The sequence below is a fragment of the Bradyrhizobium sp. USDA 326 genome, from assembly GCF_049739485.1.
Taxonomy (GTDB): domain Bacteria; phylum Pseudomonadota; class Alphaproteobacteria; order Rhizobiales; family Xanthobacteraceae; genus Bradyrhizobium.
Genome location: NZ_JBMGQA010000001.1, coordinates 2,216,141 through 2,273,811 on the forward strand (window position 1 = coordinate 2,216,141; position 57,671 = coordinate 2,273,811).

A 57,671-nucleotide genomic window follows, 5' to 3' on the forward strand; every position below is an offset into this window, starting at 1 on the left:
GAGCGTGCTGCGGCTGGTCGAGCCGACCTCAGGGCAGATCCGCCTCGACGGCGAGGACATCACGCATCTGTCGAAGACGGCGCTGCGCCCGCACCGCCGTTCGATGCAGATCGTGTTCCAGGACCCGTTTGCCTCACTTAACCCGCGCATGACTGCGGGCGACATCGTTGGCGAGCCCATCGCCGTGCATGGTCTTGCAAGCGGCAAGGCGCTGGAGGCGCGCGTCGCACAGCTATTCGAGCAGGTGGGCCTGCGGCCCGACCAAATGCGCAACTTCCCGCATCAATTCTCCGGTGGCCAGCGCCAGCGCATCTGCATTGCACGGGCCCTGGCGCTGGGACCGCGCCTGATCGTCTGCGACGAGCCGGTGTCCGCGCTCGACGTCTCGATCCAGGCGCAGGTGATCAATCTCCTGATCGACCTGCAACGTCAGCACGACTTCTCCTACCTCTTCATCGCCCACGATCTCGCCGTGGTCGCCCATATCAGCCACCGCGTCGCGGTGATGTATCTCGGGCGGATCGTCGAGATCGCCGGCAAGGACGAGCTGTTCCGCAATCCCCGTCATCCCTATACGCAGGCCCTGCTCGCGTCGGTGCCAGTCGCCAACCCGCTGGCCAAAAAGCTCGCGCCACTCGTCGACGGCGACGTGCCGAGCCCGGTCAACCCGCCTTCGGGCTGTGCGTTTCACACGCGCTGCCGGTTTGCGATGGAACGCTGCAGGACGGAGCGGCCGGCGCTGGTGGACGCTGGCGACGTGCACCAGGTGGCGTGCTTGCTCAATGAAGGGACGGGGCGACCGGCATAGGGCTCGTGTCCCCGCGAAGGCGAAGACCCAGGATGGCATCGGAGCCATGTGTCCCGGCTCGCGCCTCCAGGACAGGAGACTACGCCTCGATCTCCGCCACGATCCTTCCGGTGGTCACCTGCTCGCCTTCGGTGACGTCGATCGCCGCGATGATGCCGTCGCGGCCGGCCTTGTGGACGTGCTCCATCTTCATCGCTTCCAGCGTCAGCACCGGTTGGCCCGCGGTGACGCGATCGCCCGGCTCGACCAGGACGGCGACAACGCGGCCATTCATGGCGGCGCGGACCTTGCCGTCGCCGCCATTGCCCGCTGCAGCCTTGGGTGCGGCCAGCGTGAGATCGATGACCGCAAGCGGGATGCCGCGATGCTGGAGGTAGAGCCGGTCGCCATCGCGCAGGAATTTTGCGCTGTCCATCACGCCGTCATGGCGAAAACGGATGGCATCGGCATCGAGCTGCACGATCTCGAACCTGTCCCGACGGCCGCCGATGGCGACGGCGTAGCTGCCATCGCGCTCGCGCGTGACTTCGAGCTCGTGGATGTGGCCGGCGATCTCGAGTTTCGCTGGAAGCGGGAACGTTGCGGACAGACTGCGGCCACTTTGCCAGGCAGGCGCGCGCGGATTTGTGACGTAGAGCAGGAGCCCGGCCAGCGCAGCGTCGAATGCGGCGTTCGCGGAGGGCGCTATCAGCTCGTCGCGATGTGCACCAATGAACGCCGTCGTCGCCTCGCCCCCGGCAAACTCGGGATGGCGCAGGCACGACATCAGGAACGCCTGGTTCGTGGTCACGCCAAGCGCCGTGAGCTGCTCCAGGCCGACGATCAGCCGCCCCCTCGCCTCCTCGCGACTCGCACCATGGCTGATGATCTTGGCGATCATGGAATCGTAGAACGGTGGGATTTCGGAGCCCGACTGCAGCGCGTGCTCGACGCGGATGCCGTCTGGCACCTGCCAGCGCGCCATGCGGCCAGACTGCGGCATGAAATCCTGCGCGGCATCCTCGGAGCAAAGCCGCACCTCGATGGCATGACCCTCGAAGCGGATGTCCTGCTGCCTCACCGGCAACGGCTCGCCGCGCGCGACGCGCAGCTGCAACTCGACGAGATCGAGTCCGGTGACCGCCTCGGTCACGGGATGCTCCACCTGGAGACGCGTGTTCATCTCCATGAAGTAGAACTCGCCACGTTCGTCGAGCAGGAACTCCAGCGTCCCCGCCCCTTCGTAGCGCAGCGCCTTTACCGCGGCGACCGCGACCTCTCCCATCCTCGCGCGCAGCTCGGGCGTGACTGCGGGCGACGGCGCCTCCTCGATCAGCTTCTGGTGCCGCCGCTGCACCGAGCAGTCGCGCTCGCCGAGATGGATGGCGTTGCCGTGGCTGTCGCCGAACACCTGGATCTCGATATGGCGGGGGTTCTGAATCGCACGCTCGAGGATGACGGTCGGGTCGCCGAACGCGGCCTTCGCCTCGGAACGCGCACTGCGCAGCGCATCGGGAAACGAGGCGGCATCGGCAACGAGCCGCATGCCGCGCCCGCCGCCACCGGCGACCGCCTTGATCATCACGGGAAACCCGATTTTCCTGGCTTCCGCGAGCATCACCTCGTCGCCCTGGTCTGCGCCCTGATAGCCGGGCACGATGGGGACGCCGGCCTTCTTCATGATCTCCTTGGCACCGGCCTTGTTGCCCATCGCCTCGATCGCCTGCGGCGACGGGCCGATGAAGACGAGACCGACCTCCTTGCAGGCGCGCGCGAACTCCTCGTTCTCGGCAAGGAAGCCGTAGCCGGGATGCACGGCATCCGCGCCGCTCGCCTTCGCCGCTCCGATGATCGCGGGAATGCTGAGATAGGATAGCGCCGGAAGCGCTTCGCCGATCCGCACGGCCTGATCGGCGTGCTTCACGTGGAGCGCATCGCGATCGGCGTCCGAATAGACCGCGACGACGCCGAGGCCCAGCTTGCGCGCGCTGCGCATCACCCGCAGCGCTATTTCGCCGCGATTAGCCACCAGAACCTTGAAGAACGGCCGGTGCTGCACTGATCCGTTCCTCATGGGCGGGCCACCGAGAACTGCATGCGCTGAGGTGCGCGCGCATCGCCCTCGCGGCAGATCGCGAGCACTTCCGAGAGAACCGCACGGGTGTCGCGCGGGTCGATCACGCCGTCGTCGAGCACGCGTGCGCTGGTGGAGAACACGTCCATCTGGCCGTCGAACACACCGACGATCTGCGCCTTCATGGCGTCCAGCTTGTCCCTCTCGATCGGCTTGCCGCGTCGGGCCGCTGCGGCCTCGGTCACGATCGCCATGGTCTCGGCAGCCTGCTCGCCGCCCATCACGGCGGTCTTGGCATTCGGCCACGAGAAGCAGAAGCGCGGATGGAAGCCGCGCCCGCACATGCCGTAATTGCCGGCCCCGAAGGAGGCGCCGCAATAGATGGTGATCTGCGGCACCGTCGCCGAGGTGACTGCCTGAATCATCTTGGAGCCGTGCTTGATCATGCCGGCCTCTTCGTAGGCCTTGCCGACCATATAGCCGGTGGTGTTGTTCAGGTAGAGCAGCGGTGTGCGGGTCTGACAGCAGGCCTGGATGAAATGCGTCGCCTTGTTGGCGCCGGCGGGATCGAGCGGGCCATTGTTGGTGATGATGCCGATGGCCTGCCCTTCGATGCGGGCATGGCCGCACACCGTGGCGGGCCCGTAATTCGGCGCCATCTCGGTGAAGTCGGAATCGTCGACGATGCGCGCGATCACCTGCTTCATGTCCACGGGGCGCTTGTGGTCCATCGGCATGATGCCGAGCAACTCGTCCTGATCGTAGCGTGGCGGCTTGAATTCTGGCGTCGCCCTGCCCGGTCGCTCCCATTCCAGCGCCGCCATGATCTCGCGCGCGATGCGCAGCGCGTCGCGATCGTCTTCGGCCAGGTAATCGCCGAGGCCGGAGATCTGCGTATGCATTTCGGCGCCACCGAGCTCTTCCTCGGTCGCGATCTCGCCGGTTGCGGCCTTCAGCAGCGGCGGTCCGGCGAGGAACGCACGTGTGCGGCCGCGGACCATGACGATGTAATCGGAGAGACCGGTCTGATAGGCGCCGCCGGCGGTGGACGAGCCGTGCGTGACGGTGACGACCGGCAGGCCGGCCGCGGAAAGGCGCGCCAGGTTGCGAAAGATGTTGCCGCCGCGGACAAAATCCTCGACACGGTAGCGCAGCAAATTGGCACCGGCGCTTTCGACGAGCTGCACGTAAGGCAGCTTGTTCTCCAGCGCGAGCTCCTGCACCCGCAGCGTCTTGTCGAGACCGTAAGGTTGCAGCGCGCCGGCGTCGATGCCGGAATCACTGGCGCTGACCATGCAGCGAATGCCCGAGACGAAGCCGATGCCGGCAATGACGCCGCCGCCGGGCACGCTCTTGTTCGCATCCGGCACGTCGAACATGTAGCCCGCGAGGGTGGACAGCTCGATGAAGGGCGCGCCGGGATCGAGCACCAGGGCGACGCGTTCGCGCGGCAGCAATTGTCCGCGCTTGTGGAAGCGATCCTTGGCCGCGGCCGACGCCGCCCGTGTGCGCTCTTCCAGCGCGCGCATGCGATCGATCAGCGCGAGCATGCCGTCGCGGTTGGCGTGGTAGGCGGCGCCGCCGGGGGAGATGGTGTTTTCGAGGATGGACACGTTCAACTCGCTCCGTCGTTCCGGGGCGATGCGCAGCATCGAACCCGGAACCTCGAGATTCCGGGTTCGCGCTTCGCGCGCCCCGGAATGACAGGATGTGGCTTACCGATTCGTCCCAAAGATCTTCCGCGCCTCAGCCGGGCTTGCGATCTCGCGGCCTGCTCGCCTTGCGCAGGCGGCGACGGCCTCGATCAGCTGGCCGTTCGAGGTCACCTTCGTGCCGTCGGCGAGATAGAAGGTGTCCTCCAGCCCCGTGCGGAGATGACCGCCGAGCTCCGCGCAGCGCTGGTGCAGCGGCCAGATCTCCTCGCGGCCGATCGCGGTGACCTGCCAGTTCGCCTCGGGGCGCTTGAGCTTGATCAGGATCGGCAGCAGCTCGGGATCAGCAGGCATGCCGGAGGCGACACCCATCACGAAATTATACTCGAGCGGGCCGTTGTACATGCCGACCTGGCGATACATGCCGACGCAGCGGACGATGCCGACATCGAAGCACTCGAACTCGGGGATGGTGCCGACCGCGTTCATGACGTCCAGATAGTCCTTCACCTTCTCGACCGCATTGTCGAACATCATCGGCGGCCAGGCCCAGGTGTTGTCGGCCTTTACTTTCAGGTAGTTCAGCGAGCCGGCGTTGCAGGCGGCGATCTCCGGCCTGGTCTCGCGGATGCAGTCGAGCGCGCCTGAGTAGTTCGGCCCTGACACGCCCGAGGTGTGGTTGATGATCACGCCGGGGCACGCTTCACGGATCGCCTGCTGGATCTCCTTGCTGACAGCGACCTCCCAGGACGGCAGGTGCCCCTTGTTCGGCGCCTGCTGGCGCAGATGGATGTGCATGATAGACGCACCGGCGTCGAACGCGGCCTTGGCCTCGCGCGCCATCTGCTCGGGCGTCACCGGCACGTTGTGCTGCTTCGGGTCGGTGAGCACGCCGTTCAGCGCGCAGGTGATGACGGCCTTGTCGGTCATGCCCGTAATGTCTCGCAGGTTGAGAATTCAACGCTTGCGATCATGTGACGCGCGACATGCTTCTTCTTGCGCGGAGAAGCTGCAAAAGCGAGCGCTTATAGGGTGAGTTGGCCGATGGCGTAACCCACCTTACGAAGCTACGAAGCCTCGGCCAGCCGCACCGTCTCGGTGCTGCGATAGATCGCGAGGTCGCGCGAGCCGACGAAGATCGCGCGTGGCTTCAAGCCGTAGAAGCGGCGGATCGAATGGCTGAAATGGGTCGAGTCGGGATAGCCGATGTCCTGCGCGAGATGGGCGAGGTTGAGGTCCTGGTTGGCGAAGTGCAGCAGATGCCGCGCGCGCTTCCAGGCGCGGAAGGAGCGGAAGGAGATGCCGGTCTCCTCCTTGAACAGATGCAGGAAGCGCGATGCCGAGAGGCCCGCTTCCGCCGCACACGTATCCGCCGTCACCGGCTCGCCGGAGAAACGCCCGATGCGGGCGACGGCACGCATCACGCGCGGGTCGAGCACACGACGTGGCAGCGCCTCGCCAAAGCACATCTCGTCGAACTCGGCAGTGGTGATGTCCCCGTAGCGGCGCTGGCGCAGCAGCGTGTAGGCGGCCAGGATCTTGCGCGCATAGGCGGCCTTGTCCGGCCCCCGGAGCCGCTCGGCCAACGCCTCGATCACGCCATCCGGCATGCTTTCCGGCTCCAGCGTCACGCTGATCACGGTGCGGTAGTCGCTGGCAATGGTGTGCCGCTGGTTCGGCAGGGTCACGATCAACTCGTCCGACGTATGAGCATCGTCGATCGTCAGATGCAAGCTGCCCTTCACCGCCACATAGACATGGCAGCAGCCGGGGGTCCGCTTGCGGGGCCGACCGAGCAGCCCGGCATAAAATACCCGCTCCGGCGTGATCAGCATCAGATGGTCGGATTCGCGACCTTTATCTTCCATTGGGGTCCTCCTCGCGCGGCTCTCTGGCCGCTGCGGACGAGGTCACCTTAGCGGAAATTTGGGCGCTGTCACGATAGGATAGCGCTGTCATGAAAAGGCGCCATCGTTCCGAGGCGGTCGGCAGGACCGAGCCTGGAACCTCGAGATTCTCAGGTGCGCAACGGCGCACCGGAGTTCGATGCTGCGCATCGCCCCGGAATGAGGGAAACTTACGCCCTCAGCCTCGCTGCAACGTTCTGCTCGGCGCCGGCCTTCTGTTCCGCAGCAACTGCGCGCTTGAAACCGTCGCGCTGCTGCAGGCGCGCCCAATAGGCTGCGACATTTGGCCCAAAATCCTTGGCAAGGCCGATGTTGCTCGCCAGGCGAAGCGCGTAGCCGATGACGATGTCAGCGGCGGTGAAGCGGCCTGCGCACAATGTTTCGGCATTCGCCGTCGCTGCCTCAACGGCGCGCAGTCTGCCCAAGAACCATTTTGCGTAATCGGTGGCGACTTGCGGGTTGCGGCGCTCCTCCGGCTCGAGCTGGGTGTATCGGAGCACCAGCGTCTGCGGAAAGGTTAACGTGGCGTCGCTGAAATACATCCAGTTCAGGAAGGCGCCATAGGCGGGATCCTCCGGTCCGACCATCAGCGGCGTCGGGCCGTATTTGATGCCGAGATAATGGCAGATGCCGGAGGATTCGGTCATCCTCGTTTCGCCGTCGACCATGAAGGGAATCGTGCCCAGCGGATTGACCGCAAGATATTCCTTGGCGAACACGCGCGGCGGGAACGGCAGCATCTTCAGCTCGTAGGCCAGCCCCATCTCCTCCAGCATCCAGAGCGGGCGAAACGAGCGCGCGGCGTCGCAGTGATAGAGCGTGATCATCAAGCACTCCCTTTGCTGCCGGGCAACGTGCCCATCATCTTGCACAGGACCATCAGCATGACCTCGTCGGCGCCGCCGCCGATCGAGGTCAGGCGGCTGTCGCGATAGGCGCGGCTGACCGGCGTCTCGTTGGTAAAGCCCATTCCGCCCCAATATTGCAAGCAGGCGTCGGTGAGCTCGCGGCCGAGCCGGCCGGCCTTCAGCTTGGCCATGGTCGCGAGCCGCGTCACGTCCTCGCCGGCGACCAGCTGCTCGCCGGCGCGATAGATCAGCGCGCGCAGCAGCTCGATCTCGGTCTGCATCTCCGCGAGCTTGAAGTGCACGACCTGGTTGTCGAGAATGCTCTGGCCGAAAGCTTTGCGATTGCGGGTGTACTCAACCGTCTGGTCGATGATGTATTCATGCGCCTTGAGACAGGCCGCCGCGCCCCACAGCCGCTCCTCCTGGAACTGGATCATCTGATAGGTGAAGCCCTTGCCCTCCTCGCCGATGCGGTTGCGCTTGGGCACGCGGACATTGTCGAAGAAGATCTGCGCGGTGTCGGAGGAGCGCATGCCCATCTTGTCGAGCTTGCGCGCGACCGTGACGCCCTTGCTTTTCATGGGCACGCAGATCAGCGACTTGTTGCGGTGAACGGGCCCGTCGCCGGTGTTGGCGAGCAGGCAGATCCAGTCGGCCTGGGTGCCGTTGGTGATCCACATCTTGCCGCCGTTGACGACGTAGTCGTCGCCGTCGGCGCGCGCCTGGGTCTTGATCGAGGCGACGTCCGAGCCCGCGCCGGGCTCGGAGACGCCGATGCAGGCAACGTAATCTCCGGTAATCGAGGGCGCCAGAAATTCACGACGGACCTCGTCCGAGCCGAATCGCGCCAACGCGGGCGTCGCCATGTCCGTCTGCACCCCGATCGCCATCGGCACGCCGCCGCAGGTGATGGCCCCTAACTCCTCCGCCATCATCAACGCGTAGGAATAGTCGAGGCCGGAGCCGCCGAACTCGACCGGCTTGTTCAGCCCGAGAAAGCCGAGATTGCCCATCTTCTTGAACAGCTCGTGCGCCGGGAAGATGTCGGCCTTCTCCCATTCGTCGACATGGGGATTGATCTCGTTGGCGATGAATTTCTGCAGGGATCGGCGGATGTCGTCGTGGTCGGCGGTGAATAGCATTTCTCTCAGCCTCGTCATTCCGGGACGCGCCACTTGGCGCGGGCCCGGGATCCATAACCACGATCGTGAGTATGGATTCTCGGGTGCGCAAGGGCGCACCATAGCTCGCTCCGCTTCGCTCGCGCCCCGGAATGACGCGAGGAGAGAGCGCTCATAGACCCATCTGCCGCGACGCCAGATCCTTCATGATCTCCTCGGTGCCGCCGCCGATGGCGTTGACCTTGACCTCGCGGTAGATGCGCTCGGCCTTGATGCCGCGCATGAAGCCGGCGCCGCCGAAGATCTGCACGGCTTCGGAGGCGCAGAAGGCCATGGTCTGCGTCGCCTGGTTCTTCATCATGCAGATCTCGGCGACCGGGCTTTCGCCCTGCTCGAGCCGCCAGGCCAGCATCTCCAGCATCGCTTGCGAGGCCGCGACCTTCTGCGCCATGTCGACGAGCTTGTGGCGGATGACCTGGTGCTGGGCGAGCGGCTTGCCGAAGGTCTTGCGCTCCCTGGCGTAGGCGATCGCCTCGTCGAGGCAGACCCGGGCGAAGGCGGTGCAGCTCGCAGCCATGCCCATGCGCTCGCTGTTGAAGTTCTGCATGATGATCTTGAAGCCCTGGCCCTCCTCGCCGATCAGATTTTCGACCGGCACGCGGCATTCGTCGAAATGCAGGGTCGCGGTGTCCGAGGCCCACCAGCCCATCTTCTTCAGCTTGGTCCGCGACAGGCCCGGCGTCTCCCCCTCGATCAGGAGCAGGCTGACACCGCCGGCGCCCTCGCCGCCGGTCCGCACCGCGACCGTCAGATAGTCCGCACGCATGCCTGAGGTGATGAAGGTCTTCTCCCCGGTCACGACGTAGTGATCGCCCTCACGCCGCGCGCGGGTGCGCAGGTTCGCGACATCAGAGCCGCCGCCCGGCTCCGTGATCGCGAGCGCGGAGATCTTCTCGCCTGACAACACCTGCGGCAGCACACGCGCCTTCACCTCGGGCCGCGCCGCGCGCGCGATCGGCGGCGAGCCGATGGTGTGGCTCATCAGGCTGGCACTGACACCGCCGGCGCCCGCCCGCGCCAGCTCCTGGCTGGCCACGATCTTCATGAACTGGTCGGCGGCGATCCCGCCATATTCCTCGGGGAAGCCGAGGCCCAGGAGGCCGATCTCGGCGGCCTTGCGATAGAGCGCGCGCGGGAATTCACCGGCCTCGTCCCACTCATGGGCGAACGGGGTGATCTCCTTCTCGACGAAGCGGCGCATCACGTCGCGGAAGGCGTCGTGCTCGGCGGTATAGAACGGGCTCTTCATTGCAGTCTCGCACTGCTGGCGGATTCGCTCGGACACCATGGCCGGAACCTCGGCGGTTCACTTGCGCGGAGTGGCTGACTGGAGCCGACGCTCCGGGCAAGGCGGCAACCTAGCAACTCAACGCAAGACGATTTTCGCCGCTCACAGGCCAACTCTGGCTCAAAAAAAGTTGCTGCACAGACTCCGGCTGGCCCCAAGGCCACGCCGGGCATGGTGCACGGGCAGCAAGAAGAAGGGCGGCCCCGACCGCCGAGGGAGGAATTCTTGGCCGTTCGTTATTACGACTGGATCGCCCATCATGGCCGCCGCACACCGCACAAGGTTGCGGTGATCGACCTCGCGAGCGAGCGCCGCTTCAGCTACTCGCAGCTCGACGCCCGCGTCTCGCGCCTCGCCTCGCTCCTGCGCCACACGCTCAAGGTCTCGCGCGGCGACTGCGTCGCCGTGCTGGCGCTGAACACGACCGATACGCTTGAGGTGCAATTCGCGTGCGGGCGGTTAGGCGCCATCTTCGTGCCGCTGAACACCCGCCTCACCGTCCCCGAGCTCCAGTTCATCACTGCCGACTGTGCACCGAAGGTGATGATCCACGACACAGACTTGGCCGAAACGGCGCTCGCCGTCGCAAAGCTCTGCAACGTTGCGACCAGCCTGCTGCTCGGCCCGGGCGGCACTTATGAAGCCGGTGTCGCCGCAGCCAAGCCGCTCGACCGCGCCGAAGAAGTCACGCTCGATGACGTCTCGACCATCATGTACACGTCGGGCACGACGGGCCATCCCAAGGGCGCGACCATCACCCATGGCATGACCTTCTGGAATTGCGTCAATCTCGGCGGCCCCGCCTGCATCGGGCCGGCCTCGGTGCTGCTCACCGTGCTGCCGTTATTCCACACCGGCGGTCTGAATTGCTACACCAATCCGGTGCTGCATGCCGGCGGCACCGTGATGATCATGCGCGCCTTCGATCCCGGCACGGCGCTCGGCCTGATCAACGACCCCGCGCAGGGCATCAACGTGTTCTTCGGCGTGCCCGCGATCTACCAGTTCATGGCGCAGCACCCGGCCTTCGCGACGACCGATCTCAGCCGGCTGATCGTCGGCGGTGTCGGCGGCGCTCCGATGCCGGTGCCATTGTTGAAGGTCTGGGAGGCGCGCGGCGTCGCGCTTCAGCAGGGCTACGGCATGACCGAGACCTCACCGGCCGTGCTGGTGCTCGATCGCGAGGATGCCGCGCGCAAGGCCGGCTCCGCCGGCAAGCCGGTGCTGCACACGGAGGTGCGCGTCGTGCGTCCCGACGGCAGCGAAGCCGATGTCGGCGAACTCGGCGAGCTCTGGGTCAAGGGCCCCAACATCACGCCGGGCTACTGGAACCGGCCGGAGGCGAACAAGACATCCTTCACCGACGGCTGGCTGCACACCGGCGATGCGACCCGCGTCGACGAGGAGGGCTTCTACTACATCGTCGATCGCTGGAAAGACATGTACATTTCCGGCGGCGAGAACGTCTACCCGGCCGAGGTCGAGAACGTGCTGCACCAGCTCGCCGCCATTTCGGAAGCCGCCGTGATCGGCATCCCTGATGCGCAATGGGGCGAGGTTGGCCTCGCCATCGTCGCCGTCAAGCCGGGACAGGAGCTCACGGAGACCGAGGTCTTCGCGCATTGCGCGGCCAATCTGGCGCGCTTCAAATGCCCGCGCCAAATCCGCTTCGTCGATGCGCTGCCACGCAACGCCACCGGCAAGATCCACAAACCGACCTTGCGCAAGGAATTCTCGGTGGCTTCCGAAGTCGACAAGAAGGTCGCCAATGCCTGACCAAAGCGCCCCTCGCGGGCGCTTTTCCTTTTTTTGAAGTGCCTGCCCTACCAACAAGAAACTCCAGGGAATTTCCATGAAGAACAAGAAAATCTCGTTACTCGCCGCCGCAGCAGCCCTGACCTTGCTTTCGGTTCAAGGCGCTTACGCGCAAAAGAAATACGACACGGGTGCCAGCGACACCGAGATCAAGATCGGCAACGTCGAGGCCTATTCGGGTCCCGCTTCCGCCTACGGCATCATTGGCAAGACCGAGGAGGCCTATTTCAAGATGATCAACGACCAGGGCGGCATCAACGGCCGCAAGATCAACTGGATCTCCTACGATGACGGCTACTCCCCGCCCAAGACCGTGGAGCAGGTCCGCAAGCTGATCGAGAGCGACGAGGTGTTTCTGGTCTTCAACTCGCTGGGCACGCCGACCCAGACCGCGGTGCAGAAATATCACAACGCCAAGAAGGTCCCGCAGCTCTTCCTTGCCACCGGCGCCAGCAAATGGAACGACCCGAAGGGTTTTCCCTGGACCATGGGCTTCCAGCCGAGCTACCGGGTCGAGGCGCGGATCTTCGCCAAGTACATCCTGCAGGCCAAGCCCGATGCCAAGGTCGCGATCTTCTATGCCAATGACGATTTCGGCAAGGACTACGTCGCCGGCATCAAGGAGATCTTTGGCGAAAAGACCTCCTCGCTGATCGTCGCGGAGGAGAGCTACGAGACCTCCGAGCCGTCGATCGATTCCCACATCGTCAAGCTGAAGGGCACCGGCGCCAACGTCTTCGTCAACATCTCGACCCCGAAATTCGCGGCGCAGGCGATCAAGAAGATCGCCGAGCTCGAATGGAGGCCGATGCATGTGATGACCGACGTGTCGATCTCGATCGGCGCGGTGATGAAGCCTGCCGGGCTCGATGCGTCGGAAGGCGTGCTGTCGGCGAGCTATCTGAAGGACGCATCGGACCCGCAATGGAAGGACGACGAGGGCATGAAGAAGTTTCTCGCCTTCATCGACAAGTACATGCCGGGCGCCAACGTCTCCGACACCAACATCGTCTACGGCTATGCCGCCGCGCAGACCCTGGTTCAGACATTGAAGCAGTGTGGGGACAACCTGACGCGGGAGAACGTGATGAAGCAGGCCGCGAACCTGAAGGATTTTGCGCCCGACACATTGATCCCCGGCATCAAGATCAACACCGGCGCCAACGACTTCGCGCCGATCGAGCAGCTCAAGATGATCCGCTTCAAGGCTGGTCAGTGGGAGCTGTTCGGCGACATCATCAGCGCCGAAACCGGGGGCTAGCCGGCATCCAGCTGAACCCAGATAGCGGCCGAAAGGCCGCTATCGCTTTGTGTGAACGAGGTCGAAGCAGGGCTATGCCGGCAGGAAAAGCGCAAAGGGCTCTTCCACCGTGCGGCGCAGATGCTTTCGATACAAGGCGTAGTTACCGTCCTCGGGCGCAACCCGCCCCAGGGACGGCTTCGGAATATTCCCGAGCGGCACATAGGCGATGGGTGCAGCGATCGGCGTGAGCTGCGAGCCGGGGCCGGCACGGAGCGTCGAGATGATGCCGTACATCTCGCCGGAAACCGTCGGTCGCGACACCGTGATCACGCGATGCTGGCCGTGCTTGATGATGACGAGATAGATGAAGCCGGACTGATGGGGTACGGCAACCTCGCCGGTGTGTTCATAGGCTGCGTCGGTCCGCTCGCCCTCGCGAAAGACCAGCGCTGAGACCTTTGGGTCCCAGACGATCTCGGTGCGATAGGCAAAGATTGCGTCCTTGTCGCCGAAGGACGGGCGCAGGGTGATGTAGACGTCCTCGAGCCAGGTCACCGCGCGATGAGCATAGGAGCCGAGGCTGTCGGGCGCGACGTCGTTTGCGGCCGGAGGCGTCACCACGATGGCACTTTTGCGCAAGGAGACGCCTAGCGCCTGCTCGAGCCGGACCGTCGTCGCCAGCGTGAATGGCCGGCGGCCGCCGAGCACCTTCTCCAACGTCGACAGGCTCAGCTTCGCCTGCTCGGCCAGGGCTTGCCGGGAGATCCGGCGTCTGGCCAGCTCTTCGCGAATGGTCTCCGCGATCTCGCGGCTCTGCTCGTCCGAAAGCTGCTTGTCAGCCTGCATTTGCATCATCAACCCTGCCCTGGAAGTGCCATTCTAGCAGGGCGGACAAACCAGCACAAAACCGCACATGGCCGCCCGGCGGCGGCCTGCCCCGGGCTGGCCGCGGCGGAACATTGCCGATCATTCTGCTCGCGAATTCAGCCTCTCCAGGCCGATCCTGAGGACCAGCCAACAGCCATCGGGAGCAGGCCAAATGGATACCTACGACACAGCCGACAGCGACGAACACCCCGTACTGGGCCGGCTGATCAAGCTCGGATTATTTCTTCTCGCGCAGGGCGTCGCGGTGATGCTGGTGGCCTTCGTGGCCCTGCTGGTGAGCTTCGGGACGGGTTGGTCGGCAACGGCCGAGCAGGCCAGCCTCCTCCAACCTGGCGAGGCACGGTCGGGCAGCCTGCTCCTGAAGGAAGACGGCGTCACCACCGAGGCAATCCGTCTCGGCACCGACATCGACATCACCGTATCGGGCCCGACGCTACGCGCCCGCGTCACGCAACTGTTCCGCAATCCGACCAAGGACTGGGTCGCGGCCACCTATGTCTATCCGCTCGCAACCAATGGTGCCGTCGACACGCTCAAGATGGTGGTCGGCGACCATGTCATCGTTGGTGACATCAAGGAGCGGCAGCAAGCCCGCGTGATCTACGAGCAGGCGCGAAGCGCCGGCCAGAAGGTCGCGCTCACCGAGCAGGAGCGGCCGAACGTCTTCACCAACTCGGTCGCCAATATCGGTCCTGGCGAGACCGTGCTGGTGCAGATCGAATACCAGGAGCCGGTACATCAAGCCGGCGACGAATATTCGCTCCGCGTGCCGCTGGTGGTCGCCCCGCGCTACAATCCGGCGCCGATCGTGCAGAGCGTCGACTTCCGCAAGGACGGCTCCGGCTGGGGCGCAATGACAACTGATCCGGTTCCGGATCGCGACCGCATCTCGCCACCTGTGCTGGACCCCGCCAGAAATGCGCCGGTGAATCCGACCAGCATCACAGTGCGTCTGAAGGCCGGCTTTGCGCTGGGCGAGGTCAGGAGCCACCACCATAACGTCAAGGTCGAGAGTCCGGACAACACGACGCGTATTGTCACGCTCGCTGATGGCGCTGTCCCCGCCGACCGTGATTTCGAGCTGACCTGGAAGCCGGCCGCCAGGATGGCGCCGTCGGTCGGCCTGTTCCGTGAGCATGTCGGGGACGCCGATTATCTCCTTGCCTTCGTCACTCCGCCCAGCGCCGAGCAGGCAACGCAGAAGCCGCTGCCCCGCGAGGTCGTGTTCGTGATCGACAATTCCGGCTCGATGGGCGGCACCTCCATCGTTCAGGCCAAGGCGAGCCTGCTCTATGCCCTCGGCCGCCTCCAGCCGAATGACCGCTTCAACGTGATCCGCTTCGACGACAGCATGGACGTGCTGTTTCCAGCCTCGGTGCCGGCCGATGCCGCGCATGTCGGCGAGGCGACCTCGTTCGTCAGCGCTTTGCAGGCGAGGGGCGGCACCGAGATGGTGCCGGCGATGCGCGCTGCGCTCTCCGACAAGATCAGTGACAGCAGCATGGTCCGTCAGGTCGTGTTCCTGACCGACGGCGCCATCGGCAACGAGCAGCAATTGTTCGAGACGATCACGGCAATGCGCGGCCGTTCGCGCGTGTTCATGGTCGGCATCGGCTCCGCGCCCAACACCTACCTGATGACGCGCGCCGCCGAGCTCGGCCGGGGCGCCTTCACCCATATCGGATCGGTTGAGCAGGTCGAGGAGCGCATGCGCGGCCTGTTCGCCAAGCTGGAGAATCCGGCCGTGACCGGCCTCACCGCGAGATTTTCCGACGCCAGGGCCGACATCACCCCGGCGATCATTCCGGACGTCTATCGTGACGAGCCGCTGGTGCTGGCGGCGAGGCTCGACAAGCTCGCGGGCTCCCTCGAAATCAAGGGACGCGTCGGCGATCGACCGTGGTCCGTGACGCTGCCGCTGCAAAGCGCCGCTGAAGGCAAGGGCCTCTCAAAGCTCTGGGCCAAGCGCAAGATCGGCGACGCCGAAGTGGCGCGCACCATGCGCGAGATGTCGCCCGAGGAATCCGACAAGGCGATCCTGGCGCTGGCGCTCGATCATCAGATCGTCACCCGGCTGACCAGCCTCGTCGCGGTCGACAGGACGCCGAGCCGGCCCGAAGGCGAGCCGCTCAAGCTCAGCGACCTGCCGATCAATCTTCCGGCCGGCTGGGATTTCGAGAGGGTGTTCGGCGAGCGGCCGCAGGTGCCGACGCAGTTGCGTGAACGTCATGCCGATGCGCGCAAGCAGTCGGAGCTGAGGCGGCCGACGCCTGCCGCGCCCGATGCGATCCGCCTGCCCAAGACTGCAACCTCGGCCGAGCTGAAGATGATCGCAGGCCTGGCCCTGCTCGTGCTCGCCCTGATCCTGTTCGTGCTCAACCGGCGTCGGCGCTTGCTCACTGATGCGCTTGAGAGAGGAGCCCCGAACTCCTCTGTTAGCGCGCGCGGCTGCCCGTCCCTACAAATGGCCGCGCGCGCTTTTTTTTGAAGATCATTGCGAGCGCAGCGAAGCAATCCAGCCTGCCTCCGCGGAAAGTCTCTGGATTGCTTCGCTTCCCTCGCAATGACGGGTGTGGACACAATGCACCGCCTCATCTCCCCTCTGGTCTTGGCACTCGTCGGCCTCATCCTGTTCGCAGACGGCGTCTACATCCATGCCAAGGCCTGGCTGGCGCAGGTGCTGCTGGAGCAGGCGTTCGTTCGAAGCATTGCGACGGGACAGGCGGTGAAGCCGTGGTCGTGGGCCGACACCTGGCCGGTCGCGCGGATCGAGGTCAAGCGGATCGGCGCCAGCGCCATCGTGCTGGAAGGCGCGAGCGGACAGGCGCTTGCTTTCGGACCCGGCCATCTCCAGCACACGGCCGATGCGGGCGAACGCGGGATAGCCGTCTATGCCGCCCATCGCGACACTCATTTCCGCTTTTTGCGGGATGTTGCCATTGGCGACGTCATCGACGTCACACGTAGCGACGGTCGACATTTTCGCTATCGCGCGGATTCCTCGGCCGTGGTCCGCTTCGATGCATCGGGCATCGACGCCATGACACGGGGTTTCGAGCTTGTTCTCGCGACCTGCTGGCCATTCGACGCCGTCACCTCCGGCCCCGAGCGCTACATCCTGCATGCAACATTGATTGGAGGCGACAGATAGATCGCTCGCCGAGTCGACGACATGTACCGGCGTCGCTCATTCCACCGCGCGGCATACCACCCGCATGGTTGCCACTCCGAAGGAGTCGCCATAGAACGGAGTGAGGCTCAACCAAGAAGAACAACAGGTGAGATCACGCCATGGAAGCCCAGGTGTCTGCTGCGTCCGCATTTCGTCCATGGTCTCCGCCGCCCGATGCCAGCGACATCGTCAAGGGCGTCCACGCCATGCTGCACCCGCGCAACATCGTGCTGGTGGGTGCGACCGACAAGCCCGGCAATTATGCCGAGCGCATCTGGAACAATCTCGTCAAATACGGTTACGAGGGCGGCCTCTATCCGGTCAACGCCAAGCGCGACGCCATTTGGGGCGTCCCGTGCTACAAGGATTTTGCGAGCCTTCCCGAAAAGCCCGATCACGTTCTGGTGCTTGTGCCCGCGCGCTTCGCCGTGCAGGTGATCCGCGACGCCGCCGCGGCCGGCGCGCGTTCGGCCACCATCGTCACCTCGGGATTCAGCGAGTTGCAGGATGAAGAAAGCCAGAGGCTTGCCGCCGAACTGCAGGCGGCCGTGCGCGAGACGGGCCTTGCCGTCACCGGCCCGAACTGCCTCGGCAATTTGAGCGCCGGCGAAAAGCTCTTCACCAACATCGACGATCGAATCGTCACCATGGAACAGGGCGCGGTGGCGATCGCCGGGCAATCCGGCGCCATCGTCATGGCGATCCGCCAGGCGCTGGAGGATCGGGGTGTCGGTGTCGGCTATATGGTGACCACCGGCAACGAGGCCGGCCTCGAGACGCCGGACCTGATGCGCTATTTCGCCGAGGACCCGAGCATCAAGGCGATCGTCGTCTACCTCGAAGGCGTGCGCAACACCAAGGCGTTTCGCGATGCGTGCAAGGCGGCGCGCGCCGCGAGCAAGCCCGTGATCGCGCTCAAGCTCGGCGCATCCGAGGGCGGCCGCGCCGCGGCGATGGCGCATACCGGAGCGCTTGCTGGCTCGATCGAAACGTTCGACGCGATCGCGACGCGTGAAGGCGTGATCCGGGTCGGCGGGCTCGACGAACTGATCGAAACCACCGAATGCTTCGTTCACGCCGCCGTACCCAAGGGCGACCGGCTTGCCGCCGTCACGCTGTCCGGCGGCAAGCGCGGCATGCTGATCGACGCCTTCGACGCCGCGGGACTGAACTTCGCGCCGCTGAGCCCGCATGTCAGCTCGGAGCTGGCGAAGATGCTCGGGCCGGGCTCGATCGTCGGCAATCCGCTCGACGCCGGCTTTGCCGCGGTCGTCGATCCCTCCGTCTATATGAAGTCGATCAAGCTGATGATCGACGACCCCGATATCGACATCGTCATCGTCGATGCCGAACTGCCGAAGGCGCCGCACGAGCTGCGCGAGCGCAACTTGCGCATCGTCAACGAGATGGCAGGCCAGGCCGGCAAGCCGGTGATCTATATCAGCGCGATGTCGATCGGCTTCACCGAGTACACCAAGGACTTGCGCAAGTCGCTGCCGCATCTTGCGGTCATGCAGGGCATGGACCGTGCGGTGACCGCGATCAAGTCGCTGCTCGACTATGCGAAGCTGCGCAAAGAGGTGCCCGACATCGTCTCGAGCTCGAAGCCCGCCGCCCGCGCCATGCTGGAGAAGACATTGAGATCGGCGACTGGTGCCGCGCTCGACGAGGTCGCCTCGAAGAAGCTCCTCAAGGCTTACGGCATCCCGATCTCGACGGAGGCGATCGCGCAGACGGCGGCCGAAGCGGTGAAGATTGCGAAGCAGATCGGCTTTCCGGTCGTGGCAAAGGTCGTCAGCGCAGAGATCCTGCACAAGTCCGACATCGGCGGCGTGGTGCTGAATCTCAGCAACGCGGCCGAGGTGAAGAAGGCGTTCGCCGACATCACCGCGCGGGTCAGCAAGCTGAAGGGAAAGCCGAAGCTCGACGGCATCCTGATCGCACAGCAGGTCAAGGCCGATCTCGAGCTCGTGGTCGGCGCCTCGCTCGATGCCGAGATGGGGCCGGTCGTGCTGTTCGGCACCGGCGGCATCGACATCGAGCTGATGAAGGACGTCGCCCTCGCCGGCGCGCCGCTGGACGAGGCCGAGGCCCGTGCTTTGATCGGCCGCACCAAGGCGGGCATCAAGATGCGCGGCTATCGCGGCAAGCCGGCCCTGCACGAGGCCTCGGCGGTGAAGGCGCTGGTCGGCCTCTCCAACCTGATCGCGGATGCCGGCAACCGGATCGCCTCGATCGACATCAACCCGTTCCTGATCAACCCCAGGACGGGCGTGGCCGTCGATGCGCTGATCGTGTTGAACAATGCCGCGGCAAAGCGCGCGGCCGAACATTGAGGATGTCGTAGGGCGGATTGGCGGCAGTGCAATCTGCCAATTCGGTGCATCCACGCGCGAGGCGTTGGCGGGTTACGCTTCCGCCTTCGCTCTTCGAGCTTCGGCGGACAAGTCGTTAACCCGTCTCAGTTAGCATCGCGGCCTGCTTCCAACCATCCCGCTTTGGCCCTAAACTCAGCCCCATGGCGCGCGCGAGCAATCTTGTGATCGGAACGGCAACGCTGGCGGCGATCGCCGTGGCGTTCGGCGGCCTGCTCGGCGTGCAGAAATGGCGCACCATCCAGAGTCGCAGCCAGTTGCGCGTGGTATTCGAGGGTGGTTCCGCCAGCGGGCTGCGCCGCGGCGGCCCGGTCAATTTCGACGGCGTGCCCGCTGGCCAGATCCTGTCGATCAAGCTCGACAACCCCCGCAGGATCGTGGCGCTGGTGATGCTCGACAACACAGCGCCGATCCGCAAGGACACCGTGGCAGGCATCGAGTTCCAGGGCCTCACCGGCATTGCCGCGATCTCGCTGATCGGCGGCGCTCCCTCTGCGCCGCCGGTGCCGCTGGACAGGGACGGCATTCCCGTGCTGACGGCCGATCTCAGCGACGCCGAATCCATCGTCGAAACCCTGCACAGCGTCGACCGCACCATCGTGAACAACGCGCCTGCGATCAAGGAAGGCCTGCGCACGTTCGAGAGCCACACTGCCGACCTCAGGAGCAAGGGCGCGGAGATCGATTCGGCCATGGTCAAGGTCGACAGCGCCTTTGCGGGATTCGACAAGGCGGTCGCGAAGATCGAGGGCGCGGTGCCAGGCTTCGTCGATGGCAAGGCCAACGAGCTGCTCGAGAAGATCAAGGGACTGCACGAGCTTGCCGGCATCATGCAGAAGAAGTCGGCGACCTACCTCGAAGACATCCGCCGGTCGTTGCTCGACGTCAGCGAGGCCGCCAACAAGATGAGTGGGACACCCGCGCCTCCGCGTCCACCGCGCAGGCCCACGGAGCAGAAGCGGTAGTGCTCTTTCTTACCCTCCCCTAGAGGGCAGGGGAGGGTAACGCGGAACCTGCAACGGCTCAGTAATTGCTGGCCGCCGCTCCATTCGGGATCCCCTCGATCGGGCATTCGTCCGTACCCGGGGTCGAGCGGGTCATCGCTTCTACCATGTCGCGCGTGCCTTCGGGGTCCTTGATCCAGTTCTTGTAGAAATCATACGGGCACGCCGCGACGCCGCGCGGGCTGTCGCCGGAATTTATCATGCCGGTGTAGCCGCGGTGGACCAGCTTGTAGAGATGGTTCTGCGACTGGCCGTTGCGGCGCGCATCGCGGATCAGATGTTTCGACAGCTGGGCGTATTGGATGCCGTAATCCTCCTCGCCGCACTCGCCCAGGGTGCGGCCATCGAAGCCGATGATCGCGGAGTGGCCGAAATAGGAATAGACACCGTCGAAGCCGGCGGCATTGGCGACCGCGACATAGACGTTGTTGGCCCACGCCATTGCCTTCGAAATCAGAACCTGCTGCTCTTTGGCCGGATACATGTAGCCCTGGCAGCGCACGATCAGCTCGGCGCCCTTCATGGCGCAGTCACGCCAGATCTCGGGATAGTTGCCGTCATCGCAGATGATCAGGCTGACCTTGAGGCCTTTCGGCCCTTCGGAGACGTAGGTGCAATTGCCGGGATACCAGCCCTCGATCGGCACCCAGGGCATGATCTTGCGGTACTTCTGCACGATCTCGCCCTTGTCGTTCATCAGGATCAGGGTGTTGTAGGGTGCCTTGTGCGGATGCTCCTCGTGGCGCTCGCCAGTGAGCGAGAACACGCCCCAGACCTTGGCCTTGCGGCAGGCCTCGGCGAAGATCGCGGTTTCCTCGCCCGGCACCATGGATGCCGTCTCGTACATCTCTTTGGAATCGTACATGATGCCGTGGGTGGAATACTCGGGAAAGATCACGAGGTCCATGCCGGGGAGGCCGAGCTTCATGCCAACGACCATGTCGGCGATCTTGCGGGCGTTGTCGAGCACCTCGGCCTTGGTATGCAGCCGGGGCATCTTGTAGTTGACCACTGCAACGCCGACCGTGTCGTTGCTGCTCGAGATATCGCCGTGAAGCATGTCGATCGCTCCTGTACTTGAATCGTTGTTCCGGGTCGCCGCCGATCAGGCGATCGCGTGGGTTAGTGACTGATCATCCAGGGCCGCGCCGTCGGAAAGCCCTTGGCGCCGCTCCTGGTCTTGGTCATCAGACGCGCCGGCTTCTTCCTGTCCGTCGCACTCTTGTCCTTCACGGTCTTGCCCGAGGAGCAGCAGCCGCAGCCGGGGCCGTGCGAGGCCTTGTACTGTGCGAGCGTCTGCGGCGCGTGTGAGCTGCGCTCGTTGACGGCGTGCGCCTTGCGCTTGTCCGCCGGCATGCAGAAGAAGTTCGGCGCGGTCAGGATGACGCGGGGCGCCAGCGTCTCGCAGTGCGGGCAGCTTTGCGGATCGTCGCATTCCGCCATGGGGCGAAGGTCCTTGAATGGACCGCAGTCGTCACAGAGATATTCGTAGACTGGCATCGCATCGTCCCCACGCTGTAGTTTGTTCAACTTACCTGGCGGCGGATGCGAGACGGCAAGCAGACGCCGTCCCGCATTCCGTCGCACATGGATTACTTGTCCGGCGAGATCGGCATCTGGATATCGCCGGTAATGTGCTTGATGGGACCGGCCGCCGACGGCATCACGTCGAAGTCGAAGATCTCGGTCGGCAGCCACAGCGTGGCGCAGGCGTTGGGCACGTCGACCACGCCGGAGATGTGGCCCTGGCACGGCGCGGTGCCGAGGATCGAATAGGCCTGGGCGCCGGAATAGCCGAACTTCTTCAGATACTCGATGGCGTTGAGGCAGGCCTGGCGATAGGCGATGTGGACGTCGAGATAGTGCTGCTTGCCGGCTTCATCCACCGAGATGCCTTCGAAGATCAGATAATCCTTGTAGTTCGGCGTGATCGGCGACGGCTTGAAGATCGGGTTCTTGATGCCGTATTTCGACATGCCGTCCTTGATCACCTCGACCTTCAGGTGCAGCCAGCCGGCCATCTCGATGGCGCCGCAGAAGGTGATCTCGCCGTCGCCCTGGCTGAAGTGCAGATCGCCCATCGAAAGACCGGCGCCGGGCACGTAGACCGGGAAGTAGATCTGCGAGCCGCGCGAAAGATCCTTGATGTCGCAATTGCCGCCATGCTCGCGAGGCGGCACGGTGCGCGCGCCCTCCGCGCCGATCTTGGCTTTCACATCGCCCTTGGCGCGGCCGCCATGGGCGGTCGGTGCAAAGGGCGGGTTTGCAAGGCCGGGCACGCGGGTCGGATTGGTCGAGATCAGCTCGGCCTCGCGCTTGTTCCAGGTGTCCAGCATCTTCGGATCGGGCAGGCAACCGATCAGGCCGGGATGGATGAGACCTGCAAAGTTGACGCCGGGCACGTGACGCGACGAGGTGTAGAGACCCTTGATGTCCCAGATCGACTTCTGGGCCAGCGGGAAGTGGTCGGTGAGGAAGCCGCCGCCGTTCTGCTTGGAGAAGAAGCCGTTGAAGCCCCACAGGCTCTCTTTGAGCGGGCCGACGTCGAGCAGGTCGACGACGAGGAGATCGCCGGGCTCGGCGCCCTTGACGCCGATCGGGCCGGACAGGAAGTGCACGATCGACAGATCGATGTCGCGCACGTCGTCGGCGGAGTCGTTGTTCTTGATGAAGCCGCCGGTCCAGTCATAGGTCTCGATGATGAAATCGTCGCCGGGATTGACCCAGGCCACGATCGGGATGTCGGGGTGCCAGCGGTTGTGCACCATGTCGTTTTCATAGGCCGACTTGGTGAGATCGACCTTGATCAGTGTCTCTGGCATCGAGAGGCTCCCCTTTGACTACGGTTGGTTAGACGGACAGATATTTCGAGACCTGCGCGGCATCGACGGCGTTGCGCGGATCGTCGCGCACGATCTCACCGTTCTCGATCACCAGCACGCGGTCGGCGATATCGAGCGCAAAGCTCAGCACCTGCTCGGACACGACGATCGAAAGGCCCTTCTCGTCGCGGATGCGCTTCAACGTGCGCGCCATCTCCTTGATGATCGAGGGCTGGATGCCTTCGGTCGGCTCGTCCAGCAGCAAGACCTTCGGCTTGGTCGCGAGTGCGCGGGCGATGGCGAGCTGCTGCTGCTGGCCGCCGGACAGGTTGCCGCCGCGGCGGCCTTTCATCTCCAGCAGCACCGGAAACAATTCGTAGATATCGCCGGGCACCTCGGATTCGCCTGCGACCACGAGCCCGGTCTCGATGTTCTCCTTCACCATCATGGTGGAGAAGATCATGCGGCCCTGCGGCACATAGGCGAGCCCCTTGGCGACGCGCTCGTAGCTCTTGAGGCTGCCGAGCTCAGCGCCGTCCATGGTCACCGAGCCGCTTTTGGCCGGCAGGATCCCCATCAGCGACTTCATCAGGGTGGTCTTGCCCATGCCGTTGCGACCCATGATCGCGACGATCTCGTTGGGCGCGACCTTGACGTTGAGGCCATGCAGCACCTCACTCTGGCCGTAGGCGACGTGGAGATCCGAAATAGCCAGCATCAGCGTGCTCCTTAGTGACCGAGGTACACTTCGATGACCTTGGGATCGTTCTTCACCTTCTCCATGGTGCCTTCCGAAAGGATCTGGCCCTGGTGCAGCACGGTGACCTTGTGTGCGATGTCCTCGACGAATTTCATGTCGTGCTCGATCACCAGCACCGAACGGTTCTTGATGATGCGGTTGAGCAATTCGGCGGTCTTGGCGCGCTCGGACACGCTCATGCCGGCGACGGGCTCGTCGAGCATCAGCAGGTCCGGGTCCTGGATCAGCAGCATGCCGATCTCGAGCCACTGCTTCTGGCCGTGGCTCAGCTCGTCGGCATAGGTGTTGAGCTTGTCCTTGAGGAAGATCATCTCCGCGACCTCCTCGACCCGGTCCTTGACGAGTTGATCTCGCTGAAAGGTCAGCGAACCAAACACGGTGCGGCCGCGTGGGAACGAGATCTCGAGGTTCTCGAACACGGTGAGATCCTCGAACACCGACGGCGTCTGGAACTTGCGGCCGACACCGGTCTGCACGATCTCGTTCTCTCTCAACTTCGTGAGCTCCTTGCCACGAAACTGGATCGAGCCGGAAGTCGCCTTGGTCTTGCCGCAGATCAGGTCGAGCACCGTGGTCTTGCCGGCGCCGTTGGGACCGATGATGACGCGAATCTCGTTCTCCTCGACGTAGAAGGAGAGGTCGTTGACCGCCTTGAACCCGTCGAACGAGACGGTCAGGCCTGAAACCGCGAGCAGGAAATCCTTGGGCTGATGACCGACGAGCATGATCTATCTCCTTACCGCCAGCGTGGCATCGGCATCGTGATGACCGACGAGCATGATCTACCTCCTCACTCTGCCGGTGCGCCGTCGGCGACCGAATTGCCGTTCCAGCCCGCCTTCGTCTTGCGCGAGGCGAACAGCCGGTCGATGCGCGGCTGCACGTAATCGGCCCAGAGTCCGGACAGGCCGTTCGGGAAGGCAAGCACGACCGCGATGAACAGAGCGCCGAGCCCGAACAGCCAGAGCTGCGGGAAGGATTCCGACAGGCTGGTCTTTGCGAAATTCACCAGGATGGCGCCCCAGATCGCGCCGAAGATCGACGTCCGCCCGCCAACGGCTGTGTAGATCACCATCTCGATCGACGGCACGATGCCGACGAAGGACGGCGACATGAAACCGACATTGAGCGCGAACATGGCGCCGCCGATCGCGGCGAAGATCGCGGCCATGCAGAAGGCAAAGATCTTGAAATTGGCGACGCTGTAGCCGGAGAAGCGGACGCGATCTTCCTGCTCGCGCATCGCAACCAGGATGCGACCGAGCTTGGTCAGGCGGATGAACTGCGCGATGCCGATGCAGGCGAACAGCAGCACCACCTCGACGAAGTACAGGATGATCTTGGCGTGGTCGGGCCGGATGTCCCAACCCTTGAGCGTGCGCAAGTCGGTCATGCCGTTGATGCCGCCGGTGTAGCCCTGCTGCCCGACGATCAGGATGGTCAGGATGGCGGCGACCGCCTGGGTGATGATCGCGAAGTAGGTGCCGCCGACGCGGCGCTTGAACATCGCGGTGCCGATGATCAGCGCGAACAGGCCGGGGACGAGGATGATGGCGAGAATCGTGAAGGTGAGGCTGTGAAACGGCTGCCAGAACAGCGGCAGTGACGTGATCTGATTCCAGTCCATGAAATCGGGAATGCCCGGGGTCGACTGGATCTTCGTGTTCTCGACGCTCGAGGCCTCGAGCTTGAGAAACATCGCCATGCAGTAGCCGCCGAGACCGAAGAACACGCCCTGCCCCAGGCTCAGGATGCCGCCATAGCCCCAACACAGCACGAGGCCGAGCGCAACGAAGGCGTAGGTCAGGTACTTCGCGACGAGATTGAGGCGGAACACATCGAGCGACAGCGGCAGGATCACGAACAGCACGGCGGCGAGGACGATAAAGCCCGTGAGTTCGGAACGATTGAAGAAGCGTGAGTTGATGATCATGGCTTGCCTGCTTCTCGTTATTTGCGGACTTTGAGGGCGAACAGACCCTGCGGCCGCAGCATCAGGATGCCGACGACAGCGAGCAGCGTGAGCACCTTGGCCATCGAACCCGACATGAAGAACTCGAGGGTCGATTGCGTCTGCGAGATCGAGAAGGCCGAGGCGATGGTGCCGAGCAGGCTCGCGGCACCGCCGAACACCACCACCAGGAACGTGTCGACGATGTAGAGCTGACCGGAGGTCGGACCGGTGGATCCGATCATGGTGAACGCGCTGCCGGCGACGCCCGCAATGCCGCAGCCGAGTCCGAAGGTGTAGCGATCGACCTTCTCGGTGTTGATGCCGACCGCGCCGGCCATGATGCGGTTCTGCACGACCGCACGCACCTGGCGCCCCCAGCGCGACAGGTAGAGAACGTAGGCAACGGCAACGGTGATCAGCACGGTGAGACCCATCACGAAGACGCCGTTGATCGGCACCTCGATGCTGTCGGTCACGTGCAGCGAGCCCAGCATACATTGCGGCAGCTCGACTCCGACCTCGCGCGCGCCGAACACGGAGCGATAGGCCTGCTGAAGCATCAGGCTCAGGCCCCAGGTGGCAAGCAGCGTATCGAGCGGGCGCTTGTAGAGGTGCCGTATCAGCACCCACTCCACCAGCATGCCGAGCGCGCCGGATGCGATGAATGCCAGGATCATCGCAAGGAAGAAGTAGCCGCCGAACAGGCTCGGCATGTAGGCCTGGAAGACGTTCGAGGTCATCCAGGTGACGTAGGCCCCGAGGATCATGAACTCGCCATGGGCCATGTTGATGACGCCCATCTGGCCGAAGATGATGGCAAGTCCGAGCGCCATCAGGACATAGACGGAGAACAGGATCAGTCCGGCAAAACCCTGCATGACGAAGATCGAGCCAAGGTCGCCAATCGAATAGTCGCCGAACATCTATGTCCTCCGTCGGGAAAGGGTCCCGCGTCGCGAGCAGGTTCGCGACGCGGGGTCTTGAGGCATGGACTTGCGATCCACGCCAGGGAGCGGCTTGGTGTCTGCGAGAAGGCGCGAGGGATGCCGTCGCTTACTGGTAGCCCTTCGGGAACGGATCCGGCTCGACGAGATCGGCGGTCTCGTAAATCAGCTCGAACTGGCCATCGAGCTTGGCCCGACCCACCCGGGTCTTCGACCAGAGATGATGGTTCTCGTGGATGCGCACGTAACCTTCCGGGGCCCCCTTGAATTCGACGCCGGGCGACGCCGCCGCGATCTTGTCGACGTCGAAGGAGCCGGCCTTCTCGACGGTCAACTTCCACAGCCACGGGCCGAGATACGCAGCCTGGGTGACGTCTCCGATCACGGTCTTCTCGCCCCACATCTTCTTGAAGGCGGGCACGAAGGCCTTGTTGTTGGGATTGTCCAGCGACTGGAAGTACTTCATGCAGGCGTACGCGCCAGCAATGTTCTCGCCACCGATGCCGTCGATTTCGTCCTCAGTCACCGAAATCGTCAGCAGCGGCTGCTTGGCGAGATCGATGCCGGCGGCCTTGAGCTGCTTGTAGAACGCGACGTTGGAACCGCCGACGACGTCGGTGAAGATCACGTCGGGCTTGGTCAGCTTGATCTTGTTGATGACCGAGTTGAACTGCGTGCTGCCGAGCGCGTAGTACTCCTCGCCGACGACCTTGCCCTTCAGGACGTTCTCGACGTGCTTGCGCGCGATCTTGTTCGAGGTGCGCGGCCAGATGTAGTCGGAGCCGATGAAGAAGAAGGTCTTCGCGCCCTTTTCCTTGGCGATCCAGTTCAGGCCGGCGAGAATCTGCTGGGTCGCCTCCTGGCCGGTGTAGATCACGTTCTTGGACTGCTCGAGGCCTTCGTAGAAGGTCGGGTAATAGAGCATGCCGTTATACTGCTCGACGACCGGCAGCACCGCCTTGCGGGAAGCCGAGGTCCAGCAGCCCATGATCGCCGCGACCTTGTCGTTGACCAGCAGCTTCTTGGCCTTTTCCGCGAAGGTCGGCCAATCGGAGGCGCCGTCCTCCTGGATGAACTTGATCTTGCGCCCGAGCACGCCGCCGGCCGCGTTGATCTGCTCGATCGCGAGCTTTTCGGCCTCGATCGAGCCGGTCTCGGAGATCGCCATGGTGCCGGTCGCCGAATGCAGGATGCCGACCGTGACCTCGGTGTCGGTGACCGCAAGACCCGTGGTGTTGACCGCCGATGTCGCCGGGGCCTGCGCAAAGGACGCCCGCGGCAGCATCGTGACAACAGGCACGGCGGCCATCCCCATCAGCAATTTGCGCCGGAGCGGCGACAACAGGCCCTTGTTTGCTTCGTCTGACATGAGCACCCCCACTTTTGTTCGAGAACACGCTATCGGTGCCGGGAGGATGGCTCGAATTTGTGCAGCACAAGCATACGCAAGATCGCGTATACTGCACCGCAAAATGCCGACGTAGGCTTCTGGTACGGAATTTGCGAGGGGTCCGGGTCCGTATCAGGGAGTGGGGGTTACGTGGCAGGGCGGCAGCGAATAGACCGCGTCAGGCGCCAGTACAACCAATGGGTCGCCAACCAGACGCTGGAAGACTACGCCCTGCGCTTCACCGCCAAGAGCGCACGCCGCTGGTCCGCCGCCCGCGTCGCCAACACTGCCCTGGGCGCGATCTCGTTCCTGGCGATGGAGGCGATCGGCGGCACAATCACGCTGAACTATGGCGTCACCAACGCGACTGCCGCCATCCTGGTGGTCTCGATCATCATCTTCTGCTGCGGTGTCCCCATCGCGTATTATGCGGCCAAGTGCGGCATCGACATCGACCTGCTGACGCGGGGAGCCGGCTTTGGTTACATCGGCTCGACCGTCACGTCGCTGATCTACGCGTCCTTCACCTTCATCTTCTTTGCGATCGAAGCCGTGATCCTCGCGTCCGCGCTCGAGATGTGCTTCGGGATTCCGCGACCGATCGGCTACCTCATCAGCGCCGTCGTCATCATCCCACTGGTTGCCTACGGCATCACGCTGATCAGCCGCTTCCAATTGTGGACGCAGCCGCTATGGGTGATCCTTCACATCATTCCGTTCGCGGCGATCGCCTGGCACAACCCGCACTCCTTCACGGAGTGGCGCAAATTCTCGGGCGAGCACGGCGATCTCAACGGACATTTCGATCTGCTGCTGTTCGGCGTTGCCGCCTCGGTCGTGTTTTCGCTGGTGGCGCAGATCGGCGAGCAGGTCGACTTCCTGCGATTTCTGCCGCGCGACCGCCGCGCCTCGAGGGCCTCCTGGTGGATGGCGCTGATGAGCGCAGGACCGGGCTGGATCGTGCTCGGCGCGCTGAAGCTGCTGGCCGGCTCGTTTCTCGCCTTCTTCGCGCTCAGCCACGGCGTGCCGCCCGAGGAGGCCGCCGAGCCGGCGCACATGTATCTCGAAGCGTTCCGCTATGTGCTGTCGCAGCCTGACCTCGCTCTGGCGTTGACCGGCACTTTCGTGATCCTGTCGCAAGTCAAGATCAACGTCACCAACGCCTATGCCGGCTCGATCGCCTGGTCGAACTTCTTCTCGCGCCTGACCCACAGCCATCCCGGGCGCGTGGTCTGGCTGGTCTTCAACGTCATCGTGGCACTGCTGTTGATGGAGATCGGCGTCTACAAGGCCCTGGAGCAGACGCTGGCGCTCTATTCGAACGTCGCGATCGCCTGGGTCGGCGCGCTCGTCGCCGATCTCGTCGTCAACAAGCCGCTTGGATTGCGGCCGCAGCAGATCGAGTTCAAGCGCGCACATCTCTACGACATCAACCCGGTCGGCGTGGGTGCGATGACGATCGCGACCATCGTTTCCATCAGCGCCTTTTACGGCCTGTTCGGGCCTACCGCGAAGGCGCTGTCAGCCTTCATAGCGCTCGCGGTCGCCTTCCTCACCGCACCGTTGATTGCCTGGGCCACCGACGGCAAGTACTACATCGCGCGCAAGCCGAAGCGGAGCTGGCAGAACATCGAAGCGATCCAGTGCTGCATCTGCGAGCACTCGTTCGAGCCGGAGGACATGGCCTCCTGCCCTGCCTATGCCGGGCCGATCTGCTCGCTGTGCTGTTCGCTGGACGCGCGCTGCCACGATCTCTGCAAGCCGCACGCACGAATCCAGATACAGGTGGCAGAGACGCTGGGCAAGCTGATGCCGCAATCGATCTATGCCCGGATCAACTCTCAACTCGGCCACTATATAGGCGTGTTCGCGGTCTCAGCCGGCCTGGTCGCCCTGGTGCTGGGACTGATCTATCTGCAGACGTCGGCGAGCGTCCGTGGGGAAAACGAGCTCGTGTCCGACGTGCTCTGGAAGGTGTTCTTCTCGCTCAGCATCATCATCGGCGTGGTTGCCTGGCTGTTCGTGCTGGCGCAGCAGAGCCGCCGCGCCGCCGAGGCCGAGACGCGGCGGCAGACCGCGCTGCTGATCCAGGAGATCGACGCGCACAAGCGCACCGACGCCGAGCTCCAACGTGCCAAGGAAGTCGCCGAATCCGCCAACCTCGCCAAGAGCCGCTACGTGGTGGGCCTGAGCCATGAGCTGCGCTCGCCGCTGAACGCGATCAGCGGCTATGCCCAGCTGCTCGAGCAGGATACGACACTGGGCCCGAAGCCGCGCGACCAGGTCCGCGTCGTCCGCCGCAGCGCCGACCATCTGTCCGGCCTGATCGACGGCATCCTGGACATTTCCAAGATCGAGGCGGGGCGGCTGTATCTGTCGCGCGACGAGGTGCGCCTCGGCGAATTCCTCGAGCAGCTCGTCGGCATGTTCCGCCTTCAGGCTGCGGCCAAAGGTATCGATTTCGTGTTCAGGCGGCCGGCGTCGCTGCCGCTCGTGGTCTATGCGGACGAGAAGCGGCTGCGCCAGGTGCTGATCAATTTGCTCTCGAACGCCATCAAGTTCACCCAGTCCGGCAGTGTGCAATTCGTCGTGCACTATCGCAGCCCCGTTGCCGAATTCGAGGTGATCGACACCGGCCCGGGCATCCGGAGCGACGATCTCGAACGCATCTTCGCGCCTTTCGAGCGCGGTGCGCTTGGCGTCTCGCAGCCGCAGACCGGCACCGGCCTCGGCCTCACCATCAGCCGCCTGCTCGCCGGCGTGATGGGCGGCGATATCAAGGTCGTAAGCGCGGTCGGCGCCGGCTCAACGTTCAAGGTCAAGATCCTGCTCTCGGAGGTCACCAATCCCCAGCGCATCGCACCGGTTGAGGCCCCGGTCTCCGGCTATCACGGTGCCCGCAAGACCATCCTCATCACCGACGATGATCCCGTGCATCGCGACCTCCTGCGCCAGGTGCTGACGCCGCTCGGTTTCATCCTGCTCAGCGCGCCCGACGGCGCCGGCTGCCTCGCGCTGGCGCAGCATTGCCGGCCCGATCTGTTCCTGCTCGATATCTCGATGCCCGCCATGGACGGCTGGACCGTGGCCGAGGCCTTGCGCGCGAGCGGCCATCACCAGGCGCGCATCCTGATGGTGTCGGCAAGCGCGTTGGAGGCCCACGGCGCGCCGCTGGCTCAACCCTTCCACGACGGCTACCTGATGAAGCCGATCGACATCCCGCGGCTGCTGGAGACGATCCGTCAGCTCCTCAAGATCGAATGGCAATACGGTTCGGGCGAGGTCGCGGTGCCGCTCTGGCGTCCCGAGACCGGATCAAAGCCACCGGCGCGGCACATCGAGGCCCTGATCGGGCTCGGCCAGATCGGCTACGTCAGGGGTATCCAGTTGAAGCTGGACGAGATCGGCAACGATCATCCTGAGCATGCCGACTTCGTCGCGCAGATGCGGTCGCTGGTCGATCGCTTCGATCTCGACCAGTACATGGCCACATTGAAGACGTTGCACGCGTATGAACATTGAGTCGAAGAAGCGCGACGTTGCGCTCGTTGTCGATGATTCTCCGGAGACGCTCCGGCTGCTCACCGACGCGCTCGACGGCGCCGGCATGACGGTCATGGTGGCGCTCGACGGCGCCGCGGCGATGCGCATCATCGAGCAGCTCACGCCCGACATCATTCTGCTCGATGCGGTGATGCCCGGCATCGACGGCTTCGAGACCTGCCGCCGGCTCAAGCGCGATGCCGGTCTTGCCAACGTCCCCGTGATCTTCATGACGGGCCTTGCCGAGACCGAGCATATCGTGCGTGGACTTGAAGCCGGCGGCGTCGACTACGTGACCAAGCCGATCGTGATCGAGGAGATGCTGGCACGCATCCGCGTCCATCTCGGAAATGCCCGGCTGACCCAGAGCGCGCGCGCGGCGCTCGACGTCTCCGGCCGCTTCCTGTTCGCGGTCAATCGCCAAGGCAACGTGCTCTGGGCGACGCCGCAGGCGCAGAAACTGCTGTCCGACCATCACGGCGCGCAGGCCGACGATTTCGTCCTGCCGCCAGCGCTGCTGCAGTGGCTGGAGCAGGCCAAGGCCAAGGGCAGCTCGAAGTCGCAAGGAGCTTCCTTGCCCGACAATCCGCAACTTCGGCTCTATTACATGGGCGAAACCGCGCCGAACGAGTTCCTGCTGCGGCTCTCCAGGGACTCCGGCACCGCGCTGCCGCCCGAATTCACCAGCGAGCTCGGCCTCACCACCCGCGAGGGAGAGGTTCTGGCCTGGCTCAGCAAGGGCAAGACCAACCGCGACATCGCGCAAATCTTGGGTCTCAGCCCGCGCACGGTCGACAAGCATCTCGAGCAGATCTACGCCAAGCTCGGCGTGGAGAACCGGACGGCCGCGGCGGCCATTGCGGCGAATGCGACAAGGCGGAATTCGTGAATGTGCTGCAAATGAGTTGGGATGCCGCTCACCCGATCAACGGTGTCGTCCCGGATAAGCGCAGCGCCGATCCGGGACGACAGCGGGGTGTGTAGCGCCGTCTACCGTCCCTTCCACCGACGACGCCCCTCACCCGTAAACGAACGCCTTGTCGTCGAGGTCCGTCTTCGGGATCTCATCCTTCTCGGTCCAGTAGTCCTGGCTGTGCTGCCATTCCGGCTTGTCGCCGCGCCTGGGCAGGAGGTCCATGTTGCGCATCATGTAGCCGGGGTTGAAGTTTTCCGGATCGATCCAGGGCAGGATCGGCATGTTGTGGTCTTCAGGCCGCAGCTTGACTTCGACCTTCTTTGCACCCTTCGCCTTCATGTGTCCGAGCAACCGGCAGACGAAATCGGCGACGAGATCGACGCGCAGCGTCCAGCTGGCGCGGAAATAGCCGAATACCCAGACCATGTTCGGCACGCCCGTGAACATCATGCCGCGATAGGTGACGGTGTCGCCGAAGGCGAGCGGCCTGCCGTCGATCTCGAAGGCGATGTCGCCGAGCGCGGCGAGATTGAACCCGGTCGCGGTGACGATGATGTCGGCCTCGAGCACCTTGCCCGATTTGAGCTGGATGCCGTTCTCGACGAAGCATTCGATCTCGTCGGTCACGACCGAGGCCTTGCCGCTGGCAATGCCCTTGAACAGGTCGGCATCCGGCACGAAAGCGATGCGCTGCCGCCACGGCCGGTATTTTGGCGTGAAGTGGGTCTCGACGTCGTAGTCGGGTCCCAGGACTGCGCTGATCTGGCCGATCAGCTCCTTCTTGACCTGCTCGGGCTTGGATACGCAGAGCTTCGTGAACGCATCCTGCTCGAACAGGATCTTGCGTCGCACGATCTCGTGGATCCAGGCTTCGTCGACCTGAAGCCGCCGCAATTCTTCCGCGATCTCGATGGCGTTGCGGCCCAGGCGGAAGTAAGTCGGCGAGCGCTGCAGCATGGTGACATGCGCGCATTGGTCCGCGATGTTCGGCACCAGCGTTGCCGCCGTCGCGCCCGAGCCGATCACGACGACCTTCTTGTTGGCGAGGTCGATATCATCGGGCCAGGTCTGGGGATGGACGATGCGGCCCTTGAAGCGGTCCATGCCCTTCCATTGCGGCGTGTAGCCTTCCGAATGGCGATAATAGCCCTGGCACATCCAGAGGAAGTTGGCGGTGAAGGTCCTAGGCTCGCCGGTGTCGGTCGTCACCGCCTCAATGGTCCAGAGATTCTGCTCGCTGGACCAGCTGGCGGAATTGATCTTGTGCTTGTAGCGGATGTGCCGCGCGATATCGTTGTCGTCGATCACCTCTTTCATATAGGAGAGGATTTCCTCGGCGGTCGCGATCGGCGGGCCGACCCACGGCTTGAAGCTGTAGCCAAAGGTATGCAGATCACTGTCGGAGCGAATGCCGGGATAGCGATGTGTGCTCCAGGTGCCGCCGAATGTTTCCTGCGCCTCCAGGATGACGTAGCTCGTGCCCGGAAGCTGCTTCTGGATGTGATAGGCGCTACCGATGCCGGAGATACCGGCGCCGACGATCAGCACGTCGAAATGTTCAGAAGCCTGTTTGGCCGTGGCGTGACTGCGAACAGCGACATTCATTGTTGCTTCTATGCCTTGCTTGTTTCTGTGGCCGCCCTTGACCGGACGGCGCGTTTCCTCCGCGACGGGCAGTTTCGCCCGCCGCGCTTTCGCTTCAAAATGACATAGATCAAATCGACGTCAAATCACAGGCCCGCACCCCAGCTCCGCGCGGTCTGCAGGATCCAGTCGCGATAAAGCGTCAGCGGCGTGACGCCGGTCAACCCGCCGCAACCGGCTGCGCCGTTCGGCCCGGTGGACCAGCTGATGAGGCCGACGAGCACGGGACCGTTCGGCTTGTCCTCGAACACGGGGCCGCCGGAATCGCCGGTGCAAGCACCAATTCCGTCGCGAACGCCGTTGGTTACGGGATCGACCAGGCGGATCTGGAGCGTGCCGGGCTGCCCGGTCGCAACGAGGCCCGCCGCGCGCGTTGTGCCGCCGCTCTTGCCGTCACCGCGAACGGTGACGCCGATGCCGGCGACGACGAAGCGACTCCCGACCTGAATTGGAATCGTCGGCGTGCCGACCGTCACCGTGGATTTTCCCTTGGGTGGAATTTCCAATTGCAGCAGCGCGACGTCGGCGGTGGCGCGGTGCGCCTGCATCGCCTGCATGTTGAAGTTTGGATGGATAGCAACGGTGCGCACATTCAGCAATTGCGGTGCGCCGTCGGCACCGCGATCGACGATTTTGTAGTCCGCGCCAGGCTGCACACAGTGCGCGACCGTCAGGACCACGCGTGGTGCAATCAGGCTGCCGGTACAGAAATTGCCGCGAGATCCGACGATGGTGACGACCGCACGCGCGACACCATCGGCCTGCGGCGTGCCGCCACCGACGATGGCGTGGGCGGGCGCGGCGAGCAGCAGCGCGGCAGCGATGAACGTGGCGAGCTTCTTCATGGGAACACGGTTTGGCGTCAGCATCGGTGATGGAGGGGGACGGCTTCGGACTGGCTCTTGCCGATACCGCATGCTAGCCCTCTTGGAAAGGAATTGACGAGGGCAGGACATTGACGATCGAGGCTGTGATCTTTGATTTTGGCGGCGTGCTGACGAGCTCACCATTCGAGGCGTTCACGCGGTTCGAGACCGAGCGCGGCCTGCCCATCGACATCATCCGGCGCACCAACGCCGCCAATCACCTGGAAAACGCCTGGGCCAAGTTCGAGCGGGCCGAGGTCGACATCGACACGTTCGACGAATTGTTCGCCGCCGAATCGCTCGCGCTTGGTGCGGAAGTGCGCGGCCGTGACGTGCTGCCGTTGCTGCAGGGCGATCTGCGCCCGGAGATGGTCGAGGCTCTGAAGCGCATCAAGGCGCAGTTCACGACCGGCTGCATCACCAACAATTTGCCGGCGAACGCCATCGGCAGCATGACGGGACGCTCCCTCTACATCGCCGAAGTGATGGTGCTGTTCGATCACGTCATCGAATCCGCGAAGATCGGCCTGCGCAAGCCCGACCCGCGCATCTACAGGCTGATGGTCGAGACGCTGAAGGTCGATCCGAACAAGTGCGTCTATCTCGACGATCTCGGCGTCAACCTGAAGCCCGCGCGCGAAATGGGCATGACCACGATCAAGGTGACGAGCGGCGCACAGGCGATCGCCGAGCTCGAGGAGGCGACGGGGCTGAAGCTCGGGTAGCGCGTCAGACTCCGTCATTGCGAGCGCAGCGAAGCAATCCAGACTGCCTCCCCGGAAAGACTCTGGATTGCTTCGCTGCGCTCGCAATGACGGTTGTGGCGGGATATCGCCCGACCAAATCTACTCCGCCGCAGCAGCGACCCGCTCGGGGAACGCCGCCGCCAGCGCAGCGCGATCCGGCTTCACCACGCCGCGCTCGGTGATGAGACCGGTGACGAGCCGTGCGGGCGTCACATCGAAAGCGTAATTCACGACCGGCGAGCCCTCCGGCACGATGCGCACCGTCTCGAGCCGGCCATCGGCCGTGCGACCGGTCATGTCGGTGACCTCCACGCCGCTGCGCTGCTCGATCGGGATGTCGCGAATGCCGTCATGGACGGCGAAGTCGATCGTCGGCGACGGCAGCGCGACGTAGAACGGCACGCCATTGTCATGCGCGGCGAGTGCCTTCAGATAGGTGCCGATCTTGTTGCAGACGTCGCCGTTGGCGGCGACGCGGTCGGTGCCGACGATGGCGAGATCGACCATGCCGTGCTGCATCAGGTGTCCGCCGGTATTGTCCGGGACCACCGTGTGCGGCACGCCGTGATGGCCGAGCTCCCACGCCGTGAGCGAGGCGCCCTGGTTGCGCGGCCGGGTCTCGTCGACCCAGACATGGATCTTGAGGCCGCGCTCATGCGCGAGATAGACCGGCGCCGTCGCCGTACCCCAATCGACGGTGGCGAGCCAGCCGGCGTTGCAATGAGTGAGGACATTGACCGTCTCGCCCGGCTTCTTCGCCGCGATCGCCTCGATCAGCTTCAGACCGTTGCCGGCGATGCCGCGGTTGATCTCGACGTCCTGCTCGACGATCTCGTCGGCGCGCGCATAGGCCGCTTCTGCCCTTTCAAGGGGGTCGATCGGCGCGAGCGTCGCGCGCATCTCGTCCAGGGCCCATTTCAGATTGATCGCGGTCGGCCGCGCCACGACGAGCGTGTCATAGGCACGCTTCAGGCCTGCATCCGAGGCATCCTCGCGCATTGCGAGCGCCATTCCATAAGCGGCAGTCGCGCCGATCAAAGGCGCGCCGCGCACCAGCATGTCGCGGATCGCGACGGCCGCGTCTTCGCAGGAGGTCAGGCGCGCGATGATGAACTCATGCGGCAGCCTGCGCTGGTCGATCGCGCCGACCGACCAGCCGTCACGCTCGCGCCAGATGCTGCGGAAATGCTTGCCGTCGACCTTCATGGCATTCTGCCTTTCGTTCTTCTTGCGTCTCACGCCCGCAGGATGCGGCCGGCCACAGCATCGAGCCTCTTCAGAAGCTCCGGATCGCGTGCCTCGGGCGCCGTGATCAGCGCAGTGTCGAGCGCACGGTCCGAACCAATCGGGCACGGCTCGTGCACGCGCGGAAAATCCTTTGCCAGCCGCGCCACCAGCGCCTTCGCCTTATCGGCGTTCGACGTCAGCACGCGGATGATGTCCTGGACGGTGACGGCGTCGTGATCGGGATGCCAGCAATCGAAATCCGTCACCATCGCGACGGTGGCGTAGCAGATCTCCGCCTCGCGCGCGAGCTTGGCCTCCGGCATGTTGGTCATGCCGATCACGGAATAACCAAGGGTCTTGTAGGTCATGCTCTCCGCATAAGTGGAGAATTGCGGCCCTTCCATGCAGACATAAGTGCCGCCGCGCGCGATCGCGATGCCCTCGGCCTCAGCCGCCGCCGCGAGATGGATGCGCAGCCGCGGCGAGACCGGATGCGCCATCGACACATGCGCGACGCAGCCGCGGCCGAAGAACGAGCTCTCCCGCTTGTAGGTGCGGTCGACGAACTGGTCGACGAGAACGAAGGTCCCGGGCGGCAGTTCCTCTTTGAAGGAGCCGCAGGCCGAGAGCGAGATCAGATCGGTGACGCCGGCGCGCTTCAGCACGTCGATATTGGCGCGATAGTTGATGTCGGAGGGAGACAGCCGGTGGCCCTTGTCATGCCGCGGCAGGAACACGATCGGCAGGCCGGCGATGGAGCCGCGCCGCAACGGCGCAGACGGCTCGCCCCAGGGACTTTTGATTACCTCTTCGCGCGCACCTTCGAGGGCCGGGCAGGTCATAGATGCCCGAGCCGCCGATGATACCCAATATCGCCTGCGTCATTCCTGCTCCACCATGTCCGCCACGTGTGACATGGTTAAGCTATGCCAGTTTTGCGGCGAATTTGGAACGGGGCTGGAGGGGCGATGCCGGTAGCGTGAGGAGCGGTGAGCGCTCGCCTCACGCTCAGTGTCGTCCCTTGCGCACGCAGGGACCCATAGCCACAGGCGGTCGTTTGGCGAAGACTAGCAGTTCCAGTACGGCGACCGTAAACGATCGATAGATACCGCGGTATGGGTCCCTGCGTTCGCAGGGAAGCCCTCTTGGAGGGCGCGGCGCCCCCGAGTTAAGCCGCGGTCGCCGGCTGCAGCTGGGTGGCGACCATGCGCTCCAGCGTCTCGACGGACTGGAAATTCTCCGGCGTGATCTCGGATTGCGGGATGGTGAAATCGAACTCGGCTTCGACGCCGAGCATCAGATTGACCATGTCCATCGACGTCAGGCCGACATCGACGAGCTTGGCCGAAGGCGTGACGTCTGCGTTGAGTGAATTCTGTTCGAGGATGCCCTTAACCAGCTTGATGATGCGGTCGCGCAATTCGGTATCGAAGGCCTGCATCGGCAAATTCCCATCTGTCTATCGGAGTCGGATCGGACTGCCGGCTACGATGGGCACGGCCTGCCTGTCCTGCAATGGGCGGCACCAATACTTCGCGTTTGTTAGTAAACGGTGACTCAGATTGTCCGGAATTCATGCTTGTTCCAGAGTCCTAACGCGATGCCGGGAAATCCAGTGATGCAAACAACCCGGCCTTAACTGTTCATTCGGAATCGGGCTTTGTTTACCCTCTATTTCATCGACGTATTTGAATTAAATCCGTAGCCTCGTCTCACAAGCAAAGATGGCCGGAGGATCACCGGCGGCATCGCGAATGATGCCGGCGATCTTGAACGGCAAAACGGAGGCGGACGAGCATGAACGTGCGTGAAGCGGTCCTTACTGTCGACGAAACGCAGACGAGCTTCCTCGAGCAGGGCCCCTCCCTGGTCGAGCGCGCCGCCCGGACCGCCGCCGCTGCAGCGGCCGACGCAGACGGGGTCGATCGCGAAGCGCGTTTCCCGCACAGGGCGTTCGAGGTCGCGCGTGAGCAGAAGCTGCTCGGCGTGATGATCCCGGTCGAGTTCGGTGGCTTCGGCGCCTCGATCTACGACGTCACCGACATCTGCTACACGCTCGGACGCGCCTGCGCTTCCACCGCGATGATCTACGCGATGCACCAGACCAAGGTCGCCTGCATCATCAGGCACGGCCATGGCATTCCCTGGATGGAGACCATGATGCGCCGGGTCGCCCGCGACCAGTGGCTGCTCGCCTCCTCCACCACCGAGGGCCAGAATGGCGGCAACATCCGCGCCAGCGCCGCCGCGGTCGACCACGCCGGCGACACCGTTTCGCTGGTGCGCGACGCCACCGTGATCTCCTACGGCGCCGAAGCCGACGGTCTCGTCACCATCGCCCGCCGCGCCACCGATGCCGCCGCCTCCGATCAGGTGCTGCTGGCGCTCGCCAAGGACGATTATTCGCTGAAGCAGACGCTCGGCTGGGAGACGCTCGGCATGCGCGGCACCTGCTCGACCGGATTCGAGCTGAAGGTCGACTGCCCTGCCGACCGCGTCTTCCCTGAAGCCTACGACAAGATCCACGCCCAGACCATGACACCGTTCGCGCATCTGTGCTGGTCGTCGGTCTGGGCCGGCATCGCCGCTGCGGCCGTGACCCGCGCGCAGGCCTTCATCCGCAAGGCGGCGCGCTCTTCCGGCGGCCAGATGCCTCCGGCCGCGGCGCATTTCACCGCCGCCAAGATGTCGCTGGCCAAGCTGCGCGCGCTGATCGCCGCCAACATCGACGCTTTCGCCCGCGCCGAGCATGACGAGCGTGCGCTCGCCTCGCTCGACTTCCAGTCCTCGATCACCCTGCTGAAGGTGCAGGCCTCCGAGCTTGCAGTCGAGACCGTGATGCATGCGATGCGCACTGCGGGTCTTTCCGGCTACCGCAACGACGGCGAGTTCACCATGGGGCGTCACCTCCGCGACGTGCTGTCGTCGCCGATCATGATCAACAATGACCGCATCCTGGCCAACGCCGCGACATCGACGCTGATGAGCGGGGTGCCGACAAGCCTTCGCGACTGACACGCCCCCTAGCGACTGAATCAACAAGAACAATTTTGACATAGCAGGACATCGACCATGAATATTGCCGTCCTCCCCGACTCGCCCGCTACCGCGCCGCAGATGATCGATCGGCTCGATCATCTCACCGACAAGCTGTTTCACCGCATGGGTGCCGACGGCGTCTATGCCCGCACCGCACTCTATGAGGGCATCGTCGAGAAGCTTGCCGCGCTGATCACTGGCCATCGCGAGACCGGCACCGAGGTGATGCGCTTCCCGCCGGTGATGAGCCGCGCCCAGCTGGAAAAATCCGGCTATCTCAAGAGCTTTCCGAACCTGCTCGGCTGCGTTTGCGGCCTGCATGGCACCGAGCGCGAGATCAATGCCGCGGTGAGCCGCTTCGATGCTGGCGGCGACTGGACGACCTCGCTATCCCCCGCCGATCTCGTGCTGTCACCGGCCGCCTGCTATCCGGTCTACCCGATCGCGGCGAGCCGTGGCCAAATGCCGAAGGGCGGCCTGCGCTTCGACGTCGCCGCGGATTGCTTCCGCCGCGAGCCGTCGAGACATCTCGACCGGCTGCAATCGTTCCGGATGCGCGAATATGTCTGCATCGGCAGCCCCGACGACGTCGCCGATTTCCGCGAGCGCTGGATGGTGCGCGCGCAGGCGATCGCCCGCGACCTCGGCCTCACCTTCCGTCTCGACTATGCCAGCGATCCTTTCTTCGGCCGGGTCGGCCAGATGAAGGCGGTGAGCCAGAAACAGCAGCAGCTCAAGTTCGAGCTCCTGATTCCGCTGCGTTCCGAAGAGCAGCCGACCGCCTGCATGAGCTTCAACTACCATCGCGAGCATTTCGGCACGACCTGGGGAATCCAGGACGCCGATGGCGAGCCGGCCCATACCGGATGCGTCGCCTTCGGCATGGACCGTCTGGCCGTCGCCATGTTCCACACCCACGGCACCGATCTCTCCGCCTGGCCCGCCAAGGTACAGGACGTCCTGGGCTTGCAGCCGCATGTTGCGGCCGGTGCCCACGGCGAAGGCTGGCGCTAAACGCAACTCACGAGGCCGACCATTTCTACGGGCAAGACGAGCGTGATCCACACCAAGGTTCGATGCCGCGAAATCACCGAGTCCGACGTCGAGAAGATCGCGGACTTGCTGACGCGCGGCTTCGTGGGGCGTTCACGCGAATACTGGATTCAGGGCCTGCGCCGGCAGGCCTTCCGACCGGTGCCGGAGGGTTATCCGCGCTTCGGCTACATGCTGGACGACGACGGCACGCCGGTCGGCGTGCTGCTCTTGATCTACACGGCACGCAAGGACGGCGAAGCGACGGCCATCCGGTGCAACCTGTCGAGCTGGTATGTCGACCCGGCCTACCGCAACTACGCCCCGCTGTTGACCAAGATCGCCCAGCGGCACAAGGACGTCACCTATTTCAACATCAGCCCGGCGCCATGGACCTGGCCGATCATCGAAACGCAGGGCTTTGGCGCCTATTGCCGCGGCATATTCTTCTCGATCCCTGTGCTGGCGCGCGCTCCGCGCTGGAGCGAGATCGAGGTGATCCCGCCACACGCCAAGGAGATCATGGGGCTTTCCGAAGCCGAGACCGAGCTCTTGACGCGGCATGCGCGCTACAATTGCCTCAGCCTCGTCTGCCGCACGCCGAAGGGAACGTTCCCCTTCATCCTGCAACCGGTGCGCATCCGCCGCGGCTTCATTGCACCGCCGGCAATGAAGCTGATCTATTGCCGGAACGCCACGGAATATGTCGAATGCGCAGGCCGCATCGGCCGGCTGCTGCTGCGGCTCGGCAAGATCTCGGTGGCCGTCGACGCCAACGGTCCGGTTCCCGGCCTCGTCGGTATCTACACCGAGCGGCGCGGCCGCAAATACTTCAAGGGCCCGCACCGGCCGCAGCTCGCCGACCTCACCGACACGGAACTCGTACTGTACGGGCCCTAGGGCAGCGCTCGGCCCTGCAGCCCGCATGAGCGCAACGACATGCGGGAACGGTCGCCCCCAAATCTGGCTCCGCGCATCCGGCTGCAGGCTATCGCCTTGTCAGCTGGCCATTTGCGCGCTCTCTCACCACCGCCGGTCACCCTCCGTAAACTACTGCGCTTAAGGGAATTTTCCGGCCTCTTCGCTACCCTCGGCCGCTGAAATAGGTTGCGTCAAGTCTATTGCCCGCCAAGGTCCCGCCGACCCCATGATGTCGACCCGCGACAACGAGCCTGATGCACGCCGCGAGCGGGGCCCGGACGCCCTGGTCGCGCTGAGCCAGCTTGCGCTCGACCACATGGAGCAGGGCGTCTGCGTCTACGATGCCGACAACCGAATCGTGCTGGTGAACCAGCGGTACCTCACGCTGTTCGACATGTCGGCCGACATCGTACGCATCGGCACGAGCTACCGCGAGGTGCTCGCGCACAGCGCGAGGCGCGGCAACTTTCCGCAAGGCGAGCTCGACGCGTTGTATTCGGCGCGGATCGCGCAGATCGCCGCGGGCAAGCCGTTCCGAACCGAGCAGCGGCTGGCGAGCGGCCTCGTCATGTCGCTCGAGCTGAAGCCGCTGCCCGGCGGCGGCTGGATGACGATATGCGACGATGTCAGCCGCCTCGCCCGGCTCGAAGCGGAATTGCACGTGCAGACCGAACGGAGCCAGCACGCGCTCGCCAACATGTCCCACGGCCTCATCATGTACGACGTCGACAGCCGCGTCGTCGTCTGCAACGAAAGGTTCCTGAAGCTCTACGACCTCGATCCCGAGATCGTGAAGCCGGGCGTTCCGCATTGCACGGTGATCGAGCACTGGATGTCGCGGGGCAACCTGCCGGGCATGTCGAGCGACGAATTTCACGAGAGCCGGCTGGAAGATGTGCGCCGCAGGAAGGCGAAAACCCTGCTGGTGATGCGTTACGACGGAAGGATGGTCCAGGCGGTCTCCCGTTTCCTGCCCGACGGCGGCTGGGTGACGGTGCACGAGGACGTCACGGAGCGGCTGCAATACGAGGAAGCGCTGAGGCAGCAGAACTTCATCCTCGATGCGGCGCTGGAGAACATGGCGCACGGGCTCGCCTTCTACGACAGCGACATGCGCCTTCGCGTCTGCAACACCACCTACCGCAAGATCTACCGGCTGTCGCCGGAGGAGACCAGGCCCGGCACGCATCTCGCCGAGCTGATAGAGCGTTCGATGGCGAAGGGCGCATTCGCCTCCGAATACAGTCCGCAACAGCTTCTCGAAGCTGCCAGCACGAGCATTGCGAACCGCGATTCATCGCCGATGCGCCGGCGCATGGCGAACGGCACCGTGGTCTCGGTGCGCTATTGCGCGCTGGCCGAAGGCGGCTTCGTCGCCACCTACGAGGACATTACCGAGCGCGAGCGCGCGATCGAGCAACTGAGCGAACAGTACCGCCGGTTCGACGCAGCCCTGAACAACATGAGCCAGGGCCTGTGCATGCTCGACGCCAGCCTGCGCGTGATCGTTTGCAACCGCCGCTACATCGAGATGTACGGATTGTCGCCGGAGATCGTGAAGCCAGGCGTCTCGATGCGGGAGATCATGGAGCAAAGCTGCGAGCTCGGCATTCATCCGAACATGACCGGCGCCAAGCTCTATGCCGACTACGTCGAGAGGCTGCGCGAGGGCGAGCACACGCTGCACCGCCATTTGAGCGACGGCCGCATCATCAAGCTCAATCACAAGCGGATGGAGCACGGCGGCTGGGTCGTCACCTACGAGGACGTCACCGAGCGTCACAAGGCCCAGGCCCGGGTGGCGCATATGGCGCAGCACGATTCGCTCACCGACCTGCCCAACCGCACGCTGTTCCGCGAGAAGATGGGCGAAGGACTGAACCAGGTCGCGATCGCCGGCGGCGCGATGGCCGTGCTGTGCTTCGACCTCGACAACTTCAAGACCGTCAACGATCGTCTCGGCCATGCCGCAGGCGACCGCCTGCTGCGCTGGGTCGCAGCACGCCTGAAGGAGAATGTCGGAGAGCACGATACCGTCGCCCGCCTCGGCGGCGACGAGTTCGCCATCCTCCAGCGCGGACCGCAGCCGCAATCGGCCGAGGAGCTTGCCCGCCGCCTTGTCGACATCATCGGTCATCCGCCGCCGCTGGAGAGCCAGTCGCTCCATGTCGGCGTCTCCGTCGGCATCGCGATCGCACCCGACCATGGGCTCGATGCCGACGAGCTGATGAAATGCGCCGACCTCGCGCTGTACCAGGCCAAGGCCAACGGGCGCGGCGCCTATCAACTGTTCGAGCCCGAGATGGAGGAAGAGGCACGCAGCCGACACGCGCTGGAGCAGGATCTGGGCGGCGCGCTCGAAGGACGTGAATTCCACCTGGTGTTTCAGCCGCAGATGCGGCTCGACTCCTCCGAGCTCACCGGCTTCGAGGCACTGCTGCGCTGGAAACACCCCTCGCGTGGCTTCGTCTCTCCAGCCGAGTTCATTCCGATTGCGGAGGAAAACGGGCTGATCGTACCGATCGGCGAATGGGTGCTGCGCACGGCCTGCGCGGCCGCTGCGTCCTGGCCCGATATCACTGTCGCGGTGAACCTGTCCCCGGTGCAGTTCCGCTCGCGCGGGCTGGTGGCGATGGTCACGAGCGCACTTGCGGAAGCCGGCCTCTCCCCGCAGCGGCTCGAGCTCGAGGTCACGGAGACGGCGCTGCTCGATGAGAGCGAGGCGACGATCGAGATCCTGCACCAGCTCCGCACGTTAGGGGTGCGCGTCAGCCTCGACGATTTTGGCGTTGGCTATTCCTCGCTGAGCTATTTGCGCAAGTTTCCCTTCGACCGCATCAAGATCGATCGCTCCTTCGTCGGCACGCTCGGCGAAAGCCCGGAAAGCGTTGCCATCGTCCGAACGATCGCAAGCCTCGGCTCCGTGCTCGGCGTCGAGACGACCGCGGAGGGGGTGGAGACCGAGGAGCAACTCGATTTCGTCCGCGAATGCGGCTGCACTGCTGTGCAAGGCTATTATTTCGGCAAGCCCTGTCTCGCATCGGAGGTCGGCCGCACCATCGAGACGCTGAACATGGTCCGGCGCGTGGCTTAACGGCTTCGCCTCCTCAAATTCCGTCTCTCGGCACGCGGCCGAACGACGAATTGTCGCATGTGCCGGCTCCGCCGGCATTGACCGACCGACCGCCGTGCGCGGTCCGCGCAATGCGCTTTTCTTCTCCCTCGATTTCAGGAACAATCGCCTCACAAGAACAAGAGGCGGCGGCCCAATCGGGCCGCTGCGAGGGAGGCGTTTCGATGTCAGGATACGGGCTGAAGACGATCGCATTTGCCGCGGTGCACGCTGTCATGGGCGCATTGCTCTCTACTGCTGCGAATGCGCAGGACTATCCCAGCAAGCCGATCACCTTGATCGTGCCATGGCCGGCCGGCGGATCGACCGATATCTCGATGCGCGCGATCGCCGACAGCGCCTCGAAGATCCTGGGTCAGCCGATCGTGGTCGACAACAAGGCCGGCGGCGGCGGCACGGTGGGACCTGCGACCATGGCCGCGGCAGCGAAGCCTGATGGCTACACCATCTCGCAGATCCCGATCACCGTCTTCCGCCTGCCGCTGATGCAGGAGGTATCATGGGATCCGGCGAAGGACTTCAGCTATATCGTCCATCTCACCGGCTACACCTTTGGTGTGACGACCAGTGCGGAGTCGCAGTTCAAGAGCTGGAAGGACGTGGTGGAGTTCGCCAAGGCAAACCCGGGCAAAGTGACCTACGCCACGCCGGGCGCCGGCACTTCGCTGCATATCGGCATGGAGCAGATCGCGGGGATGTCCGGCATCAAGCTGACGCAAGTCCCTTTCAAGGGCGGCGCGGAGACCAACGCAGCCGTGCTGGGACAGCACACGATGCTGCAGGCCGACTCAACGGGATGGCGACCGCTGGTCGACGCCGGCAAGCTGCGGCTCTTGATGGTGTGGACCGGCGCACGCTCGCCAAACTACCCGGATGTGCCGACGCTGAAGGAGCTCGGCTATCCCATGGTCTATGATTCCCCGTTCGGCATCGCTGGTCCGAAGGGCATGGATCCCAAGATCGTCGCCAAGCTGCACGATGCCTTCAAGAAGGCGATCGAAGACCCGGCAGTGGTGGCGACGCTCGCCAAATACGACATGGTTCCGAACTACAAGAACACGGAGGACTACAAGAAGTTCGTCGTCGAGGTCACGGCGTCCGAGCGCAAGGTGATCGAGACGCTCGGGCTTGCGAAGAAATAGCTGGCCTCGCCACAAAATGCTGTCGTCATCCTGAGGTGCGAGCCGCACTTGCGGCTCGCCTCGAAGGATGGATCGGGGCACCGTCGCCCTTCGAGGGCTACCCTGCGCTCCGCCACCTCAGCGACAACGGCTTCGCCGTTGCGCAGAGGAAGACGGTGATCTCAAGGCGTTTCACATGAACAACGACACCCACGTCAAACTCCGCCTCAACAACTCCGAGCTCTGGGGCGGTCTGATCGGGCTCGCGCTTGGCGGCTTCGTGATCTGGTCGGGCTTGAAGCTCAGGCTCGGCACCATCAACGATCCCGGCTCGGGCTACGTTCTGTTCTATACAGGCATCCTGATGTGCGTGTTCGCAGGCGCCATCATCGTCTCGGCGATCACCGAGGGCGGGCCGACGCTGGCCTCGCGCTGGGAGAACGTGCGATGGAGCAAGCCGCTTCTCCTCATCGCCTGCCTCACGGCATTCGCCTTTGCGCTGGAGCCGCTGGGCTTCCTGCTATCGTCGATCCCGCTGATGCTGCTTCTCTTACGGCTGATCGATCCGGTGCGATGGACCCTTGCGATTCCGATCGCGGTGCTGGTGCCCTCAGGCATGTGGTGGGTGCTCAAGCGCCTGCTCTTGATCCAACTGCCCTCAGGCCTGTTCGGGATCGGTTGACCGCATGGATACGCTTGTCAACGTCGCGCATGGATTCGGCGTCGCGCTGCTGCCGATCAACCTGCTCTACTGCTTCATCGGCGTCTTCATTGGCACGCTGGTCGGCGTGCTGCCGGGCATCGGGCCGATCTCGGCGATGTCGCTGCTGCTGCCCGTGACACTGTCGGGGACGCCGGAATCCGGCATCATCATGATGGCCGGCATCTACTACGGCTCGATGTATGGCGGCTCGACCACCTCGATCCTGGTCAACATCCCCGGCGAAGCAGCCTCCGTCGTCACCTGCATCGACGGCCACCAGATGGCGAAACAGGGCCGTGCGGGCCCCGCGCTCGGCATCTCCGCCTTCGGCTCTTTCGCCGCCGGCACGTTTGCGCTGGTCGCCCTGATGCTGGTGGCGCCGAAGCTCGCCAGCGTCGCGATCGCGTTCGGCCCGGCCGAGTATTTCAGCCTGATGGTGCTCGGCCTCGTCGTCCTCACCTTCCTCACCCAGGGATCGATGCCGAAGGCACTGCTGATGGCGTGCATCGGCGTCGTGCTCGGGCTGGTCGGGCTCGACAGCATCACCGCGCAGCCGCGGCTGACCTTCGGCCGTATGGAGCTGATCGACGGCATCGGCCTCGTGCCCGTCGTGATGGGCCTGTTCGGCGTTGCCGAGGTGCTGCTCAACACCGAGCAGGCGATCAAGCGCGACATCATCAACACCAAGATCACGCATCTCCTGCCCAGCAAAGAGGACTGGAAGGCGAGCGCAGGTCCGGTTGGCCGCGGCACGATCCTGGGCTTTTTCCTCGGCATCCTGCCGGGCGGCGGCGCGGTGGTGGCGTCATTCGCCTCCTACGCGCTGGAGAAGCGGCTATCGAAGACGCCCGAGCGTTTCGGCCATGGCGCGATCGAAGGCGTCGCGGGACCCGAGTCGGCCAACAACGCCGCGGCGGGCGGCGCCTTCATTCCGCTGATGACGCTCGGCATCCCGCCGAACGTGGTGATGGCGCTGCTGCTGGGGGCATTCGTCATTCACGGGCTGCAGCCGGGACCGCTGCTGATCACGCAGAACCCTGGCCTGTTCTGGGGCATCGTCGCCAGCATGTATATCGGCAACGTCATGCTGCTGATCCTGAACCTGCCGATGATCGGCATGTGGGTGCAGCTGCTCAAGCTGCCCTACAACATCCTGTTTCCCCTGATCATCCTGTTCACGATCCTCGGCGTCTACTGCTCGAGCAACAACGTGTTCGACGTCTACGTGATGATCGCGTTCGGGATCATCGGCTATTTCATGCGCAAGTTCGGCTATGAGCCGGCGCCACTGGTGCTCGCCTTCGTGCTGGGGCCGATGATGGAGAACAATCTGCGCAAGTCGCTGATCCTGTCGCAGGGCGATCTCTGGACCTTCGTGCAGCGGCCGATCTCGGGGGTGTGCCTGACGCTGGCGCTCGTGCTGCTGATCGCACCGCTGCTGCCGTCGCTGCGCAAGAAGCGCGAGCTGGTGGCATTGGATGAGGGGGCATGAAGGTTCTGCAGGATGGATTAGCCGAAGGCGCAATCCACCGCTTCTCTCTCTACGAGGATAGTAAAGTGGTGGGTTACGCCTTCGGCCAACCCAACCTACGCTTCATCAGCTTGCCGCCGGCAAGACACTGTCGGCCACGCCCCACGGCCGGTCGGCTGAGGCGAGCCCAATCAGGCGGCCCTGGATGTAGTCGCAGCCCCACTCGCGCAGCATGCTCGCGGCTTCCTCGTCCTGCACCCATTCGGCCACGGTCTTGATGTCGAGACGGCGGGCGAGATCGATCAGGGTCTGCACGAAGGCGCGGTCGTCGGCGGAACGGGTGATGTTCTGCACGAAGGCGCCGTCGATCTTGACGATGTCCACACCGAGCTTGCGCAAATTGCGGAACGAGGTGTAGCCGGCGCCGAAATCGTCGATGGCGATCCGGCTGCCGAAATGCTTGAGGCGGCTGACGAAGGCGCGAACCTCGTCGATATCCTGGATCGCGACCGTCTCGGTGATCTCGACGATCAGCCGCTCGGCAACGCCGGGATGGGCCAGCATCAGCGATTCGATCCCCGCCCACCAGTCCGGATCCATCGTCGTATCAGGCGAGATGTTGAGGCTGAGGCAGATGCCGGGCGCAGCGGCGAGCTCGGCGACCACGAGCTCGAGCACGCGGTGGTCGACCAGGCGGATCAGGCCGAGGCGCTCGGCGACCGGCACGATGTCGGGCGCGAGCAGCACCTGGCCGTCGCCCTGGTCCATCCGCACCAGGCATTCATGGAACGCGCGTTCGCGCGAGCTGGCCGAGACCACCGGCTCATAGGCGAGCTTGATACGGCGCTCGTTCAGCGCGGTGACGATCTCGTCGGTGACGCGGATGTTGACCCGTCGCTGCGCGTCGCGCGCGGCATCCGGACGCCACGCGGCGAACGAGCCGGAGCGGCGGCGCTTGGCGGCGTCCAGCGTTTCATGGGCGCGGTTGACCGCCTCATCGGTGTTGCGGGCATAGCGCGGCAGGCTGACCGCGCCGATAGAGGCGGTGACCGAAACCGGGCCGGATTTCGTCGGCACCACCTCGTCGCGGATGCCGGTGAGAAAGCGCTCTGCGGCGACGTTCATGTCGTCGACGGTACAGTTCTTCAGGATCAGGCCGAACTTGTTGCCGGAGAAGCGCCCGAGCACGTCGCCGCCGCGCAGGCGGGTGCGGATGCGCTTGGCGACATCGAGGATCACGGCGTCGGCAACGTCGAAGCCGAAGGCCTCGTTGACGCGGGCGAGATGGTCGATGCCGACCAGCATGAAGGCCGCGGTCGAGCGGAAGCGGCTCGTCTCCTCGATCGCCTCGGCCAGCGCCGCCAGCAGATGGGAGCGGTTGAGCTCGCCGGTCAGTGGATCGAGCCGGGCCAGCTTGGCCAATTCCTCGTCGCGGGCGTGGCGCTCGTTGTTGATGCGGACGGAGCCGATCGCGCGTGTGGGGCGGCCATCGGGGCCCGCGAACCAGCGACCGGTCTCCTCGACCCAGATCACGGGATCGGAGGCGCTCATGCGCACGCCGTACTCGACCCGGTAGGGGGTACCGTCGGCGCCGTGCACCGCGGAGGTTTGCGCCAGGGCTGCGGTCCGCAGCGTTTGCGCGGGCTCGATCAGCTTGGCGAATTCGGCGCCGGTCGCGAGCCGCTCGGCCGGGATACCGGGAAAGATGCCGGCGACCTGCTCACCCCAGACGATGGCATCGCTGGCGATGTCCCAGGCGAACACGGCTTGGCCGAGCGCAGCCAGGATGTCGGAGGCTTGCGGCAGTGTGGGGGTCAAGATCGCCTCGTTCTGGGACAGTGGAGAAGTCCTGATCCGGCACAGGATAGAGCCAGATTCGTCTCCGACCCTAGGCAAAGTTGATAAACAATTTGGAAACCACGTTTCCCGGGCGTGGGGAACCAAACCGGCTCGGTCGGCATAGGCCTTGCGAGTACAGGACTCGCACCGGCGCCTGCGTCCCGAAACGCGACAATCTCGCCGGATCAACGGTGATTGCGATGTTGAGTACCGATCGATCGGACGCAGCGGACAACGGCATGGGCACGGCCCTGGTGCCGCTGATGCCGACGTTGCAGTGGGTTCACAAGGCGCCGCTGCCGCGCCCCGATCCGAGCTTCGTCACCCAGCTCATCGCCAATGCCGAACATCCGTCCCAGACCAGCCGGCTCCGCCGCGTCTCTTCCGAAGATGCGCGGACGGCCTATGGCAGCAAGCGGCCCTTGGGAAGCGTCAGCGCCCGGACGCGACAGGTGGCGTAGCCCAGCTTAAAGGACAATTGGTTGCTTCACGAGCGCTACGCCGCTCCCCGCCTGCGGAAGAGGTCGACGCGCTCGGTCAGCGTGGCGGCGCGTCAGGGGACGACGGCGTGCCGTTGCCCGGCTGAAGATGGGGCGAGGAAATTTCCGGGGAGGATGAGCCCTGCACCGGTTTTGGCGCAGGATGATCCATCAGTACGGATTCGGCGACGGATTGCGCTGAGGGTGCGGGCGGCGCCACCGGCGCCGGCTGCGGCGCAATCACAGGCTCGAACCTGGAGGCGGCCTCCGCATCATCCGCCGGCACTTCACCCCGGCGCTTGGCCTTGCGTGGCGCCGGCACCGTCGTCTCGGCGACATAGGTGACGCGGCGACGCGTGCGCTGGGCAATGCCGGCAAGGAAGTCGGCCATCGCCAGCAGCACCAGCAGAAAATAGGTAGAGTTGCCGAATTTGGGCCACATCACGAATTCGGCTGCGGCCGCCCCGAAGACGATCAGCGACAGCAAATGATCCATCAGGAATTTCGAGCCCGGCCGCGCGCCCTTGACCACTTCGAGCAGCAGCAGCACCACACCGAGTGCGAGCAGCAAATCGGCGAGCGTGACCGGCCAGCTCTCGCCCGTGATCATCGGCACATTAAACAGCACGTCCGAGAAGGACACGCTGGGCATCAGGAAGGCGATGATGTTGTAGACCGCGAGCGGAATCAGAAGCAGCGGGAAACCGACCATCGGCGAGATGCCTTCTCGATCAAGATATCCGGACAGAGCAATGCAGCGGCGAAGCATTTGCCCCGCCGCCGTCACCGTCTAGCTCATGGGTTGGCCGAAATCACGCGGGTTCAATTATCCCGCCTGAGGAAAGGTCCTGCCTTCAGGACTCTTTCTTCTTCAGGACCTGACGGCCCTTGTACATGCCGGTCTTGAGGTCGAGATGGTGCGGACGACGGAGCTCGCCGGAGTCCTTGTCTTCCACATAGGTCGGCTTCTTGATGGCGTCAGCCGAGCGGCGCATGCCACGGCGCGACGGCGAGGTTTTTCTTCTCGGAACGGCCATTTCAATATCCTCTAGGGATTGGTGTCATCAGGGCATCGTCCGCGAAGGGACGGCTCAGCACCCGCAATACGAGGCGAGCTGAATGCCGATCAAGGCCGCGCTTATAGAGGAAGGCTGGCCGTAAAGCTAGGCTCTTGGGTCGGAAAATACGCCCGGAACGGGCCAAAAATCAGCGATTTTCGCGCCAGCAGGTCGCAAGCGAGCTCGCCTGCCCCCGCGCCACGTAGGTTGCTGCCAGTCGCCGGACGCCCGGCCCCGGCGTCCTGGCGCTCCGTTTGACCGGATTCGGCAGGATCGAGGCCAGAAGGGCTGCCTCCCGCGGGGAGAGGCTGGCGGCCGATTTGCCAAAGGCATAGGCGCTGCCCGCCTCGACGCCAAACTGGCCCTGCGGACCGAACTCGGCGATGTTGAGGTAAATCTCCAGGATCCGCGGCTTGGGCAGGACGAGATCGATCCAGAGTGCCAGCGGGAATTCCAGCGCCTTGCGAACGAAATCCCGCCCCTGCCAGAGGAACAGGTTTTTCGCCACCTGCTGGGTGATCGTGGAGGCGCCCCGGAACGGCGTGCCATCCTCCTGTGCGTCGTCGATCGCCTCGCGCAACGCGCCCCAATCGATGCCGTGATGCTTGCAGAAATGGGCATCCTCGGCCGCCACCACGGCACGCGGCAGATAAGGCGACATGTCAGCCAGATCGATCCACGTCCGCTGCATCGGCGCGCCCCGGAGCGAACGCCAAGCCATCAACGTCGAAACCGGATGGCCCGTGCGGTAAAACGGCGCGATCACATAGGGCGCGAGAGCCGCGACCACGAGCACCAGGAGAAGGATTTTGACGATGCGCAAGTCGACCTTTCCGGCGCAAAATGAAACGAGGCCCACGGCTGAGCCATTAAGTCTGTGATAATTCGGGTCTTTTCCGGCACTTTTTAGCCCTTCCAAACGATTGACTGGCGCTGGCGCATAAAGGATTGTCCGGCCGAATTTTAGTTCTGGAGCCCTTCTTGATGACCGGTACGTCCCCGTCCGATTTCGCCAAACGTCTGGACAAGACCGCTGATGATACCGAGGCCCTGCTTGGGCGGCTATTGTCGGATGACATCCTGCACGACGAGATCGCCCGGCCCAAGCGACTGATGGACGCAATGCGCTATTCGAGCCTGAATGGCGGCAAGCGTCTGCGGCCGTTCCTGGTGGTCGAAAGCGCCGCCGTGTTCGGCGTCCCGCGCGAGGCGGCCCTGCTCGCCGGCGCGGCACTCGAATGCATCCACTGCTATTCGCTCATCCATGACGACCTACCGGCGATGGACAATTCGGACCTGCGCCGCGGCCGCCCCACCCTGCACAAGAAGACCGACGACGCGACCGCGATCCTCGCCGGCGACGGCCTGCTGACGCTCGCCTTCGACATCATCACGCGCGACGAGATCCATCGCGACGCCAATGTGCGGCTGCTGCTGACGCGCGCCTTGGCGCGCTGCGCCGGCATCGGCGGCATGGTCGGCGGCCAGATCCTCGACCTCGCCGGCGAAGGCCGTTTCGGCGGCAACGAGCCGATCGATGTCGCCCGCATTCAGCAGATGAAGACCGGCGCGCTGCTGCGCTACGGCTGCATTGCCGGCGCGATCCTCGGCCAGGCCTCGCAGAAGGAGTATCAGGCGCTCGATGATTACGGCCGCGCGCTCGGCGAGGCCTTCCAGATCGCCGACGATCTGCTCGACGTCGAAGGCGACGCGGCCGCGCTCGGCAAGCCGGCCGGCGCCGATGCAGCCCTTGGCAAGACCACCTTCGTCACTCAACTCGGCATCGAAGGCGCCAAGCAGCGCGTGCGCGATTTGCTCGCGCGGGCGGACAACGCAGTGTCGATCTTCGGCGACCGCGCCGCCGTGCTGCAGGCCGCCGCGCGATTCGTCGCCGAGCGGAAAAACTAGCGCGCGCCGATGGCGGCCGGCGGCAAAGAGGATCCAGTTCTTGTCCGCTTCCGCCAGATGTCGCGGCCGATGCGGCTGCTCTATGCACGGCCGCGGACGTTCATTGCGCTCGCTGTCGGCATCCTCGTCTGCCTGCTTGTGCCGGGCACGCATCGGCTGGTGACACGGCTCCTGTTCGGATGGGACGCGCTCATCGCGGTCTATCTCGTGCTGGTCTATGCGATGATGCTCTGCAACAACCACCAGCACATCCGTCGCGCCGCCGCGATGCAGGACGACGGCCGATTCGTGATCCTGCTTGTCACAGCGACCGGTGCCTTCGCCAGCATCGCGGCGATCGTCTCCGAACTGGGCACGCCGCATCGCGGCACCCTGGAGCTGACGATCGCGATCATCACCATCGTACTGTCATGGGCTGCGGTGCACACGACCTTCGCGCTGCACTACGCGCATGATTACTATCGCAGCGGTACGGCAGGTGGCCTTCAGTTTCCGAGCGGCGACAAGGAAGACCACGCCGACTATTGGGACTTCGTCTATTTCTCGTTCGTGATCGGCATGACTGCGCAGGTCTCCGACGTCGGCATCACCGACAAGACCATTCGCCGCACCGCGACGGCGCACGGCATCGTGTCCTTCATCTACAACACGGCGTTGCTGGCGCTGACGGTGAACATCGCGGCGAGCGCGATCTCGAAATAGTCTATCGTCCCGGCCTTCGTTGGGAGGCCCAGAAAGCAGCGGTCAGCAACACACCTCGGCAGTGGCGTCGCAGAGGCTTGGCGAGGCTCGCATAGAAACCGTCGGGATGCTGGGCGAGGAACGCTTCCCACGCCGGCCTGTTGCCGACCTGGAGCGCGCACCATAGTCACGGCGGATATCAGCCTGGAGATTCGCCGCCGGCGCGACGGCCGCCACCTTGACCGGCACCAGCGGCACGTCCTCGCCGCCGAGCGAACCGTAAACGAACGGCTCCTGCTTGTTGCCCGTCGATTTGAGCACGTCGTCACGCACGAAGCCGAAGGCGCGGCGGACGTCGAGGCCCGGCGTCGTCAAATGCTTCGACAGCGCGACCGTGAACGGGCTGTTGGCGCCGTCGCCGTTCTGCGCCGTGAAGCCGGCCTTGACCTAATAGGCGATCAGCTGTTGAGGCTGGGCGGCTCGACCTGGGCCAGGCCCCGGCCGATACGGGCCGAAAATCCCCCTTTATTCGTCGCGCCAGCCGGGTCGCGGTTCGCCGACGGCCGCGAGGTCCGGTTCCCTCAGACAACCCCGATGTGCTCCCGATATTGCGGCAGATTGTCCGTAATCTCGTGCCAGGGCGCCTTCGAGCCGACGAAAATATGGGCGCTCGGCCGAATCGTGGGGACGTCGACCAGGGTTCCCATGGCGACATGGACCCATTGTCCTTCACGCACCCGGGAATAGAGCAACGAGCCGCAGCGGGCGCAATGCGCATCATGGGTGGTGTCGTCGCCGAAAATCATCCGCTGATCCTCTCCCTGGACGATGCGGAGCTTGTCTTGCGCGATGCCCGCGAACGGCTTGAAGGCGGCTCCGGTGGTGCGACGGCAGTTCGAACAGTGGCAGTTCATCGCATAGGAGAACGCATCCGCCACCTCATAGCGCACAGCGCGGCAACAGCATTCGCCGATGAGGATACGAGCGTTCGAATTGTCTGATCCGGTCATGACGATGCCTTCGCGCAAACGGCTCACAGACCCATAGAGCATTTCGACGTGTACGACTAAGTTCGCCTCCGCCATCACGCAAAGGAATGCCCCATGAACCAGGACCGGTCGAGCGTCGAAACTGTCGTGCAATCCTATTTTGACGGACTCTATGAGGGCGACGCCGAAAAACTCGGCGCCATCTTCCATCCCTCCGCCGATCTGCGCTGGGTCGAGAAGGGCGAGCTCCAGGTTCTGACCGTACCCGATTGGCTCGATCGCGTCCGCAAGCGCGCCTCAGCCAAGGCCGAAGGCAAGCCGCGCGAGGATTTCATCGTCACCATCGACCGTTCGGACGACAAGACCGCCTTCATCAAGGTGCGCTGCCAGCTGCCGCCACGCTATTTCACCGACTATCTCGTGGCGATGAAGCTCGCCGACGGCTGGCAAATCGTGTCGAAATCGTACAGGTACGACCTGCGGGAGTGAGTCCTCCCGATCTTCCGCTGCCCGAAATCTGTCGCACTCGTTCTCCATTCGTCATAGCGAGCGAAGCGAAGCAATCCAGAATCTCGCCGTGGAGGCCGACTGGATTGCTTCGCTCCGTTCGCAATGACGGTGCGGATAAAGCGTCCGCTACATCCCTACACCGTCTGACCCACGCTAAAGGTCCCCATGCTTGTCGATCGCCGCTCCCTGCTCGCCTCCCTGTGCTGGATCGCCGCTTCTCCCGCGCTCGCCGCGGAGGCGCCGGCCGAACTCGAAGCCTATGAGCGCGACAGTGGCGGGCGCATCGGGCTCTATGCTGAGAATCTCGCGACTGGCAGAAAGCTCGCCTGGCGTGCCGACGAGCGGTTCGTCATGTGCTCGACATTCAAGGCTTCGCTTGCCGCCAGCGTGCTGGCGCGGTTCGATCGCGGTGAGGAGCAACTCGCGGCCATGATCCCTTACGGTCAGGCCGATCTCCTGGAATACGCACCGGTCGCCAGGCAAAATCTCTCGGCCGGCAAGATGTCGGTCGGCGAGATGTGCAAGGCGATCGTCGAGCTCAGCGACAATACCTGCGCCAATCTGCTGCTGGCGCGGATCGGCGGGCCCGCCGCGCTGACCGCATTCTGGCGGTCGCTCGGTGACACCACGTCGCGGCTCGACCACAACGAGCCAGAGCTCAACCGCTCACCGCCGGGCGATCCCCGTGACACCACGACACCCACGGCAATGGCGGGCAGTCTGCGGCGGCTGGTGCTGGGCGAAGCCTTGTCGGCGCAATCGCGCCTCCAGCTCACCGACTGGATGGTGAATTGCAAGACCGGTGCGAACCGGCTGCGCGGCGGCCTGCCGGCAGACTGGAAGATCGGCGACAAGACCGGCAATAACGGCAAGGACGCATCGGGCGATATCGCGGTCGTCTGGCCGAAGCCGGCTACGCCGATCCTGATCGCGGCCTATACCCAGGGCGGCACGCCGAATGCGGCGCAGATCGCAGCTTTGTTTGCGCGGATTGGACGGATGTAGCCGGCCAGCTGGCGTGAGCAGCGCCGCATTGACCTTGAGGGCGCTTCAGGGTCAAGACAGACCATCATGGAAGCGAAATTTCAGACCTTTCTGATCCTGCTTGCCGTTCTGGCCGGCGTGGCGCTGGCTGCGCGCCGTTTCAACGTCGCCCCGGCCATTCTGCTGATGCTGGCCGGCGTCGGCCTGGCCTTCGTGCCGGGCATGCCGCCGGTCGAGCTGCCGCCGGAGCTGGTGCTTTTGATGGTGCTGCCGCCGCTGATCTACTCGGCGAGCGTCGCCATGAGCTGGCGCGAGTTCAAGAACAATTTGCGCCCGATCGTGCTGCTCGCGGTCGGCGCGGTGATCTTCACCGCGGCGATGGTGGCGGCCGCCACGCACTACATGATCGGCCTGCCCTGGACCGTCGCCTTCCTGCTGGGAGCCATCGTGGCGCCGCCCGACGTGGTGGCGCCGCTCGCGATCGCGCGCCGGCTCAACATGCCGCGCCGGCTCCTGGTCATCCTCGAGGGTGAAGGGCTGGCCAATGACGCCACCGCGCTGATCCTCTACCGCTTTGCGCTCGCCGCGATCATGGTCGGACATTTCTCGCTGCCGCTCGCGGCCGGCGAGTTCCTCCTGATCGTCGCCAGCGAGATCGCCTTCGGCATCGGCGTCGGCTGGCTCTCCTTGCGCTTCCGCAAATGGTCCGGTGATCCGCAGGTCGAGCTGACGTTGTCGCTGATCACACCCTACGTCT

At 64.4% G+C, this 57,671-nt stretch carries 48 protein-coding genes and 2 pseudogenes (2 of these 50 running past the window's edge); 23 read left to right on the forward strand and 27 right to left on the reverse strand.

The window, feature by feature from the left end:
• Positions 1-808 carry the 3' portion of an ABC transporter ATP-binding protein gene (locus ABIG06_RS10605; protein ID WP_370136258.1) on the forward strand. The gene continues 179 nt to the left of window position 1, outside the view, so only the last 808 of its 987 coding nucleotides appear in the window; its start codon lies beyond the left edge, outside the window; the stop codon is at positions 806-808.
• A 79-nt stretch (positions 809-887) separates the two neighbouring features.
• On the opposite strand, the gene ABIG06_RS10610 is transcribed toward ABIG06_RS10605, so the two are convergent.
• The 7 genes from ABIG06_RS10610 to ABIG06_RS10640 form a co-directional block, all read right to left on the reverse strand.
• Complete coding sequence (locus tag ABIG06_RS10610; protein WP_370140815.1) at positions 888-2,861, reverse strand: acetyl/propionyl/methylcrotonyl-CoA carboxylase subunit alpha; 1,974 nt, start codon at positions 2,859-2,861, stop codon at positions 888-890.
• On the reverse strand, positions 2,858-4,474 hold the full coding sequence (locus ABIG06_RS10615; RefSeq protein WP_424578272.1) for an acyl-CoA carboxylase subunit beta: 1,617 nt from the start codon (positions 4,472-4,474) through the stop codon (positions 2,858-2,860). The genes ABIG06_RS10610 and ABIG06_RS10615 overlap by 4 nt, the downstream gene beginning before the upstream one ends.
• A 102-nt stretch (positions 4,475-4,576) precedes the next feature.
• Complete coding sequence (locus ABIG06_RS10620) at positions 4,577-5,443, reverse strand: 3-keto-5-aminohexanoate cleavage protein (RefSeq protein WP_370136261.1); 867 nt, start codon at positions 5,441-5,443, stop codon at positions 4,577-4,579.
• A 137-nt stretch (positions 5,444-5,580) separates the two neighbouring features.
• Positions 5,581-6,381 carry an AraC family transcriptional regulator gene (locus ABIG06_RS10625; protein ID WP_370136263.1) on the reverse strand — a complete coding sequence of 267 codons (801 nt, stop codon included), beginning with the start codon at positions 6,379-6,381 and terminating at the stop codon, positions 5,581-5,583.
• Between the two features lie 209 nt (positions 6,382-6,590).
• Positions 6,591-7,247: a glutathione S-transferase family protein gene (locus ABIG06_RS10630; RefSeq protein WP_370136266.1), complete on the reverse strand. Its 657-nt coding sequence runs from the start codon at positions 7,245-7,247 to the stop codon at positions 6,591-6,593.
• Positions 7,247-8,410: an acyl-CoA dehydrogenase family protein gene (locus tag ABIG06_RS10635; RefSeq protein WP_370140816.1), complete on the reverse strand. Its 1,164-nt coding sequence runs from the start codon at positions 8,408-8,410 to the stop codon at positions 7,247-7,249. Before ABIG06_RS10635 ends, ABIG06_RS10630 begins: the two co-directional genes overlap by 1 nt.
• A gap of 151 nt (positions 8,411-8,561) precedes the next feature.
• Positions 8,562-9,698, reverse strand: coding sequence for an acyl-CoA dehydrogenase family protein (locus ABIG06_RS10640; RefSeq protein ID WP_370136268.1), 1,137 nt, complete (start codon positions 9,696-9,698; stop codon positions 8,562-8,564).
• 264 nt (positions 9,699-9,962) lie between these two features.
• Between ABIG06_RS10640 and ABIG06_RS10645 the strand changes: the two genes are divergently transcribed.
• Positions 9,963-11,513 (forward strand): acyl-CoA synthetase, encoded by a 1,551-nt coding sequence (locus ABIG06_RS10645; protein WP_370136271.1) that lies wholly within the window; start codon positions 9,963-9,965, stop codon positions 11,511-11,513.
• Positions 11,514-11,589: 76 nt separating this feature from the next.
• Entirely contained in the window at positions 11,590-12,813 is a 1,224-nt protein-coding gene (locus tag ABIG06_RS10650) for an ABC transporter substrate-binding protein (protein WP_370136273.1), read from the forward strand.
• Positions 12,814-12,885: 72 nt separating this feature from the next.
• Here the strand turns inward: ABIG06_RS10650 and ABIG06_RS10655 are convergent, their stop codons facing one another.
• On the reverse strand, positions 12,886-13,647 hold the full coding sequence (locus tag ABIG06_RS10655) for a helix-turn-helix transcriptional regulator (RefSeq protein WP_370140817.1): 762 nt from the start codon (positions 13,645-13,647) through the stop codon (positions 12,886-12,888).
• Between the two features lie 187 nt (positions 13,648-13,834).
• Here ABIG06_RS10655 and ABIG06_RS10660 point away from each other — a divergent pair, with 187 nt between their 5' ends.
• The 4 genes from ABIG06_RS10660 to ABIG06_RS10675 all read left to right on the forward strand — a co-directional run bounded on the left by ABIG06_RS10660 (position 13,835) and on the right by ABIG06_RS10675 (position 20,195).
• Complete coding sequence (locus ABIG06_RS10660; protein ID WP_370136275.1) at positions 13,835-16,171, forward strand: marine proteobacterial sortase target protein; 2,337 nt, start codon at positions 13,835-13,837, stop codon at positions 16,169-16,171.
• 93 nt (positions 16,172-16,264) lie between these two features.
• Positions 16,265-16,834, forward strand: coding sequence for a class GN sortase (locus ABIG06_RS10665; protein ID WP_370136278.1), 570 nt, complete (start codon positions 16,265-16,267; stop codon positions 16,832-16,834).
• Positions 16,835-16,974: 140 nt separating this feature from the next.
• Positions 16,975-19,191: an acetate--CoA ligase family protein gene (locus ABIG06_RS10670; RefSeq protein ID WP_370136281.1), complete on the forward strand. Its 2,217-nt coding sequence runs from the start codon at positions 16,975-16,977 to the stop codon at positions 19,189-19,191.
• A gap of 182 nt (positions 19,192-19,373) precedes the next feature.
• Positions 19,374-20,195 carry an MlaD family protein gene (locus ABIG06_RS10675; protein ID WP_124160274.1) on the forward strand — a complete coding sequence of 274 codons (822 nt, stop codon included), beginning with the start codon at positions 19,374-19,376 and terminating at the stop codon, positions 20,193-20,195.
• 58 nt (positions 20,196-20,253) lie between these two features.
• Here ABIG06_RS10675 and ABIG06_RS10680 read toward each other — a convergent pair whose 3' ends face one another.
• From ABIG06_RS10680 to urtA, 8 genes are all read right to left on the reverse strand, one after another.
• The gene (locus ABIG06_RS10680) at positions 20,254-21,294 is read right to left on the reverse strand and encodes an aliphatic amidase (protein WP_370136283.1); all 1,041 of its coding nucleotides are present in this window, start codon (positions 21,292-21,294) and stop codon (positions 20,254-20,256) included.
• Positions 21,295-21,356: 62 nt separating this feature from the next.
• The gene (locus tag ABIG06_RS10685) at positions 21,357-21,734 is read right to left on the reverse strand and encodes an FmdB family zinc ribbon protein (protein WP_370136286.1); all 378 of its coding nucleotides are present in this window, start codon (positions 21,732-21,734) and stop codon (positions 21,357-21,359) included.
• A gap of 92 nt (positions 21,735-21,826) precedes the next feature.
• A complete protein-coding gene (gene fmdA, locus ABIG06_RS10690) occupies positions 21,827-23,056 on the reverse strand; it encodes a formamidase (protein WP_370136288.1) in 1,230 nt (409 codons plus the stop codon).
• Between the two features lie 28 nt (positions 23,057-23,084).
• Positions 23,085-23,774, reverse strand: coding sequence for an urea ABC transporter ATP-binding subunit UrtE (gene urtE, locus ABIG06_RS10695; RefSeq protein ID WP_370136290.1), 690 nt, complete (start codon positions 23,772-23,774; stop codon positions 23,085-23,087).
• A gap of 11 nt (positions 23,775-23,785) precedes the next feature.
• Complete coding sequence (gene urtD, locus ABIG06_RS10700) at positions 23,786-24,541, reverse strand: urea ABC transporter ATP-binding protein UrtD (RefSeq protein ID WP_370136293.1); 756 nt, start codon at positions 24,539-24,541, stop codon at positions 23,786-23,788.
• A 65-nt stretch (positions 24,542-24,606) separates the two neighbouring features.
• Positions 24,607-25,749: an urea ABC transporter permease subunit UrtC gene (gene urtC / locus ABIG06_RS10705; protein ID WP_370136295.1), complete on the reverse strand. Its 1,143-nt coding sequence runs from the start codon at positions 25,747-25,749 to the stop codon at positions 24,607-24,609.
• A 17-nt stretch (positions 25,750-25,766) separates the two neighbouring features.
• Positions 25,767-26,693 carry an urea ABC transporter permease subunit UrtB gene (gene urtB / locus ABIG06_RS10710; protein WP_370136298.1) on the reverse strand — a complete coding sequence of 309 codons (927 nt, stop codon included), beginning with the start codon at positions 26,691-26,693 and terminating at the stop codon, positions 25,767-25,769.
• A gap of 130 nt (positions 26,694-26,823) precedes the next feature.
• Complete coding sequence (gene urtA / locus ABIG06_RS10715) at positions 26,824-28,083, reverse strand: urea ABC transporter substrate-binding protein (RefSeq protein ID WP_124160267.1); 1,260 nt, start codon at positions 28,081-28,083, stop codon at positions 26,824-26,826.
• Positions 28,084-28,254: 171 nt separating this feature from the next.
• Here urtA and ABIG06_RS10720 point away from each other — a divergent pair, with 171 nt between their 5' ends.
• Both ABIG06_RS10720 and ABIG06_RS10725 read left to right on the forward strand, forming a co-directional pair.
• Positions 28,255-31,626 (forward strand): hybrid sensor histidine kinase/response regulator, encoded by a 3,372-nt coding sequence (locus ABIG06_RS10720; RefSeq protein ID WP_424578273.1) that lies wholly within the window; start codon positions 28,255-28,257, stop codon positions 31,624-31,626.
• On the forward strand, positions 31,616-32,536 hold the full coding sequence (locus ABIG06_RS10725) for a response regulator (protein WP_124160265.1): 921 nt from the start codon (positions 31,616-31,618) through the stop codon (positions 32,534-32,536). The genes ABIG06_RS10720 and ABIG06_RS10725 overlap by 11 nt, the downstream gene beginning before the upstream one ends.
• A 129-nt stretch (positions 32,537-32,665) precedes the next feature.
• Here the strand turns inward: ABIG06_RS10725 and ABIG06_RS10730 are convergent, their stop codons facing one another.
• Complete coding sequence (locus ABIG06_RS10730; protein ID WP_370136303.1) at positions 32,666-34,168, reverse strand: flavin-containing monooxygenase; 1,503 nt, start codon at positions 34,166-34,168, stop codon at positions 32,666-32,668.
• Between the two features lie 125 nt (positions 34,169-34,293).
• Positions 34,294-35,052, reverse strand: a complete 759-nt coding sequence (locus ABIG06_RS10735) for a S1 family peptidase (protein ID WP_199751479.1) — start codon at positions 35,050-35,052, stop codon at positions 34,294-34,296.
• A gap of 110 nt (positions 35,053-35,162) precedes the next feature.
• Between ABIG06_RS10735 and ABIG06_RS10740 the strand changes: the two genes are divergently transcribed.
• Positions 35,163-35,798, forward strand: a complete 636-nt coding sequence (locus ABIG06_RS10740; protein ID WP_199751478.1) for an HAD-IA family hydrolase — start codon at positions 35,163-35,165, stop codon at positions 35,796-35,798.
• 120 nt (positions 35,799-35,918) lie between these two features.
• On the opposite strand, the gene mtnA is transcribed toward ABIG06_RS10740, so the two are convergent.
• The 3 genes and pseudogenes from mtnA to ABIG06_RS10755 form a co-directional block, all read right to left on the reverse strand.
• Positions 35,919-37,025, reverse strand: a complete 1,107-nt coding sequence (gene mtnA, locus ABIG06_RS10745) for an S-methyl-5-thioribose-1-phosphate isomerase (protein ID WP_124160261.1) — start codon at positions 37,023-37,025, stop codon at positions 35,919-35,921.
• A 29-nt stretch (positions 37,026-37,054) separates the two neighbouring features.
• Positions 37,055-37,931 (reverse strand): annotated as a pseudogene (locus tag ABIG06_RS10750) (S-methyl-5'-thioadenosine phosphorylase).
• Between the two features lie 283 nt (positions 37,932-38,214).
• The gene (locus ABIG06_RS10755; protein WP_124160259.1) at positions 38,215-38,487 is read right to left on the reverse strand and encodes a phosphopantetheine-binding protein; all 273 of its coding nucleotides are present in this window, start codon (positions 38,485-38,487) and stop codon (positions 38,215-38,217) included.
• Between the two features lie 356 nt (positions 38,488-38,843).
• Here ABIG06_RS10755 and ABIG06_RS10760 point away from each other — a divergent pair, with 356 nt between their 5' ends.
• From ABIG06_RS10760 to ABIG06_RS10790, 7 genes are all read left to right on the forward strand, one after another.
• The gene (locus ABIG06_RS10760) at positions 38,844-40,061 is read left to right on the forward strand and encodes an acyl-CoA dehydrogenase family protein (protein ID WP_370136310.1); all 1,218 of its coding nucleotides are present in this window, start codon (positions 38,844-38,846) and stop codon (positions 40,059-40,061) included.
• Positions 40,062-40,118: 57 nt separating this feature from the next.
• Positions 40,119-41,099, forward strand: a complete 981-nt coding sequence (locus ABIG06_RS10765) for an amino acid--[acyl-carrier-protein] ligase (protein WP_124160257.1) — start codon at positions 40,119-40,121, stop codon at positions 41,097-41,099.
• A 42-nt stretch (positions 41,100-41,141) separates the two neighbouring features.
• The gene (locus tag ABIG06_RS10770) at positions 41,142-42,017 is read left to right on the forward strand and encodes an acyl-CoA acyltransferase (RefSeq protein WP_370136311.1); all 876 of its coding nucleotides are present in this window, start codon (positions 41,142-41,144) and stop codon (positions 42,015-42,017) included.
• Between the two features lie 247 nt (positions 42,018-42,264).
• A complete protein-coding gene (locus ABIG06_RS10775) occupies positions 42,265-45,132 on the forward strand; it encodes a PAS-domain containing protein (protein ID WP_424578274.1) in 2,868 nt (955 codons plus the stop codon).
• 203 nt (positions 45,133-45,335) lie between these two features.
• Positions 45,336-46,313 (forward strand): tripartite tricarboxylate transporter substrate binding protein, encoded by a 978-nt coding sequence (locus ABIG06_RS10780; RefSeq protein WP_124160254.1) that lies wholly within the window; start codon positions 45,336-45,338, stop codon positions 46,311-46,313.
• 175 nt (positions 46,314-46,488) lie between these two features.
• Positions 46,489-46,974 (forward strand): tripartite tricarboxylate transporter TctB family protein, encoded by a 486-nt coding sequence (locus tag ABIG06_RS10785; protein ID WP_370136315.1) that lies wholly within the window; start codon positions 46,489-46,491, stop codon positions 46,972-46,974.
• 4 nt (positions 46,975-46,978) lie between these two features.
• A complete protein-coding gene (locus ABIG06_RS10790; protein WP_124160252.1) occupies positions 46,979-48,487 on the forward strand; it encodes a tripartite tricarboxylate transporter permease in 1,509 nt (502 codons plus the stop codon).
• A 105-nt stretch (positions 48,488-48,592) separates the two neighbouring features.
• Here the strand turns inward: ABIG06_RS10790 and ABIG06_RS10795 are convergent, their stop codons facing one another.
• On the reverse strand, positions 48,593-50,284 hold the full coding sequence (locus tag ABIG06_RS10795) for an EAL domain-containing protein (protein ID WP_370136318.1): 1,692 nt from the start codon (positions 50,282-50,284) through the stop codon (positions 48,593-48,595).
• A gap of 221 nt (positions 50,285-50,505) precedes the next feature.
• Here ABIG06_RS10795 and ABIG06_RS10800 point away from each other — a divergent pair, with 221 nt between their 5' ends.
• On the forward strand, positions 50,506-50,766 hold the full coding sequence (locus tag ABIG06_RS10800; protein WP_199751477.1) for a hypothetical protein: 261 nt from the start codon (positions 50,506-50,508) through the stop codon (positions 50,764-50,766).
• A 76-nt stretch (positions 50,767-50,842) separates the two neighbouring features.
• On the opposite strand, the gene ABIG06_RS10805 is transcribed toward ABIG06_RS10800, so the two are convergent.
• The 3 genes from ABIG06_RS10805 to mtgA form a co-directional block, all read right to left on the reverse strand.
• Positions 50,843-51,496, reverse strand: coding sequence for a hypothetical protein (locus ABIG06_RS10805; protein ID WP_370136320.1), 654 nt, complete (start codon positions 51,494-51,496; stop codon positions 50,843-50,845).
• Positions 51,497-51,638: 142 nt separating this feature from the next.
• On the reverse strand, positions 51,639-51,821 hold the full coding sequence (rpmF, locus tag ABIG06_RS10810) for a 50S ribosomal protein L32 (protein ID WP_007598106.1): 183 nt from the start codon (positions 51,819-51,821) through the stop codon (positions 51,639-51,641).
• A 169-nt stretch (positions 51,822-51,990) separates the two neighbouring features.
• The gene (mtgA, locus tag ABIG06_RS10815) at positions 51,991-52,665 is read right to left on the reverse strand and encodes a monofunctional biosynthetic peptidoglycan transglycosylase (protein ID WP_370136323.1); all 675 of its coding nucleotides are present in this window, start codon (positions 52,663-52,665) and stop codon (positions 51,991-51,993) included.
• Positions 52,666-52,826: 161 nt separating this feature from the next.
• Between mtgA and ABIG06_RS10820 the strand changes: the two genes are divergently transcribed.
• Together ABIG06_RS10820 and ABIG06_RS10825 are read left to right on the forward strand one after the other, a co-directional pair.
• Positions 52,827-53,750 (forward strand): polyprenyl synthetase family protein, encoded by a 924-nt coding sequence (locus tag ABIG06_RS10820; protein WP_370136324.1) that lies wholly within the window; start codon positions 52,827-52,829, stop codon positions 53,748-53,750.
• Between the two features lie 9 nt (positions 53,751-53,759).
• Positions 53,760-54,452, forward strand: coding sequence for a DUF1345 domain-containing protein (locus tag ABIG06_RS10825; protein ID WP_370136326.1), 693 nt, complete (start codon positions 53,760-53,762; stop codon positions 54,450-54,452).
• A gap of 76 nt (positions 54,453-54,528) precedes the next feature.
• Here the strand turns inward: ABIG06_RS10825 and ABIG06_RS10830 are convergent.
• Both ABIG06_RS10830 and ABIG06_RS10835 read right to left on the reverse strand, forming a co-directional pair.
• Positions 54,529-54,979, reverse strand: a pseudogene (locus ABIG06_RS10830) (caspase family protein); the annotation flags it as partial.
• Between the two features lie 33 nt (positions 54,980-55,012).
• Positions 55,013-55,441 (reverse strand): GFA family protein, encoded by a 429-nt coding sequence (locus ABIG06_RS10835; protein WP_370140818.1) that lies wholly within the window; start codon positions 55,439-55,441, stop codon positions 55,013-55,015.
• A 93-nt stretch (positions 55,442-55,534) separates the two neighbouring features.
• Here ABIG06_RS10835 and ABIG06_RS10840 point away from each other — a divergent pair, with 93 nt between their 5' ends.
• The 3 genes from ABIG06_RS10840 to ABIG06_RS10850 form a co-directional block, all read left to right on the forward strand.
• Positions 55,535-55,909 (forward strand): nuclear transport factor 2 family protein, encoded by a 375-nt coding sequence (locus tag ABIG06_RS10840; RefSeq protein WP_124160245.1) that lies wholly within the window; start codon positions 55,535-55,537, stop codon positions 55,907-55,909.
• 186 nt (positions 55,910-56,095) lie between these two features.
• Entirely contained in the window at positions 56,096-56,935 is an 840-nt protein-coding gene (bla, locus tag ABIG06_RS10845) for a class A beta-lactamase (protein WP_370136329.1), read from the forward strand.
• A 66-nt stretch (positions 56,936-57,001) separates the two neighbouring features.
• On the forward strand, positions 57,002-57,671 hold the beginning of the coding sequence (locus tag ABIG06_RS10850) for a Na+/H+ antiporter (protein ID WP_370136331.1). 938 nt of this gene lie beyond the right edge of the window; 670 of the gene's 1,608 nt are visible here — the first part of the coding sequence; the start codon lies at positions 57,002-57,004; the stop codon falls past the right edge of the window.

Bases quoted from the DNA above. Each gene is read 5' to 3' on its own strand.
- ABIG06_RS10610 (WP_370140815.1), bottom strand. From the start codon at position 2,861: ATGAGGAACGGATCAGTGCAGCACCGGCCGTTCTTCAAGGTTCTGGTG.
- ABIG06_RS10620 (WP_370136261.1), bottom strand. From the start codon at position 5,443: ATGACCGACAAGGCCGTCATCACCTGCGCGCTGAACGGCGTGCTCACC.
- ABIG06_RS10625 (WP_370136263.1), bottom strand. From the start codon at position 6,381: ATGGAAGATAAAGGTCGCGAATCCGACCATCTGATGCTGATCACGCCG.
- ABIG06_RS10630 (WP_370136266.1), bottom strand. From the start codon at position 7,247: ATGATCACGCTCTATCACTGCGACGCCGCGCGCTCGTTTCGCCCGCTC.
- ABIG06_RS10635 (WP_370140816.1), bottom strand. From the start codon at position 8,410: ATGCTATTCACCGCCGACCACGACGACATCCGCCGATCCCTGCAGAAA.
- ABIG06_RS10640 (WP_370136268.1), bottom strand. From the start codon at position 9,698: ATGAAGAGCCCGTTCTATACCGCCGAGCACGACGCCTTCCGCGACGTG.
- ABIG06_RS10650 (WP_370136273.1), top strand. From the start codon at position 11,590: ATGAAGAACAAGAAAATCTCGTTACTCGCCGCCGCAGCAGCCCTGACC.
- ABIG06_RS10655 (WP_370140817.1), bottom strand. From the start codon at position 13,647: ATGCAAATGCAGGCTGACAAGCAGCTTTCGGACGAGCAGAGCCGCGAG.
- ABIG06_RS10660 (WP_370136275.1), top strand. From the start codon at position 13,835: ATGGATACCTACGACACAGCCGACAGCGACGAACACCCCGTACTGGGC.
- ABIG06_RS10665 (WP_370136278.1), top strand. From the start codon at position 16,265: ATGCACCGCCTCATCTCCCCTCTGGTCTTGGCACTCGTCGGCCTCATC.
- ABIG06_RS10670 (WP_370136281.1), top strand. From the start codon at position 16,975: ATGGAAGCCCAGGTGTCTGCTGCGTCCGCATTTCGTCCATGGTCTCCG.
- ABIG06_RS10675 (WP_124160274.1), top strand. From the start codon at position 19,374: ATGGCGCGCGCGAGCAATCTTGTGATCGGAACGGCAACGCTGGCGGCG.
- ABIG06_RS10680 (WP_370136283.1), bottom strand. From the start codon at position 21,294: ATGCTTCACGGCGATATCTCGAGCAGCAACGACACGGTCGGCGTTGCA.
- ABIG06_RS10685 (WP_370136286.1), bottom strand. From the start codon at position 21,734: ATGCCAGTCTACGAATATCTCTGTGACGACTGCGGTCCATTCAAGGAC.
- fmdA (WP_370136288.1), bottom strand. From the start codon at position 23,056: ATGCCAGAGACACTGATCAAGGTCGATCTCACCAAGTCGGCCTATGAA.
- urtE (WP_370136290.1), bottom strand. From the start codon at position 23,774: ATGCTGGCTATTTCGGATCTCCACGTCGCCTACGGCCAGAGTGAGGTG.
- urtD (WP_370136293.1), bottom strand. From the start codon at position 24,541: ATGCTCGTCGGTCATCAGCCCAAGGATTTCCTGCTCGCGGTTTCAGGC.
- urtC (WP_370136295.1), bottom strand. From the start codon at position 25,749: ATGATCATCAACTCACGCTTCTTCAATCGTTCCGAACTCACGGGCTTT.
- urtB (WP_370136298.1), bottom strand. From the start codon at position 26,693: ATGTTCGGCGACTATTCGATTGGCGACCTTGGCTCGATCTTCGTCATG.
- urtA (WP_124160267.1), bottom strand. From the start codon at position 28,083: ATGTCAGACGAAGCAAACAAGGGCCTGTTGTCGCCGCTCCGGCGCAAA.
- ABIG06_RS10725 (WP_124160265.1), top strand. From the start codon at position 31,616: ATGAACATTGAGTCGAAGAAGCGCGACGTTGCGCTCGTTGTCGATGAT.
- ABIG06_RS10730 (WP_370136303.1), bottom strand. From the start codon at position 34,168: ATGAATGTCGCTGTTCGCAGTCACGCCACGGCCAAACAGGCTTCTGAA.
- ABIG06_RS10735 (WP_199751479.1), bottom strand. From the start codon at position 35,052: ATGAAGAAGCTCGCCACGTTCATCGCTGCCGCGCTGCTGCTCGCCGCG.
- mtnA (WP_124160261.1), bottom strand. From the start codon at position 37,025: ATGAAGGTCGACGGCAAGCATTTCCGCAGCATCTGGCGCGAGCGTGAC.
- ABIG06_RS10755 (WP_124160259.1), bottom strand. From the start codon at position 38,487: ATGCAGGCCTTCGATACCGAATTGCGCGACCGCATCATCAAGCTGGTT.
- ABIG06_RS10760 (WP_370136310.1), top strand. From the start codon at position 38,844: ATGAACGTGCGTGAAGCGGTCCTTACTGTCGACGAAACGCAGACGAGC.
- ABIG06_RS10765 (WP_124160257.1), top strand. From the start codon at position 40,119: ATGAATATTGCCGTCCTCCCCGACTCGCCCGCTACCGCGCCGCAGATG.
- ABIG06_RS10775 (WP_424578274.1), top strand. From the start codon at position 42,265: ATGATGTCGACCCGCGACAACGAGCCTGATGCACGCCGCGAGCGGGGC.
- ABIG06_RS10780 (WP_124160254.1), top strand. From the start codon at position 45,336: ATGTCAGGATACGGGCTGAAGACGATCGCATTTGCCGCGGTGCACGCT.
- ABIG06_RS10785 (WP_370136315.1), top strand. From the start codon at position 46,489: ATGAACAACGACACCCACGTCAAACTCCGCCTCAACAACTCCGAGCTC.
- ABIG06_RS10790 (WP_124160252.1), top strand. From the start codon at position 46,979: ATGGATACGCTTGTCAACGTCGCGCATGGATTCGGCGTCGCGCTGCTG.
- ABIG06_RS10800 (WP_199751477.1), top strand. From the start codon at position 50,506: ATGTTGAGTACCGATCGATCGGACGCAGCGGACAACGGCATGGGCACG.
- ABIG06_RS10805 (WP_370136320.1), bottom strand. From the start codon at position 51,496: ATGGTCGGTTTCCCGCTGCTTCTGATTCCGCTCGCGGTCTACAACATC.
- rpmF (WP_007598106.1), bottom strand. From the start codon at position 51,821: ATGGCCGTTCCGAGAAGAAAAACCTCGCCGTCGCGCCGTGGCATGCGC.
- ABIG06_RS10820 (WP_370136324.1), top strand. From the start codon at position 52,827: ATGACCGGTACGTCCCCGTCCGATTTCGCCAAACGTCTGGACAAGACC.
- ABIG06_RS10825 (WP_370136326.1), top strand. From the start codon at position 53,760: ATGGCGGCCGGCGGCAAAGAGGATCCAGTTCTTGTCCGCTTCCGCCAG.
- ABIG06_RS10835 (WP_370140818.1), bottom strand. From the start codon at position 55,441: ATGACCGGATCAGACAATTCGAACGCTCGTATCCTCATCGGCGAATGC.
- ABIG06_RS10840 (WP_124160245.1), top strand. From the start codon at position 55,535: ATGAACCAGGACCGGTCGAGCGTCGAAACTGTCGTGCAATCCTATTTT.
- bla (WP_370136329.1), top strand. From the start codon at position 56,096: ATGCTTGTCGATCGCCGCTCCCTGCTCGCCTCCCTGTGCTGGATCGCC.